This window comes from Lactobacillus colini, from assembly GCF_017874575.1.
In the GTDB taxonomy this organism is placed as follows: domain Bacteria; phylum Bacillota; class Bacilli; order Lactobacillales; family Lactobacillaceae; genus Lactobacillus; species Lactobacillus colini.
Map to the genome: position 1 here is coordinate 1 of NZ_JAGGLU010000004.1, position 57,671 is coordinate 57,671.

The following is a 57,671-nucleotide window of genomic DNA, read 5'->3' on the forward strand; positions in this document are numbered from 1 at the left end:
TTTCTATAAAATTTTGATTTGGATATTAATACTGAACTAACCAAACAAGAAAATTTATTAAAAATATTGATATTACTTGACTTTAGGTGGAAAAGTGCATCCCTTCATTACTTCAACGGTTAGGGATGCACCTTTAATTTTTATAAGCGTGTAAGTCTATAATATTTTCTAAGTTCCTTGCTACTTGACAAATTAAGAACCTATCAGCGAATTCTAAAAGAGCTTCTTTTCTTTTTTTATAGTATGCGCTTTGCTCATAGCCACTGTTAACGATTTTATTTCTAAGAGAAATATTATTAATTTCACTTTTTAAAATCCGTTTATAAGGCTTACTTTGAGTATCTGTGCATAAATTTACAGCATCTATTGCACTTTCATATTGTTCATTAGCTTCTTTAATCATTAAAAAGTAATTCGTTGCTGCATCTTCTTTAGGTGTATTGGTTACCTTTACACCTGTATAGTTGATACCCTTTAGATTTTTGAAATTAGCTAGCCTTGGAAGTTTATTATTTATAAAATCCAGAGTATTCCTTATAGTTTCTTTTTTATTTATTTCTATAGTTGCTATGTTCTGCATACTCTACCTCTTTCACATGCTTTATTTTTATGATTACAGGTAAATACAATTTTATCATTAATTATTTTATGCTCTTTATATTTCGCTGACACAAAATAAAAAGGCTCATTGTAAAATTCAATGAACCCTTATATAAAATTCTTTGATTGTCCTATCTTTGATCGTTTAATATTGTTCTTAATATTGCTCCTAATATTGAAATTTTTTAAGTTAATCACCAAAATGAATAAACTAAAATAATTGTCAAAAAGCTGTAATACCAAGCTTTATTACTAATTATGAATTTTTATTTTTATGCCTAGCATTTGATGCAAGGGAAGTGCTAAAAATATTTTAAATTGAAGCAATAATATTATTTTTACAATTATAAAACAATGATTACTTACTAATTATCTTGAAAATAGTCTTTAATATCCTGTTCGTCCCTCTTCATTTGGTCTATTAATCCATCTAAGCTATCAAACTTAATTTCACCACGCATGAACTTATACCATTCAATTGTCATTTGCTTTCCATATGCTTCTTCACTAAAGTCAAATAAGTTTGCCTCAATAGTAAGTTCTTTATTATCAAAAGTGTCATTATACCCTACATTGGTCATTGCTTCATACCACTTATTATCAATTTTGACCCTTGTAGCATAGACGCCTTCTTTAGGAAGCGCTTTTATAGGATTGATCTTTAAATTAGCCGTTGGAAAACCTAGTTGATGGCCGCGACGATATCCATGAACGATTTCACCGCTAATTTTATATGGATAACCTAGTAATTTCTTTACTAACGGGAAATTACCATTTTTTATTGCTTGTCGAATACTTGTTGATCCAATTTTTTCACCATAAAAAGTTTGTTTAGGTTCAACTTTAACTTTAAATTTTCCCTTAGCAAATTTAGGGAGATTTTGAACATTATCTACAGATTTATCTGGACCATAAGTATAATCAAAGCCCGCTACAACTGTGTCAACCTTAAGCTTTAAAAGAACATTATCTACATACTCTTGAGGACTCAACTGACTAAATTCCCTAGTAAAGTTAATTATTACTAAATAATCAACACCTAATTTTTCCATTTCGAGTGCTTTTTCTTCATTAGTAGTAATATAACTAATCTTATTTTTAGAAAATAATTCTTGTGGATGATGATTAAATGTCATTACCATCAACGGTATATTTTTTTCTAGAGCAATTGCTTTAGCATCATTTATTAATTTTTGATGGCCTCGATGAACGCCATCAAAAAAGCCAACTGCTAATACCACACTTTTATCAGTTAATTCTTTATCCCATGGATAATTTAATGTAATAGTTTTCAATTTCAATCTACCTACTCATTTTTAAGTAACATTAAATCAGGTCGATATTCTTTACCTTTTTTCTTATAAATCGCCTTAACTATTCCATTATAGCTTAAAGCTACTATATCAGGCACATTATTTAATCTAACACTTGCACCATTTTTTACACGTGAGAATTGTTCAGTAGATAATTCGATATTAGTTAAATCAGAAAAAAATGTATTAATTGACTGTAGCCATTTGTTAGGAGTATCGATATTTGCTTCAATATCTTCAAGAGTTACTGCTTGACTCATATCATAACCAGAACTTTCCGTTCTTGTTAATTCAGTCATTACAGCAGGTACGTTTAAAATCTCGCCTAAATCATTAACCAAAGATCTGACATAGGTTCCTTTGGAGCATTTAACAGAAAAACTAAAGCTCTCTGTTTTTAATTCAGAATCATAAATAGGATCAGAGGTGAGTGTATAGTTATAGACTCTTACTTCTCTTTCGGGACGTTCAACCTCAATTCCCTCTCTAGCATATTCATAAAGTCGCTTGCCATTAACTCTTACAGCAGAATAGATTGGTGGTAGTTGCTTGATATTTCCTGTCAACTTCTTCATGACCAGCTCAATTTCATTACTAGAAAATGGCTCTAGAATTTTTTTAGTAGCTAAAATTTTACCATCTAAGTCATAGCTATCAGTTGCCTGCCCTAGCATTCCCTTACCAAGGTAAGACTTAGGTTTTAAATGCATTAATTCAATTAGCTTAGTTGCCTGTCCAATAGCAATTGGTAATACACCATTAACTTCTGGATCTAAAGTGCCAGCATGACCAATTTTTTTGATATGCAAGATTTTACGCAATTTATAAACACAATCACTACTTGTCATACCACGAGGTTTATTTAAAACAATAATTCCATTTAACATATATTTTTCTCCTCTTATGAAAAAAGCGCCTTACGGCGCTTTTTATTAATTTTGCTTTCTACGAGCTTCATCAGCTTTTTTAACTTCTCTAATTAGATTATCAATCTTACTACCATAAGCTACAGAGGTATCACGTTTAAAAATTAGTTCTGGAACTTTATAAACAGTAAGAACTTGACCAAGCAAGTGCCGCATAACTCCCTTAGCTTTTTCTAAGCCTGCTGCAGTATCTTGCTCTACTTTAGGGTCATCTGATAATAAGCTATAGTAAACAGTTGCATATGATAGATCATTAGTACATTCAACTGCTGTAATTGTTACATCAGCAACACGTGGATCGCGAATATCTTTACGTAATATCTTAGTTAATTCACGTAATATTTCGCCTTCTACACGCCCAATTCTATGTTTCATAGATAGTACCTTCCTTTTTTTACTAAAGCGTTGATCTATTCAACAGGCACTTCTTGCATTTCGTAAGCTTCTAATTGGTCATCTACCTTAATATCGTTAAAGTTTTCAATAGTTAAACCACAATCGAAACCTTGCTTAACCTCTTTGACATCATCTTTAAATCTCTTAAGTGAAGCAACTTTACCATCATATTTAACGATACCATCTCTAATGACACGGATACCTGAATCGCGAGTTACATAACCGCTATCGACAAATGCACCTGCAATAGTACCTACCTTAGATACTTTCCAAGTTTCACGAACAGTTAAGCTACCAGTAACTTTTTCTTCATAGGTAGGTTCAAGCATACCTTTCATAGCTGCTTCAACATCATCCATCGCTTTGTAAATAATGTTGTATAAACGAATATCGACATTATCGCTTTCTGCCTGACTTTTAGCAGTTGCGGTTGGACGAACATTAAAACCAATAATGAAGGCATTTGATGCACCAGCTAAAGTAACATCAGACTCATTAATGGCACCTACACCTGAGTGAATGATATTTACACGAACACCTTCAACATCAATTTTTTCAAGAGATTGCTGTAACGCTTCGGCAGAACCTTGAACATCAGCTTTAAGAACAATGTCAACTTCTTTCATGTTTTCTCTCTTCATTGTGTCAAATAAGTTATCAAGAGTAACATGTTGTACATTTTCGCGTTGTTTTTCAAGAGCATTTTTAGCACGTTGTTCACCAACGCTTCTAGCAGTCTTTTCATCATCAAAGACAACTAACTTATCAGCTGATGAAGGAACATCATTTAATCCAGTAATTTCAACTGGCGTAGATGGTGTAGCCTTTTTAACACGACGACCTTTATCATTAGTCATGACACGGACACGTCCGTAAGTATCTCCAATAACAATTGGATCACCAATCTTTAAAGTACCTTGTTGAACTAATAAGTCAGCTACAGGTCCGCGACCTTTGTCTAGTCTAGCTTCGACAACAGTACCAATTGCTTTTTGTTGTGGGTCTGCTTGTAGTTCCATCACATCTGCTTGTAGCAAGATCATTTGAAGCAGGTCATCAACATTTTCACCAGTCTTTGCAGAAATCTTTACAAAGATTGTGTCACCACCCCAATCTTCTGGAACAAGACCATATTTCATTAGTTGTTCCATAACATGATCAGGATTTGCACCAGGTTTATCAATCTTGTTAACAGCAACAATAATTGGAACTTGGGCACTTTTAGCATGATCAATGGCTTCAATAGTCTGTGGCATTACACCATCGTCAGCTGCTACAACTAAAACGACAATATCAGTAATTTCTGCACCACGAGCACGCATGTTAGAAAATGCAGCATGTCCTGGAGTATCTAAGAAAGTAATCAATCTATCGTCCAGTCTTACTTGGTAAGCACCAATACTTTGAGTAATACCACCAGCTTCGTGCTCAGAAACATTGGTATGACGCAAGCGGTCTAATAAAGTGGTCTTACCGTGGTCTACGTGTCCCATAATAGTTACTACAGGTGGACGTTTAACTTGATTCTTAGACTCTTTAGAAGCTTCCATTTCCTTAGTGTATAAGTTATCAATATCAGAAATATCTTCATGAACTTTCTCTTCAGACTCAATGCCATATTCAGCTGCTAAAAGTTCAATAGTATCTTTATCCAGAGATTGATTTTGATTAGTCATTACACCCAGCATAAATAGCTTCTTAACGATTTCAGCTGGTTCTCTATGTAATATTTTACCTAAATCTTGAGCATTCATACCTTCTTCATAAACTAATACTTCTGGCAATGGACGCTCTTTTCTTTGAGTAGGTTGCTTCTTTACTTCAGTATGTTGTGTGCGTTGCTTTTTCTTATTTCGACGGCGACGTGCCTTGTCAGAACGTTCATTTCTTTGACGCTCATAATCAGCTGAATCATGACGCTTCTTATTTGATTTACTAAAGTCTTTTGCTCTATTTGGTTTAGAGTCTGGCTTTTCAACTGGAGGAGTTGGAATGGAAGCGACACGCTCAACTTTCTTTACCTTTGGTTTATTTCTAGCAGGAGATGGCTTAATAATTTTAGGGCCAACTGGCTTTTTACTTGCCTCTACATGGGCTTTAACAGCTTCGGCTCCTTCTTTTATAATTGGTCTTCTCTGATTACGCGTAGGATTTTCCTCTTTCTTTACGCTCTTATTAGGAGCTGATTTAGGTTTATTTTGTTCTTCATGCCATTTTTGACGTGAAATTCTTGCTTGTGCATCAAGCTCCCCAGCTTCTGCACGTTGCTTCTTTTTAAATTGCTTTAATAAATCTCTAGCAGCTGGACGCGGACTATTACTATCTGCTTGCTCATGTTTATTATTCCGCCGGCGATCATTAGAATTCTTAAAATGACGCTTATTTTTATTATGATTGTCATTTTTCTTTTTTTCTTTATGATCTCGTTTTCTAATCGCACCAACTGAAATTTTTATTTTACTTTTTCCTTTGGATTGATTATTTTCAGCTTTTGATGATTTAGCAGTCTTGAAGCTACTCATTAATTTAGAAACTTGCGCATCATCCAATGAGGACATGTGACTTTTGACATCAAACCCTAGTCCCTTTGCCTTATCAACAACGGCCTTATTATCGATGCCTAATTCTTTTGCTACTTCATAAATTCTCTTTTTAGCCATCAAATCACACTCCTTTATTTAATTTTTTAATTATAGCTTGACTAAAGCCAGGATCAGCAATTGCAACTATCTTTCTCTTCTTTCCTAAAGCACTAGTAAGTTGGTCAGCAGTAAATAAGTCACAAACAAAAATTTTTTGCTTACGATTTAAAAATTCTAGCTTATCTCTAGTATTTTTGCTTAAATCTGAAGCAATAAAAATAATTTTTAACTTGCGGTGTATTAATCCTAACTTAACTGCATCAAAGCCACTAATTAGCTTTCCTGCACGCTGTGTCAAACCTAAAAAATTTAAAACTAATTTATCACTTTGCAAAGTTATTCATCACCAAACAATTCTTTTCTTGCCTTTTGGTGGTCCACATATGCATAAAGCTCTTTATAGAAATCGTCAGAAATTTTTGTTCCTAAACTTTTTTCTAAAACTCTATTTTTTTGCGCTTCTGCAATTTTTTCTGGCTCTAAAGAAACATATGCTCCGCGCCCGGACTTTTTACCAGTTGGATCTACGTAAACATTTTTTTCTTTATCAACTACAATTCTTACTAATTCTTTTTTAGGAGCCATCGTGTTGGTCAAAAGATCTTTACGCATTGGAATCTTTCTTTTTTTCAAAGAAAATCACCTATCCTTATTCTTCTGTTTTATCTTCACTAACTTCTGAATTATCTTCTTGGTCTAATTCTGCATTGTTAGCTTCAGCAGTAGATTTATCTTCTTCGCTTGTGCTGGCTTCATCTACAAATTCAACTTGCGATTCTGGTTTAATATCAATCTTATAATTGGTTAATCTTGCAGCTAAGCGAACGTTTTGACCTTTTTTGCCAATTGCTAATGAGAGTTGGTAGTCAGGCACAATTACTAGAGCATTCTTTTCAGATTCATCATCACTAAATTGCACTGCAATTACTTCCGCAGGATTAAGGGCATTGGCAATATAATCAGAGGGATCTTCCTCATATTTTACAACGTCAATATTTTCGCCACCTAATTCATTAACAATATTCTGGATACGTGAACCTTTAGGACCAACGCAAGTACCTACTGGATCTACATTTGGATCATCGCTCTTAACGGCAATCTTTGTACGATCTCCAGCTTCGCGAGAAATAGAAACAATTTGTACAGTTCCATCATAAACTTCAGGAATTTCTTGTTCAAACAGTCTCTTCACTAAATCTGGGGCAGTTCTAGATACAACGATTTGAGCACCCTTAGAGTCTGTGCCAACCTTCTTAACTAACACACGAATTCGGTCTTGAGGATTGTAAACTTCACCATCTAATTGATCTTGAGGAGGCATAACTGCTTCAACCTTACCAATTTTAACATAAACAAAGCGATTATCTTGTCTTTCAACAATCCCAGTCACAATTTCATCTAAATATTGTGAGTATTCAGCATAAATATGTTCTCTTTCAGCTTCACGTAAGCGCTGCATAATCACCTGCTTGGCAGTTTGTGCTGCTAACCGTCCAAAGTTTTTAGGTGTTACTTCAAACTTAATTTCATCACCTAATTCATAGGCTCTATTAATTTCTAAAGCATCTTTTAGACTTACTTCAAGGCGGCTATCTTGGACCTCTTCTACAACAGTTTTAACTGCATTGACTCTAAAAGATCCCTTCTTTTCATCAAAAACAACTTCTACATTCTGAGCTTGATTATAATTCTTTTTGTATGCTGCTACTAAGGCTGCCTTAATAGCATCGACAATAACTTCTTGTTTAATGCCTTTTTCTTTCTCTAAGATAGAAAAAGCCTCAACCATTTCATTTGCCATAAGTTTTTGATCAATCCTTTCTAAAATTCGATTGCAAAGCGGATATTGGCAATCGCACTACGGGGAATTTCTATTTCTTTTTTACGAGTTTTGATTTTAATTTCTAAATTTACAGTATTGTGATCAAAATCCTTTAAAGTTCCCTCATAAACTTTATTTCCATCAATTTTTTTATATAAGCCAACGTGAATATATGATCCTCTAGCACGTTGCCAATCTGCCTCAGTCTTAATTGGACGTTCCAGTCCAGGAGAAGAAATTTCTAAAATATATGGTACTGGAAAAGGATCGGGATTAAGTTCATCTAGCTTTTCAGACACAATATCACTCAAATTAGCAATTTCTTCAATGTCGATGCCTCCCGGAACTTTATCCACATAAATACGTAAATAATATTGTGACTTTTCTTTTACGTATTCAACATCTACTAACTCATCACCACGGGCTTCAGCTAGGGGAGTAACCATATTAGAAACAATCTCGGTAATTTTTGCCAATTTTATTCCTCCGTAATAAAAAGAGTGAGCATTACTGCTCACTCGAATTAGCTATTCGAACTTCATTGCTAGAATACCATATTTAGCTTGAATTGTAAATCTTGAAGTATTAAAAAAGTGAAAGTTGATTTTGATCAGGCATTCCATCTAACACACCATTATTTTCAAAGTATTCCATAATTGTTTGAGACACTTTGCCACGAGTAGATAGATCTTCTTTAGACAAAAATTTCTGTTCTGTACGAGCCGCTACAATTTGGCGTGCAGCATTATCCCCTAATCCAGGTACTGCATTAAATGGTGCTAAAATAGTATGATCATCAATAATTTTGAAATCAGTTGCTTCTGAATGATCAATATCAACCATTTTAATTTTAATTCCTCGCTCTAAACATTCATTAGCTATTTCCAAAACTGTTAGTAATGATTTATCTTTTGCAGAAGCGTCCATGCCTTCGTCTTGAATTTTTTGCATAGCAGCTTTAACACTATTTTTGCCATGACTCATTGCCACTAAGTCAAACAAATCTGCCCTAACAGAGAAGTAAGAAGTGTAGTAAATTACCGGATAATAAACCTTGAACCAAGCAATTCTCAATGCCATTAAAATATAAGCTGTAGCATGAGCCTTAGGAAACATATATTTGATCTTTAAACATGAATCAATATACCAATCTGGAATATTATCATTCTCTTTTAGAACTGCCATATCTTCATCGCCGATTCCGCGACCATGACGAACAGATTCCATTGTAGAAAAAGCAACCTCAGGTTTAACTCCCCAGTGAATTAAGTCCATCATAATGTTATCACGACATCCAATGACATCCTTTAGACTAACTACACCCTTATTAATTAAGTCTTCAGCATTCCCTAACCAAACATCAGTACCGTGTGATAAACCAGAAATCTGTAAAAGCTCTGAAAAAGTAGTTGGTTTAGTTTCTTCCAGCATTCCTCGTACAAATCTAGTACCAAATTCTGGGACACCTAAGGTACCTGTTTGTGAGCCTATTTGTTCTGGTGTGACTCCTAGAATGTCAGTTCCAGAAAACAGCGACATAACGCCTGGATCATCTGGTGGAATTGTTAGTGGATCAACTCCTGATAAATCCTGTAACATTCTAATCATCGTTGGATCATCATGTCCTAAAATATCAAACTTCAATATATTATCGTGAATAGAATGGAAATCAAAGTGCGTTGTCAACCAAGCAGCATTAGTATCATCAGCAGGATATTGCACCGGGGTAAAATCATAAATATCCATATTATCTGGCACAACAACAATACCAGCTGGGTGTTGACCAGTAGTTCGCTTTACTCCAGTTGCTCCTGCAGCTAGACGATCAAGCTCTGCATTTCGCAATTCAAGTCCATTTTCATCTTCATAGTGTTTTGCATAACCATATGCGGTTTTATCAGCTACAGTACCTATAGTTCCGGCACGATATGAATTGTCTGGTCCAAACATAACTCTAATATAATTATGAGCTACAGGCTGGTAATCTCCTGAGAAATTCAAATCAATATCAGGAACTTTATCACCATGGAACCCTAAGAAAGTTGCAAATGGAATATCTTGACCATCTTTAACCAATGGAGTACCACATTCAGGACAATCTTTATCTGGTAAGTCATAGCCAGAGCCATACTCACCATTTTCAAAAAATTTATGATATTTACATTTTGGACAACGATAGTGAGGCGGCAGCGGATTAACCTCGGTAATACCTGACATAGTAGCTACTAGGCTAGATCCAACAGAACCACGTGATCCTACCAAATAACCATCTTTATTAGATTTAGCCACTAGTTTTTGAGAAATTAAGTAGATAACTGCATAACCATTAGAAATAATTGAATTAAGTTCCATATCAATGCGGTCTTTAACTATTTTTGGTAAAGGGTTGCCGTATAATTCATATGCCTTATTATAAGTCAAGTCCTTCATCTCTTGATCCGCATTTTCAATATGCGGTGGATATAGACCGCTCTTAATCGGAGCAATTTCTTGAATCTTATCAGCAATCAAATTAGTATTATCAATAACTATTTCTTTTGCCGCATCTTCGCCTAAAAACTCAAATGCATCAAGCATTTCTTGAGTTGTATAAAAATATAAATTTGGCAGATCTTTGTTTCTATTAGGATTACGTTTTTGCGATGCAATTAAAATCTTACGATATATTTCTTCATGAGGTTCTACATAGTGACTATCACTGGTTGCAACGACAGGCTTGTTAAGCTCTTTTCCTAATTTATAAATATTAGTTAAGATCTCTTGTAACTCAGACTCATCTTTAATTAATTGATCTTCAATTAGCATTTTATAAGTTTCAGGTGGTTGAATTTCAAGAAAGTCATAAAACCTAGCTTTTTCACGCGCTTCATCGTAGCCTTTTTGCATCATAGCTACAAAAACATCGCCTTCTAAACATCCACTTCCAAATAATAGTCCTTCATGATATTTTCTCAATTCAGACTTAGGGGTTCTAGGCTCACGATAGAAGTATTTAGTACTTGCAACAGATACTAACTTGTACATGTTCTTTAAGCCCGCTTGATTTAACGCTAAAACAGTCATATGACTTGGTCGAGCACGCTTATAAACTTGCCCATATTTGGCATAATCATTCATCTTACCTAAATCTGGTTCATTAAATCTATCATAAAATGCGTCAAGTAGCTTGAACATTAAATATCCTGTAGCTTCTGCATCTTGATTAGCTCTATGGTGATGCTCAAGAGTTACATTATACTTTTTGGCTAAAGAATCTAACGTATGACGTGTCTGTTCTGGATGTAGAAGACGAGACACTTCAAGAGTATCAACTACTGGTTGAGATATTTCATCTAGCTGAGCACGTCTTAAAGCAGCATTTACAAAGCCAACATCAAATTGAACATTATGTCCACATAGGGGTCTATCACCATAAAAATCTTTGAATTGCTTAATTACAACTGCTTCATCATCAGCTTTGCTTACCATTTCATCTGTAATTGAAGTTAAATTAATAGTTGCATCACTTAAGGGATGATGGGGATTAATAAATTTATCAAATCGCTCAAGCACCTCTCCATTCTTCATCTTTACAGCACCAATTTCAATAATTGTGTCATAAACTGAAGAAAGCCCAGTTGTTTCAACGTCAAATATTACATATTCGCGGTTTCGATAATCCATTTCTGCTGGATTTAAAACTAATAAGGCATGATCATCAATCATATTAGCTTCATAACCATACAAGATTTTCATATTTTCTTTCTTACCGCTACTATAAGCTTCAGGGAAGGATTGTACATCTCCATGGTCAGTAATTGCAATTGCTGTTTGACCAAATTTTTTGGCTGTTTTAATAAAGTCACTCGGACTATCCGTTGCATCTAACTGACTCATATTAGTATGCAGATGTAATTCAACACGCTGCTTATCGCCCTTATATTCTTCTTGACGACCGACATGTTCAATTAATTCCATATTTCTAATATTAAAAACAACTTCATGCTGCCATTGATCGTCTGCGGCAGACCCTTGCATACGTGCCCATACGCCTGGTTTAATTCCCTTATAGAAATCAATGTCATCAGGATTAGAAATAAATCTCTTAAAACTAATAGAATCCGTGTAGTCAGTAATTTCGCCAGTAAATATCGCCTTTCCAGACTTCAACTCTCTGATATCAATACTAAAGATATGTCCTTCAATGACAACATTAGAAGTACCATCTTCTAATTCTTTCATTTGAGTGAACTTTGCTTTGCTGTCAACCTTATCTTTACCTGCATGACTAGTCTTAACACGGGTATGACTCTTAGGAACAGGTGGAGCATCATTATAAAGCTTGCTCATAGCTTGATCATGCTGAAGTTGTTGCTCTTCTAAGCTCTTAAAATCTTCATCAATGCTTTGAGAATCTACTCGTGTGGCAAACTTAATATTAAAAAAGCCATATTTTCTAAATTCTTCATTCAATTCAGCCAGAATTTTTTCATTAATTAAATTATCTACAACCTGATTTTGGCTAGGAATATACCATTTTCCATCTTCCAATACTGGTTTTTGATTTTGTAGAAATTTTTTAACTACTACAGATAAAGCTGGCGAATTTTGCACTACATGTTGCCAATACTGTGGTAAATATAGTGCCTTTCCATCAGAAGTTTTGACAAATAAATCTACATCAACAATAGAATCAAATTCGGATTTTATAGCATCTAATAATAACTTATATGTATCAAATTGCAGTGGTGTAGCAAAAAAAACGTGGATTTGCCACTTTCTCTCATTGGTTAATACATCCACGTTTTCAATCTCACCAGCTTTGACAATATCATTATCATCAAAGTTTTCTGGAAACTTAATTTGCTTTAATAAGTGTAAGAAAAGATCGTTTTGTTTAGTCACGAAAATTACCCTAACTCTTTATTAATATATGCGTCTAAGTCATCTACATCAATCTCAACAGCTCGATCATCGCTTGGACGCTTAACTTCAACAATACCATCACTAGCTTTGCGACCAATAGTAATTCTAATTGGTGCTCCCACTAAATCTGCATCATTGAACTTAACACCTGGGCGTTCATTGCGATCATCATATAAAACATCATACTTAGATGATAACTTCTTCTCAAGCTTTTCAGCAATCTCAGTTTGAGTATCATCTTTCATTTTCATTTGAATCAAATGAATCTCAAAAGGTGCAATCTCTTTTGGCCAAGCTATACCATTTTCAGTTAGATGTTGTTCAACTGCTGCTGATAACATTCTTGTTACGCCAATACCATATGATCCCATAATAACTGGCTTAGCTTTACCATTATTATCTAAGAAATCTGCTCCCATAGTATCAGTATAGTAAGTTCCCAACTTAAAGATATGACCTACTTCAATAGAAGTTGTAAATTTAAGTGGTAAATGATCCACAGGATCAGGTTCTCCCTCATTAGCAGTTCTCAAATCTGCAAATTCATCAACTTTGAAATCACGATCAATATTAGCATTCTGATATTGATAGTCTGTTTCATTGGCTCCTACAACAACATTATAAAGATTCTTAACGGTTTCATCAGCAATGATTTTATCTGCCCAATTAGCATTTACAGGACCTACACCGCCCTTAGCAGATCCGGTAATGTCAATTAATTCTTCAGCACTTGCTTCACGAACTTCGTCAGCATCTAAAACATGTCCCAATTTAACTTCATTAATTTGCTTATCGCCACGAATCAAAACTAATACTTTTTTATCATCGGCGATAAATAAAATACTCTTTATAATTCTAGTTGCAGGCACATTTAAGAACTTAGATAACTTCTCAATACTCTCGCAATCAGGAGTAGCAACTTTCTCAATATCTTTAAGCTCTTCTGGTTCTTGTTTGAAAGTATCAATACTTTTAGCCATTTCAAGGTTAGCAGCATAGGTTCCCTTTTCATTAGTAGCAATAGTATCTTCACCTATAGCAGCTGGAGCTTGAAATTCAGTTGAATTTTTACCACCCATAGTACCAGAATCAGCGATTACTGGGTGAACTGTAACACCTGCGCGATTAAATATACGCTTATATGCATTTTTTTGATCTTCAAATTGTTCATCAAGTTGATCTTTAGTTGCAGCAAAGCTATAACCATCTAACATTACAAACTCACGTCCACGAAGTAATCCAAATCTAGGACGGTTTTCATCACGAAACTTAGTTTGAATTTGATATAAGGCTAATGGCATTTGCTTATAGCTCTTTAAGTTCTTGGCAACTATTTCTGTAAAAGTCTCTTCATGGGTTGGTCCTAATAAGCTTTCACGTCCATGACGATCCTGCAATTTAAACATTTCTGCACCATATTTTTTATAGCGACCAGATTCTTGCCAAAGAGTTGCTGGAAGAAGATGCGGCATAATCATTTCAGGTACATTAATTCTGTCCATTTCTTGTTCAATTATACTCTCTGCTTTTCTCAAAACGCGATAACCTAATGGTAAATATGCGTAAACACCAGCAGTAACTTGACGAATATAACCTCCTCTGAGCATTAATTGGTGGCTTTTAGCCACAGCATCAGAAGGTGCTTCCTTTAATGTAGGCATGAAAAATTTAGATTGACGCATGTTGTCCTCCAAAAATTAAATTCAAAATTAAATTATTTTATAAAGTAGCGATAAATATCATTACCAGTAACTGCAATTATTAATATCAAAAGAAATACAAAACCGATCATATCAACAATTGCTTCTTTATCTTGTGGAATTGGCTTACCGATAATTAGTTCAATAATATTCAGTAATAGCTTACCACCATCTAAACCAGGAATTGGCAATAAATTAACAATTCCTAAATTAATTGAGATCATTCCTAAGAACACTAATATATAAGTAAAGCCCATTTGAGAAACCTGAGCAGTCTGTGAATAAATGCCAACTGGTCCAGATAGCTTATTCAAACTAAAGTGTCTGAACAATCCACCAACTGCATTAAAAATTAAACCAGTAGTATTTACAGCACTATTCCAGCCTCGTCCCAACTTAGAGGTAAGAGAATCATCAGTCTTAGCATATATACCTAATTGATATGCCTTTTGACCATTAATCGTTACTTCCTTTGGGACTACTCTAAAACTCTTATGTTTATTTTTTCTCTTTACTTCTAGATGAACGGTCTTATTTTTATTCTTAGATATAATTTGACTTATTTGCTCAAATTGCGTAATTTTTTGACCATTTAAAGTAGTTATTTGATCATTTGCCTTAATTCCTATACTTTGAGCAGGTGAATTATTAGCCACATGACTAACTACTGTTGTCGAAGGACCAGGTATAGTCATTGACCAAATCAAAAACACCACGAATCCCAAAATTACATTCATTAATGGACCAGCAATATTAGTTGCTAATTTTTTCCAAACATTTGCTTCTTGAAATTGTACATCTCTAGGTGCAATTAAGAGTTCAGTGCCATTTTTTTCAATGATTGTTGCATCATGATCAACATGATAAGTTTTTAACTTATCTTCTTCTCCATTTTCAAATCCAGAAATAGTTAAATCATCAACAAGATCACTAGAATTTACTTGGAGTGGAACACCCTCAATTGGTATCTGTGAACCAGATGCATCTATTCGCTTCACGACTCCTGCTTCGTTTAGCTGCAAAATAACTGTAGTACCGGGATCAATCTTTGCTGTATCATCTGGGCCAGCTAAACGAACATAACCACCCAATGGTAACCATCGAATTGTATATGTAGTCTGCTTATGCATTACTTGGAACAATTTTGGACCCATACCGATAGAAAATTCTCGGACTAAGATACCAGATTTTTTAGCTACAATAAAATGACCAAATTCATGTACGAAGACGAGGATACCGAAGACAACAATAAAGATTAAAATACCTTTCATTCAGTAGTTCTCCTACATAATACCCATAAATGCAACTACAGGTAATACAAATAACATACTATCGAATCTATCCAAGATGCCACCGTGTCCTGGTAAAATTCTGCCAGAATCTTTTACGCCATAAAATCTCTTGTAGGCTGATTCTACTAAATCGCCCATTTGTCCAATAATAGATAAGAAAAAGGCTAAAACGATTAAGCTGAGAGAATCCCTGCCAGTTGGTACAAAGTATACATAAATTCCTGCACAAATAATTGCCATAATAACGGCTCCAATAGAACCTTCCCATGTCTTATTTGGACTAATAACTGGCCAAAGTTTGTGTCTACCAATCTTTCTACCAATTAAGTAAGCAAAGATATCAGTTGCCCAAACAACTACAAAGACATAGAACAATACTTGTAGTCCCATATGAGCATTTCTAATTGCTGCCATGTAGTGAAAACCTGTACCAATATACAGAGATGCTAATGTATACACACCCACATCATCGAAGGTAACACGATTCTTGGATAGTACAGTTCTCACCAACATTAACATCACAAAGATATAGAAAATACCAATACGAGTTAAAAAAGGTGGCAAAAAACTAAAGAAACTGTCTGGCACAGCCAGCGATAGTGTTGCTAACAGCGCAAACACAAAATCCCAAGAAACTAGAATTTGTTTCTTCATAATGAAGATTTCACCTATACCGACTGCCGCAAATGCACAGGCGGCAATATCTATCCAAATCCCACCAAAATACACAATAGGGATAAATATAATTAAGGCAATAATTGCCGTGATTACTCTTGTTTTCATATCCTAATAAATTTCTATTAATCTATAACTTTCCGAAACGACGATCACGTTTTTGATATTCATCAACTAACTGTTTTAAATCACTCTCATTAAAATCAGGCCAATTTTTCTCAATAAAAGCAAACTCACTATAAGCAACTTGCCACAATAAAAAATTAGACAATCTTTGTTCACCCGATGTTCTAATTAACAAATCTGGATCATCATATGGTGTTAGAGCACTAGTTAGTAAATTATCAGAGAACATTTTCTCATCAATTTTATCGGGATCAACTTTACCAGAAATTGCTTGCTTAGCAATATTTTTTACTGCAGATATTATTTCCTTTCGTGAACCATAATTAAACGCAAAATTTAATACCATACCAGTATTATTAGCTGTTTCTTTCATGGCTCTTTGAACAATTTCATAAGTTCTTTGAGGGATACTATCTTTAAAGCCCATGATATTTACTTTAACATTATTTTCCATTAATTCTGGCATAAATTTATTAAAGAAATCAATCGGCAACTTCATTAAATAGTTTACTTCATCTGTTGGTCGAGCCCAATTTTCAGTAGAAAAGGCATAAAGTGTCAACACTTTAATGCCTAAGTCGTTAGCAGCTAGAGCAATTTTACGAATGTTTTCCATACCATTTTTATGCCCGACGAAACGTGGCAGATGTCTTTTTTTTGCCCATCGTCCATTTCCATCCATAATAATTGCTAAGTGATTCAAAGCTTTTTTATTACTCATATTAGAGTCCTAGCCTTGAGTAATTTCTTTACTCTTCTTATCAGCGAGTTCATCAACCTTCTTAGTTGAATCATCTGTTACCTTTTGAACTTGCTTTTCTAAGTTACGCTGTTCATCTTCAGTAATATCGCCATCTTTAGTCTGACGCTTTAAGGTATCCATTGCTTCACGACGAACATTTCTAATAGCGATTTTAGCTTTTTCAGCTAATTTCCCTACTTGCTTGGCAATTTCTTTACGGCGTTCACCAGTTAATTGAGGAATCACGATTCTAATTACAGAGCCATCATTTGCAGGCGTAATTCCTAAATCTGATGCCAAGATAGCATGTTCAATATCATCTAAGCTAGTTTTATCATATGGTGTAACCATTAAAACACGTGCTTCTGGAATAGTGATACTTGCCATTTGATTTAAAGGAGTTGGTGCACCATAGTATGTCACTTTAATATTATCTAATAAGCTTGCATTTGCGACACCTGCACGGATTGAACCTAAGTCCTTTTCATAAACTGCAATGGATTTATCCATATTACTTCTTGCTTTTTCAATAACTTCATTTGACATTATTTATCACCCCTAATAACTGTACCAATATTTTCACCTTCAACAACTTTTTGAATGTTGCCAGGTTTATTAACATTAAAGACAATCAGCGGAATATCATTATCCATTGATAATGAACTTGCTGTGCTATCCATAACTTTTAAGTTCTTTGAAATTAAATCTAATTGAGTTAATTCATCATACTTTTTAGCACTAGGATCAAGCTTTGGATCAGCAGAGTACACTCCATCAACACCATTTTTAGCCATTAAAATGACATCTGCATCAATTTCAGCTGCGCGCAAAGCTGCAGTAGTATCAGTTGAGAAGTATGGATTACCAGTACCACCACCAAAGATTACTACCCGACCCTTTTCTAAGTGACGAATAGCCTTTCGACGAATGTAGGGTTCAGCAATTTGGCGCATTTCAATTGAAGTTTGTACTCTAGTTGGCACTCCTAAGTTCTCCAATCCATCTTGCAATGCTAGTCCATTCATTATTGTGGCAAGCATTCCCATATAATCTGCTTGAGCTCTTTCCATTCCTAAATTTGCACCGGTTTCGCCGCGCCACATGTTACCACCACCACAAACGATACCGATCTCTACGCCCATATCATGAACTTTTTTTATTTCGCTTGCTAAGTGTCTAATAACTTCTGGATTAATTCCTGTTCCATTCGTGCCGGCAAGCGCTTCTCCGGAAACTTTTAAAATTATGCGTTTGTACTTTACTTGATTCATGATTGTCCTCCTTAATAGCTCTTCTCATTTTACCATAAACAAAGTCAGATAACTGAATATAAAAGCAAACGAATGCAAAAAAAGAGTGATGCAGACGCACCACTCCTTTCTTTAGAAATTACTTCATTTGTTCGCGAACTTCAGCAGCAAAATCTTCTTGCTTCTTTTCGATACCTTCACCAACTTCATAACGTTGGAAAGCAACTAACTTAGCGCCTTTTTCTTTTAAGAACTCACCAACAGTTTTGCTGTCGTCCATAATGTAGTTTTGTGATAAAACTGCAAATTGCTTATCAACTTGAGTATTATCATCAATAAAGCGTTGCATCTTACCAGGAATAATCTTGTCCCAAATCTTTTCTGGTTTGCCTGCTTCTTTAAGTTCTGCCTTAATGTCTTCCTTAGCCTTAGCTAAAACATCATCAGTTAATTGCTTTTCTGAGCCATAAACGTAGTGAGGTAATGGCTTCTTATTTACCAATGCACGGCTTTCATTGTCTTGGTCAATCTTGTGATTCATTAAAGCTAATTGTTCAGTAATAAACTCATCGCTTAATTCATCAGGTGAAATAACCTTAGGACTCATTGCCGCAATGTGCATTGCCAAATGCTTAGCAGTAGCAGCATCTGCACCTTCTAAGACAGTAATAACACCAATTTGACCACCATTATGTTGGTAAGCACCAAATTCTTGGTCATCAGTCTTTTGCTCTAAAGCAAAACGGCGTAAAACAATCTTTTCACCAATTGTTGCTGTTGCATCAACAAATGATTGAGCTAAAGTAGTTCCATTCTCCATCTTTAACTCTTCAGCAGCTTCCATGTTAGCAGGCTTACCTTCAGCGATTGTCTTAGTAACATCATTTACTAATTTAACGAATTTGTCGTTTTGAGAAACAAAGTCAGTTTCTGAGTTAACTTCAGTAATAGCTGCTGAATTACCATCAACATAAACACCAGTTAAACCTTCAGCGGCAATACGATCTGCTTTCTTAGCAGCTTTAGCCATACCTTTATCACGAAGATATTGGATTGCCTTTTCCATATCACCGTCAACTTCTACCAATGCTTTCTTGGCATCCATAACACCAGCACCAGAGCGTTCACGTAATTCTTTAACTTGAGCAGCGGTAATTTTTGCCATTTCAATTTCTCCTTATGAAATCTTAGTAAAAATTAATCTTGATCTTCTGCTTCTTCAGCTACTTCTTCAATTGACTTTTCGCCATTGTCAGCTTCAGCAGCCTTGTCAGCCATCTCTTTTTCAACGTCTTCGTTGTCGTCTTGACCTTGCTTACCTTCGATGATAGCGTCAGCCATAGCACCAGCAATTAAGCGAATAGCACGGATAGCATCGTCGTTTGATGGGATAACAACGTCAATTGGATCTGGATCAGTGTTAGTATCAACCATAGCAACAACTGGAATACCTAAAATATTAGCTTCGTGAACAGCGATCTTTTCTTTCTTAGGATCAACAACGAACATAACATCAGGAATTCTAGGCATATCTTCGATACCACCTAAGAATCTTTCAAGCTTGTCCATTTCCTTAGTTAAAAGTGCTACTTCCTTCTTTGGAAGAACATCAAAAGTACCGTCTTCTGACATTTCCTTTAATTGCTTTAATCTCTTAACACGGCTTTGGATAGTAGTCCAGTTAGTCAAAGTACCACCTAACCAACGTTGGTTAACGTAGTATTGACCTGCGCGCTTAGCTTCTTCAGCGATTGAATCTTGTGCTTGCTTCTTAGTACCAACAAACAAGAATACACCGCCATCTTGAGCAACTGCCTTAGTGTAGTTGTAAGCATCATCTAACATCTTAATAGTCTTTTGTAAGTCGATGATGTAGATACCATTTCTTTGAGTAAAGATATAAGGAGCCATCTTAGGGTCCCATCTTCTAGTTTGGTGACCAAAGTGTACACCTGCTTCAAGCAATTGCTTCATTGTAACAACTGTCATAAAAAAATCCTCCTATGGTTATTAATTCCTCTCAGAAGGTCCCATTAGAATCAGACCCAATACTAGGGCACCGTAGATTCTAATCGCTTCTGATGTGATATATAAATATGCGTGTAAAAGCACACTCAAACATTGTACATAATATTAGTGATGATTTCAATCAAAACTTTATATTATGTTCTCTTAAAAATTTTTCTTTCCATTTTCGATCATGGTGTTTGAACCAGTACTCACGTTTCAAAGCTAATTTTTTATCTTCAAATTCTTCATAATAAATCAACTTGACAGGTCGACGAGCTTTAGTATATTTAGCTCCTTTACCAGAATTATGCATCTCTAATCGATGTTTCAAATCATTAGTAAATCCCCCATAAAAGCTACCATCACTGCACAGAAGGCAATAAAAATAATACTTTTGTTTTTGATGATGTTTAATTCTTTCATCGGAGCTCTGTTTAATGATTTTTTGAATTTCTGGTTTAAACGTACCGTCTAAATTATGAACTTCAATCGCATCCCTCAAAACTACACCATCACTAGCTGCGTTTCTGATAGCTTCAACAATAATTAAGTTACTATTATCTCCTCTTCTAGAGACAAATGGTTGTACAGTCTTGACACTCATATTATGATTCAAACAAAAATGCATGATCTCGCCTAATCGCTCTGGTCGATGAACCATTATCATCTTCCCTTTCATCTTAAGCATTTGACTAGCAACATCAATAATCCCATTTAAATCAATTAATAATTCATGGCGAGCTATTGCCTTTTTTTTATCTGGATTAAGTACATGTCCCTTAGGCGCTTTAAAATATGGTGGATTAACAACTACCATATCAAACTTATCTTTACCTAACTTTTGCGGAGCATCAAGAGCATCGATATTGTGAACATCAATTCGATTCTCTAGTTCATTTAACTCTATACTTCGCTTAGCTTGATCGGCAAGGTCATTTTGAATTTCTACTGTATCATAGTGAGCACGATTAAAATAGGCCATATAAATGCTAGCAGCGCCATTACCACTACATAAATCAATTACATGATAATTATCATGTATCTTTTCTTTAGCAAAATATGATAACAGCATCGTATCTAGAGTCACTGCGAAGGCATCCTTGGCTTGTATAATTCTTAAATCATCACTATATAAATAATCAATTCTTTCACCGCTTTTAAGTAAGTCAATCACTGATTTCTGCCTTTCTATTTGTAATTTCATCTTACTGGTATAGAATATTACTATAATATCGGAGGAAAAAATATGTTTTACAAAATAATTCGCCCAATCGTACGTTTTATCGTTTGGGTCTTAAACGGTCATCTTCATGTTCATCATAAAGACCGTATTCCTGAAGGCAAATATATTTTAGCCGCCCCTCACCGCACATGGTGGGAACCCATTCTCTTTGCTTTAGCAGCAAGTCCAACAGAATTTATGTTTATGGCAAAAAAAGAATTATTTAAAAATCCCATTTTAAGTTTTATCTTAATCCATGCCCATGCTTTTTCTGTTGATAGAAAAAATCCAGGTCCTTCTGCAATTAAAATTCCAGTCAAAGGATTGCGTAAAGATAATCTTTCATTAATTATCTTTCCATCGGGAACTCGTCATTCTGCAGAATTAAAAAGCGGTGCTTTTGTTATAGCTAAAATGTCGGGCAAACCAATTTTACCTGTAGTTTATCAAGGTCCACTAACTTTTAGTGGTCTTTTAAAAAGAAAACCGTTGGAAATTTGCTTTGGCAATCCGATCTATATACCTAAAAATCAAAAAGTCAATAAGGATACGGTTCCCGACTTATACGCTGAACTTGAGAAAGCATGGGATAAGCTTGATAAAGAGCAAAATCCTAACTTTCATTATATTGCCAAATAAAGTGAGAATTATATTTCTCACTTTTTTCTTTACTCCTAAATTTTAAATTAGTGTTAAAATTACTCTTAGTTTTTTAAATGGAGGAAATTTAATTGGTATTAGAAAAGACATTTTATAAAATGATGCTCAGTAAATCTTTTCCATTTCCCGTTAAGGTTACTTATTGGGACGGCAAAAGTAAAGTTTATGGCAATGGTAACCCTGGACTAGAGATTGTTTTTAATGAGAAAATCCCAATTACTGATATTACCCGTAATGCTTCCCTAGCTCTTGGTGAAGGATATATGGATAAAAAGATTGAGATTAAGAGTACTAATGGTAGCGATAAGCAAGCAATTCAAAAACTAATCCTAGGCGCCTACCAATCTGCAGACTCTTTTATGAGAAATTCTAAATTTAGAAAATTTATGCCTAAAGCTAAAAAGCATACTGAAAAGCAGAATCAAGCAGATATTCATAGTCATTACGACATTGGTAATGAATTTTACAAGCTGTGGCTTGATCCAACTATGACTTATTCTTGTGCTTACTTCACTAATGGTAATACTGATGACTTAGAAGCCGCACAGATCGCTAAAGTACACCATATCCTTAAAAAATTAAATCCCCAAAAAGGCAAAACTTTCCTAGACATTGGCTGTGGTTGGGGAACTTTAATGTTAACTGCTGCTAAAGAATATGATCTTAAAGTAACTGGTGTTACCTTGAGTGAACAGCAATATAAATTAGTAAATCAAAAAATTAAAGCCATGGGGCTGCAAGATCAAGCGGAAGTATTACTTGAAGATTATCGTGAATTAAAAGATCGCAAATTTGACTACATTACTTCCGTTGGTATGTTTGAACATGTTGGCAGCGAAAACCTAAGTGGCTACTTCGCCGATATTGCTAAATACTTAAATGATAATGGTATAGCACTTATTCATGGTATTACTCGCCAACAAGGTGGAGCTTCTAATGCTTGGATTGATAAATACATATTCCCAGGCGGTTATATTCCAGGGCTTCAAGAAATTGTTGGTGATATCGTCGAAAACAATTTACAAATTACAGATATGGAAACTCTTCGTCGTCACTATCAAAGAACCTTAGAAATTTGGGATAAAAACTTTAACGCTATTCGTGATAAAGCACAGGAAATGATGGGTGAGCGATTCTGCAGAATGTGGGATCTTTACCTACAAGCATGTGCAGCTTCTTTTGAATCTGGTAATATTGATGTTATTCAATATTTACTAACTAAGGGCCCATCTGGCGAAAAACTACCAATGACTAGATCTTATATGTTAACCGAAAAATAATGTTTATAAAAAAACTGTTAGGAAAAATCCTAGCAGTTTTTTAATTACCAAATTATTACACGTTGATTTTCATCAAGCCACATACCATCTTCCGGCTTAACATCGTACGTTTCATAGAACTCTTTTTGACATTGAACAGGAATATTAACACGTGTTGGCTGTGGAGCGTGTACATCAACAGCGATTTCAGTTTTTATTGCTTCTGGCCGCTGAATTTGCATCCACGAACGCGCATAATTTTCAAATAATTCTTTCAAATTACCATCATCCATCTTACATGCTTGAATAGCACAGGTAAGCCCACTAATATCAGAAATATTCTCTGAAACTACTTGCTTACCATTTAACTTAGATGGTCCATACTCTAACCCATCATAAATATCAATAGCCGCTTTAGTACGTTTATTAAATTCAGCAAAATCTTCCTCAGTCCACCAATTCTTCATGTTACCCTTTTCATCAAATTGGGCACCATTATCATCAAAAGCATGAGAAATTTCATGACCAATAGTTGCACCAATACCACCATAATTAGCAGCTCTACTTTGTTTAGAATCATAAAACGGTTTTTGCAATATTCCAGCTGGGAAAGTTAGATCGTTTCTTTGTGGATCATAACAAGCATTATTCATATTACCTGGCATTAACCATACCGAACGATCCACTGGCTTTACCAATTTAGCAAGATTTACTTTATACTTTTCAATATTAATATTTCTAATATTTTCATATAGAGACTTATTCTTATCAACAATTAGTTGATTAAATACTTCTTCTTGCTTTTCTGGATAGCCAATTTTAAGTACTAGGGCTTGTAATTTTACAATTGCTTGTTTCTTAGTTTCTTCAGATAACCAGTCATTATCAGCAATCCTCTGCTCATAAACCTTAAGCATTTTTTCTATCATTTCAATAACATCTTGCTTAGCAGATTCACCAAAGTAAGTGCGACCATAATATATTCCATCAACTTCAGCAAAAATTCGATCAGCTAAGCGATAAGCATGCTTTTCCTGGGACGGCAACTCACTGGAACCAGTAATTGCTTGATTATATGGAAATGCAGCTTCTCTTACTTCTTGTGATAACAGATTAGTAACGCTATTGATAAACTTAATTAGCATCCAGCCTTTAATTTCAGCAAAATTATTAGAATTTATTAATTCCTCTGCATGTTCTAAGAACCTAGGTTCCGTAACAACAACCTTCTCAGGGATTTGAGGCAAAATCTTTTCTAAATATTGCTTCATATCAAATGACCTAAATTTAGCTAGAAAATCTTCCATTGACATTGGATTATACATATTGACATAGCTTGACCATTCTTCAGTTGATTTAACTATCTTAGACAATTTTTGATCAAAAGCTAGGCCGGCTTTAACTTGAGATTGAGCATCCTCTATTGACATGCCTGCCATAGTCAATAAATTGATAGTTTGTCTTTCTAAAATAGAAAGTAATTTTTCTGCATCTGCATCCTGATAGCTAGTAGTATCCGGCAATAATGTTCCCGGACCATAAATATACAAAACATTCTTGCTAGTATCTTTCATATCAGCGTCAACGTCAAAGGCAAAAGGTAAGGTGAAGTTACTTAAAGTTAATTGACTTGCTAAATGATTAAATTGATCAAAATCTTTTAAATTATTGATCTGATTCAAATCAGACTTAATTGGTAACGTACCTTGCTTATCTCTAGTGTCAAAATTGCGGGCTAGCTTATACAAAGCGATAGCTTTAGAAAAATTATCAACTTGAGGTAATTCTTTTTCGCCACTAGCAAAATCAGCAAAGTCCTTCATCATAATCTTCTCAAGACGCATGTCGATTTGAGCATTAGTTCCCATTTCAGTACGATCAGCTGGAATTTTAGCTGTCTTTTGCCATTCAGCATTTACTGCTAAATATAAATTATCTTGAGGGCGCATCTTATCAGACCCAGTAATATCACCTGCACCACCACGAATAGAAAAATACTTCTTCATATTAGTTACCTTCCTTGTCTGTATTCTGCTGTAAAGTATATAAGTTATAGTAATAGCCCTTTTGAGCTAGTAATTCATCATGCGTACCTTTTTCAACAATTCTTCCCTTGTCTAAAACGATAATTTGATTAGCATCTGCAATTGTTGAAAGGCGGTGAGCGATTGCTAGCGTAGTTCTGCCCTGGCGTAACTTCTTCAATCCTGCTTGAATTAAGCTTTCAGTTTCAGTATCAACATTAGCTGTCGCTTCATCCAAGACTAAAATTTTAGGGTCAGTCACTAAAGTTCTAGCAAAGGAAATCAGTTGTCGCTCGCCTTGGCTAAATTCACTGCCACCTTCACGAACTTTAGCATGGTATTGGCCTGGCAGCTTTTCAATAAATTGATCTGCTTGAACAACTTTTGATGCTTGTTTAACTTGTTTATCAGTAATTTTAGAGTTATACAGGCGAATATTTGAACTAATATCACCATAAAACATAAATGGCTCTTGTAATACTAAGCCCAATTTTCTTCGTAATTCAGCCTTAGGATATTCTTTAATATTCACCCCATCAATTAGAATCTCACCCTGATAAAATTCATAAAAACGCATCATTACATTAATAATTGAACTTTTTCCTGAACCGGTATGACCTACGATACCAAGAGTTTCACCTGGATTAACTGTAAAGCTAATATCATGTAAAATTTCATGCTCGCCATCGTAAGAAAAACTAACATGCTTAAATTCAATCTTGCCCTTAGTAACAGCTAAGTTAGAGCTCTCGTTTTGTTTAGGTTCATACTCATCATTATCTAAAATTCTAAAAATCCTCTTTCCAGCTACAATACCATCTTGAAACATAGTCATTGTATCCATCATAGTTGATATTGGATTAAAGAAAGAAGCAACATATTGGGAAAAAGAATACATGATGCCAGCTGGCACAAAAGTATCGTGTAAAGGATAGCCGAAATACATTAATGTCACTGCTAGTGCTAATGAATAAAGCAAACTAGTTAGCGGTGAAAGTAATAATGAATTCACTCTAATCATTCGAAAGCGCATATCCATCAATGAGCCATTTTGCTTTTCAAAATTGGCAGTCATCCGCTCTTCTTGCTTAAACTGCTGGATAAGAGATACACCTTCAATAGATTCATTTAAATTAGTATTAATGCCACTGAGCCTTTCTCTAAAGCCACGATATAACTTAGAACTTTTTCGAGAATAAAGCCAAATTACTAGTAACAAAATTGGTAAAAATATTAACACTAAACCAGCTGCGACTTTATTAGTCAAATACATTGCCACAAAGGCGGTAATAATTGAAAATACTCCAATTACTACACCAGATAAAACTGATAAGAAATTACTCAAAGTCATTGTATCATTAGTAACACGGGATACAATTGAACCAGCTGGTGTTTGATCAAAATATCTCATCCCTAAAGTATGGAGCTTTTTATACAAAACTTTACGTACACTTTCAAGTGTTTTTTCTGAGCCAAGTGCATAGAAATATTCATAAGTAAACTGAATAATCGCTTTTAAAATACTTCCAAAGCCATAAAGCAATCCCGCCCACAATATAACTTGTAGTGTTGCATTTTGCTTAACTAAATAATTGTCCAAAAAATATTGCAGTCCTCTTGGTAAAAGCATATTAATTACACTAACAATAAATGCTCCTACTAAGGCTAAGCCTATCTCAAACTTAAAGGGCTTTACAAAAGTCATCAGCCTTTTAAAAATTTTCAATTGTTCTTTAACTGGAATTTCTTGAGACCAGATTGATTGGTTTTTATTATCCATCTAATCTTTCACCTACCTTATTTTGTAACTCTTGCCGACGCCACATTTCTGCATACCAACCATTTAATGCAATCAATTGCTCATGAGTTCCGCGTTCAACAATTTGACCATCTTTTAAAACTAGGATTAAATCAGCATCCATAACTGAAGTTAGGCGATGAGCTGCAATCAATGTCGTCTTATTAGCACGCTCTTTTCTTAAAGATGATAAAATTTCGGTCTCAGTCTTGGCATCAACAGCGGATAAAGCGTCATCTAATATCAAAATCTGACTATTCTTTAAAAGTGCACGTGCAATTGACATTCTTTGTCTTTGACCACCTGATAGTGATACTCCATTTTCACCAACTAAAGTATTGTAGTCAGCTGGCATCTGCAAAATATCATCATGCAAATCACTCTTTTTAGATGCAGTGATAATTTTCTCATCACTAGCATTAATATCTGAAAATGCAATATTTTCTTTAATTGTCGTTGAAAACAAAAAATTATTTTGAGGTACGTAAGATATCTCATTTAATAAGACTTTAAGAGGGATATTTCGAATATCTTTTCCAGCTAATGTAATACGCCCATCATACTTATCAAACTCGCGCAATAAAAGTTGAATAATTGTGGTTTTACCAGAGCCAACTTTACCAACTAAGCCCAAAGTCTGACCAGGTTTAAGGGTAAATTTAATATTTTTTAGAACTGTCAACTCAGGTTCATCTGGATAAGCAAATCTATCAATCTGATAATCTAAATCTCCCTTAATATCTTCTTTATCTATATCAAAGTCTGCATTCTCATCTGTAATCTGTGGCTTTTCGTATAAAAGTCGTTCAACACGATCATAACTAGCTGAACCACGTTCCAAGATATTAAACAAATAACCAATTGCAAACATTGGCCAGACCATATTACCTATGTAAGCAATAAATGATACCAGCTGTCCAACTGATAAGGTATGATTAGTTACTAACAATCCACCATAAATAATAGTAATTACATAGGTTAAGCCAATAATTAAGGTGCCTAGTGGATCAAATAAAGCATCCCACTTGAATACTTTTTTATTAATTTCAATAGTTTGATCCACCATTTTATCAAATGCTGCCGTATCTTGCTTACCCTGCCCGAAAGTTTTCAAGACCTTAATCCCGGATACAGATTCTTGCGTCTTATTATTCAAACGAGAAAAAGCAGCTTGTGATTTATCAAAAGCATTATGCAAATGATCACCTAGTTTCCAAGCACCAACAGCTAAAAATGGCAGTGGTAATAGCGCAATAATAGTTAAACGCCAGTCAACAAAAATCATCATAGCGACCATAGTTGATCCACCAGTAACTAAAGAATCTACTAGTGTTAAGACACCATCACCGGCAACATTTTGAATAGCGGTAACATCATTAGTAGCATGTGCCATTAAATCCCCAGTTCGATGGCGCTGATAAAAGGTGGCATCCATTCTCATAAAGTGCTCAAATAACTTTGACCGCATCTGACGCTCAAGTTCAGCTGCACCACCCCAGATCTGCTTGCGCCAAAAGTAGCGCAACATGTATAAAATTATTGCCGCTGCAATTACTATTAATATTAAAATGCCGTATTCACTCCAGGAAATATATCCCTTATCTAATTGGTCAGACATTAATCCTAATACTCGAGGTGGTACTAAATTGGCAAATGCCGTAAGAATAAGAAAAGTAATTCCACTTATATATCGTCTTTTTTCTTTTTTGAAAAACCAACCTAATTTTTTAAAAATATTCATCTATTCACCTCAATTGTATAAAAAAAGACGGAGAATGCAGTCCTCCGCCTAATTAATGATTAGATAAAACTTACTTGTTATTGCGTTGCTGTTGATGTTTCATCATATTCATTACTTGGTTAAGCTTTTTGGCAGATGGTTTTTGACCCATCTGTGCCATCATTGCAGCAATCATATCTTCGCTGATTGGAGGATTATCTTGGAAATATTTCTTCATATATGCTCTTGCACCATAGAAACCACCAACTAAGCCAATGAGTAAGGCAATGATGATGAGAAAAATTGCTAAACCTAAATTCATAATTTAAAAACCTCCAATTTTATAAACAAGTAAATTTTACTAAAAAAATCGCCTTTTTTAAAGGGGTTATCTAATCTTTTCTTAAACCTTTTCTTCTTTGAGCTTCTTTAGCCTTTTCTGAAGTTATTTCCTTACCATTTTTATCAATAACAACTGTATCTTCTAATTGCTGTCTAAATCCGGCTCTAAAATTTTCTAAGAAAGCCGCACGTAATCTCTTTCTCTCTTCTAATTCATCTGGAGTTAATTCCCTTTCTTGACTAAGGTGATACAGCTCATTGATTCTCTTGATCACTTTTTCTTCTTCTTTTTTATCCATATTAAACACCTCACTACGTACTTTAAGTCTACCTTAATCTTTCTAAGAAAAAAAGTTTTTAATGAATATTTTTTCAGAACACTCGTTTGTTTAATATAATCTTTTTTGATAAAATAAAATCAAATTATTATTGGAGAATTTTTATGCCTAAAACAAATAACCCCACATCTAAACAAGTTCAGATTTTACAATATATTTACGATACTGTAGAAAAGAGAAAATTCCCACCTACAGTAAGAGAAATATGTGAAGCAGTCAATCTTTCCTCAACTTCAACTGTTCATGGTCATTTAGCTCGCTTAGAGCATAAGGGGTGGCTATATAGAGATGCGACTAAGCCACGTGCTATTGAAGTCACTAAGGCTGGGCTTAAAGAATTAGGCGTTAAACCCCAAGTTATCCCAATTATTAATAGTTCTATTACTGATCTCAATGAAGCCATTGAAAAAGCAAGTGACTTTTTTCCAATACCACCACAACTTAAAAAATTTGCTGGTAATTTATTTATGTTAAAAGTTGAAACAGATTTTCATAATCAATTATTGGCTGGTGATCAAATTATTATCAAAAAACAAACCTCAGCTACAGAAAATGATATTGTTATAGTTTTGAATGAAGATAATAAACTATCTCTTGCCCACTATTCCAAAGAAAATAGTACCTTAATCTTAGGAAAAGTAATTAGCCTTTATCGTAATATTTAACAAAAAACTGCTACTTTATAACGAGTAGCAGTTTTATTTTATCTAATAGTTGATGCCATCTTGAGCATTGTCTTCAAGCTATGAGCTTGCAAATGATATAACTTTCCATCTTTTTGGAAGTACATTTGGTTATTTAATGAACCATAACCCTCTCCTACTGTAATAGTAATTGCAGCCTTTTTATCCATTTGTGGTAATTTATAACTATTTAATAGTGCAATAAGCTTATTAGCTATAGGCTTTGGATCTTGATTATTAACTGCACTTGCATGAACAGTAAATGACCAGTTATCCTTGTTCCAGGTTAAATAGCGTTGACCAGCACCTGATTGTTCAGTGGCAGTAATGCCGTCATTTAGCTTTACAGTTGGTAAACCTGAAGCTTGATTTTGATAGTTTATCCGACTATCTAATTCAGCAGAGTCTAAATTGCTTATTTGACTATAAACTAGATATGGCAATTCCTTATTTAAACTTGGGTCATTGACTGCTTTAGCTTTATTACCAACACTATAGTAAATTGTAACTTGATTATTATTTTTGCTATAACGAGCATTGATAGTATTGCTGTCCATGTCTAAACCGCTAGTTCGAGGTAGCGGTAAGCTAGGAAATTTTTTAGCAATTTCTGCGTTTATTTTAGCAAAACGACTCTTTTTACTTGTTGGTGCTTGGCTACCTTTAAGAGAAGACTTTTGTGAGCTGGATTGAGAAGACGATGTACTAGATGAGCTAGCATTAGACTTATCACTTGAAGTAGAACTAGATTTTTTAATTATACTAGATCGTGATGAATTTTCTGAGCTACTATTATTGGATGAAGCTGATTTTTGACACCCTACTGTAAGGATTAAAGCCGCAATAACAGTAGCAATTCCAAATTGTTTTTTCATAAAAAACCTCCGTAACAAATCTATCCTACTTATATTTTACCATGCTTGAGCTATTCAGATATGGCTTAATTACTTGCCAATCTTTTTCAATGCTATCCGTCAATTTACGATTATAAAAAATCGCCGCAGGGTGATATTGCGGAAAGATAGTATAGTGCTCTTTTGACCAAGTATAACTATCTTGGCTTTTATTTAACTGCAGAATGGGTGTATCTTCGATCACCTCACCGTGCACTTCAGAAATTTTTCCTTTGCCTAATAATCTCTCCAATCCTGTATTACCAACAGCTACAATTAGCTTAGGATGCACCATTCTTATTTCATAGTCAAGAAATGGTGCATGAGCCAAGATTTCTTTTTTAGTAGGTTTTCGATTAGGATATTTGATTACTTGCTTATTCTCACGCTTACTGAAAACTTTTTTAATTGAATAAGGGCGACTGCGCACAGCGCTGGTAATATAAACATCTTTACGTGTCAAGCCAATGCTGGCAAGTGATTTTATCAGTTCACGACCTGCATCCCCATTAAAGGGAATATTATCAATTATTTCATTTTTCCCTGGCGCTTCACCAACAATCATTAGCTTAGGATTAATCGGACCCGCTCCTTCATTCAATCCTTCTAGTTTCATTCCTTGAGATCTTAGCTTAACTAGCTCTACTAATTCTTTGGGATAATGCATTTATTTTTTCATCCTCTTGTAAACATACTCTATAACATCCTCAAAAATCTTAATTAGCTCTGGATAACGAAGGAACTGCTCAGCATCTTTATAAGATAGCCATTTAGCGCTTTTTATTTCATTATCTTGTAGACGCACACTTTGTCCAGGGGTTGATTTAGCTATAAAAAGCTTCACTGTTTTTTCACGATTTCTAGTAATTGTATAAGTTATGCTTTTTTCAAAAGAAAAATCAAAATCCGGCACTAGCCCTACTTCTTCTAAAACTTCTCTTCGGGCAGCTTGTCGATTAGTTTCCCCCTGTTCTAAGTGTCCCTTTGGAAATCCCCAGGACCCATTAATGTTACTTTGAACAATTAAAAGTTGAACTTCATTATCTTTGAGACGATAAATTAAACCGCCTGCAGAATACTCATGTATCAATTTACCATCCCTCCAAAAATATGATTCTATTAAAATTATACAAAAAGCTGACTATATTAGTCAGCTTTTGTATTAATTAATACTTTTTCAAATAATTTGAAACTATTGCTTGCTTTAAAGACTTTTCTAATAACTTAGCATTATCTAACTTTATATACAAGTCTAACAATATTGACTTTAGATTTGCAAATTGATAAAAAGCAATAAGATCACTTCTATCATCTAATTTTAATTCATCTAGCCATACACACAAATCACTACTTGAAAATATTTTATATTTTAGTCCAGCAAATAAGGCATTGCTAATTCTCCATTCTTCACCGCTAATAAATCTGTTACTATTTTTCAATAATAGTAACATTAAATTATTTAAAAATGTTTGTCCATATTCTTTTGGAAAACTATGATGCTTAAAACAAACTTCAAAAGTATCTGAAAGATGAGAAACTGCATCTACCCAGCCCCAATCTGTCGAATAACTCGTAAAATCATGTTCTTGCTTTAAATAATCAAGTAAATTTAAAAAGATATTTTTTCGCTCTTTTTCATATAAAATATTATAAAATTTTGAGTTTTTGTCCCCATCAGTTTCAATAATTAACTCTAATAATAAACAAGTAAATGATCTTGTTAATATAGCGCTGTCTGTTTTTTCTAAATTATAAAAAAGTAAATTTCTATTTAGTACATACTTAATCAAATATCTAGCTTGATTATGGCTAAAGTTCTCACATAAAAAACCCTTACCAAATGTTTCACAAACCAGATTGTCCCGAATGTTACTATTAGGATCACCAATATGGTGAATTAACCATTCCACTTCTTTATCGCTATAATTAGTATATTCAACATTTAATTTATCAAATAATTGTTTTTCCATTTTTAGAAAGGACTCCTATATGCAACGTTGTGATTGGAACTATTCGGGCTCTATTGAGCAAATATATCAAGATTATCATGATTACGAATGGGGCAAGCTTAATTTAAATGAAAATTACCTATTTGAAATGCTTATCTTAGAAAGCTTTCAATCTGGCTTGTCCTGGTCTACTATTTTGCATAAGCGAGACAATTTTAAAAAAGCTTTCGCCGACTTCGACATAGATAAAGTATCTCAATTTGATGAGCAAGATATAAAAAGATTACTTACCGATTCGACAATTATCCGCAATAAGTTAAAAATCAATGCTGCTATTAACAATGCTAGGGTTATTAGCTCTTGGCATAAAAAAGGTAAGACTTTAGGTGAATTTTTGCAGCAATATATTCCAGAACCTATTATTAATCATCCTCAAAGCATGTCTGATATACCCGCTAAAACAGATTTATCTACACAAATTTCTAAAGACATGAAAAAAGCAGGTTTTAAATTTGTTGGCCCAACGACTATTTATTCCTTTTTGCAAGGAACTGGGTTTATTAATGACCATCTTGAAAAATGCGATTTTAAATACTAGCTCAGTAATTTAATTGCTAATTCTAAAGCATTTTGACTTCCTAATTCACCCCAAGTGCGGCTCTCATGTTCGTTCACATCTGCCAGGCTATCTGCTGTAAATAATATTTGAGCAAATTTGACCCCTCTAAACTTACTACATGCTGCCAAAGCACTGCACTCCATTTCCACTAACTTAGCATCATAAGACATAGCTAGCTTAATTTTATTTTCTGTTTCTCTAAAAAAGCCATCTGTTGTCCAAGTTACTACTTCTTCTAAATTTATGCTATTTTCTTTAGCCTTATTTAATAACTCTTTCCTAAAGTCATAATCTAGTTCTATTTCATTTTTTGCTGGTAGATAATGAAATGAAGTTCCTTCATCCCTTATTGCCCTTTTAACTAAGAAATATGCATTTTCAGGTAAATCAACTAAGCTACCTGCACTACCAATTGCTAAAATTTTTTTAGTGCCGTAAGCTATTAGCCAATCTAAAAGTTGAGTAGCCGCTGGAGCCCCCAGAGGAGCTTGACATAAATTAAATTTCTTACTGTTTATCTCAATTTCATAAATACTTGGTGTAAACGAAATTGTTTCAAATTTTCCTACTTCACGATGCCAAATTTTAGATAAAAAACTATTAATAATTTTTTTCTCTAAGAACGCATAAATCATCGGATAATCGAAATGATATCCTAAACTCTCGTGGTCAGGCTGTAAAACAGACTGTTTTTCATTACTATGCTTCAATAAAAATAAGTCATTAGTCAATTTATTCTCCCTCCTTCATCAGTAAATATTATAATAATTTTATCATATTTTTAATTGAATAAAAATATAGTCAGCTTTTTACGTAAATTTTGAAAATTGCGTAAAAAAATAGTATCGGAACCCGATACTATTGATGTTTATAGGTTTTTATTTACCTTTGATGTCTTCATCATTCATCTTAAGAACCGCCATAAAAGCATCTTGTGGTACTTCTACCTTACCAACAGCCTTCATTCGCTTCTTACCACGTTTTTGCTTTTCAAGCAATTTTGCACGACGATCTGGATCACCTGTATGAATTTTCCAAGTAACATCCTTACGATATGGCTTAATCGTAGCACGAGAGATTATCTTAGCCCCAATGGCTCCTTGAATATCAACTTCGAAGTTTTGTCGTGGAATTAGTTTCTTAAGCATTGATGTCATCTGACGTGCTCTCTCTTGCGCTTCGGATCTATGAGCAATGAAGCTCAAAGCATCAATCGGTTCTTTATTTAAGAGCATATCAATCTTAACTAAATCAGTCGCACGATACCCAGTAATTTCATAATCAAGAGAGGCATATCCCTTAGTCGAAGACTTTAATTCATCGAAGAAGTCAAAGATAATTTCAGCTAATGGCATATTGTATTTGACGTTAACTCGGTACTTATCAAGATAGTCCATCGTAATGAATTCACCACGCTTACGTTGACAAAGCTCCATCACAGGTCCAACATAATCATTCGGCACCATAATCTCAGCCTTAACATAAGGCTCTTGAACTTCTCGATATTCACCAGCATCTGGCAAATCGGCCGGGTTATCGATTAATTTAGTTGAGCCGTCATTCATAATTGCATGGTAATCTACACTTGGTGCAGTCATTATCAAATCCATATCAAACTCTTGCTCGAGTCTTTCTTGGACAACATCCATGTGAAGTAATCCTAAAAATCCACAACGAAAACCAAAACCTAAAGCCTGTGAAGTTTCAGGTTCAAATTCAAGGGCTGCATCATTCAATTGTAATTTTTGCAAAGCTTCTTTTAAATCGTCATACTTCTGATTATCAACAGGATACATACCAGAATAAACCATTGGTGGAATCTGACGGTAACCAGGAAGTGGCTCAGCAGTTGGTTTTTGAGCGCTTGTAATTGTGTCACCAACACGAGTTTCACGAACAGACTTAATATTAGCAGTCAGATAACCTACATCCCCTGCTACTAACATGTCCTTCTTTACTGGATGAGGACTAGAAACACCAACTTCAGTAACTTCAAATTCTTTACCCGTATTCATAATCTTAATTCTATCGCCTGGCTTAACAATCCCTTCTTCAATGCGAACTGCTAATACTACACCTCGATAATCATCATATTTAGAATCAAAAATTAAGGCTTTCAACGGTGCAGTTAAATCACCTGATGGAGCAGGTACATCCTTTACAATTCTTTCTAATAATTCCGGAATTCCTTGCCCTGTCTTACCAGACACTTCTACTGCATCAGTTGCGTCTAAGCCAATCATTTCTTCAATTTCATCCTTACACATATCTGGATCTGCAGATGGCAAGTCAATCTTATTAATAACTGGCAAGATTTCTAAGTCATCATCCAAAGCCAGGTAAGTATTAGCCAAGGTCTGAGCCTGTACTCCTTGAGTAGCATCAACTACTAATAAAGCACCCTCACAAGCTGCAAGTGAACGTGATACTTCATATGAAAAGTCTACATGTCCTGGAGTATCAATTAAGTGAAAGATATAATCTTCACCATCTTGAGCATGGTACTTAACCTGTACTGAGTTTAACTTGATAGTAATCCCACGTTGACGCTCTAATGGCATATCATCCAACAATTGATTTTTCATTTGTCTTTCTGAAACTGTGTCGGTTAACTCTAATATACGATCGGCTATAGTAGATTTACCATGATCGATATGAGCTACAATTGAAAAGTTTCTAACGTGCTTTTGGTAGTCTTGTAACTTTTTAATATCCATAAAATTAGTCCACCTTTATCTTTTTAAGTTAAACTGATAAAAATAAAGTTTATAAATAAAATAGTACTATTAATTATATCACATATATCCGCCTTTCTTTGCGATATAAAAAACAGCAATTCTACAAGTCCAATCAAATATTCAAACTATATAAAGAACATAATTTGATGTAAAATACTTATATTAAATTACAATTCATGCTCAATTTGTATGTTTATACAGAAGGGATATTATGGATACTCGTGTACTTAAATATTTTATTGCTGTTGCTAAACTCGGGAACGTCACTAAAGCAGCTGAACAACTTCATATCACCCAGCCTACGCTTTCTCGTCAAATTAATGAATTAGAAAAAGAAATTGGTGTAGATTTATTTGACCGTGTCAATCATCGACTTGTATTAACTAAGTCTGGTGCCTTATTTCAACAGCGAGCTCAAACGATTCTTGACTTTATTTTACAAACTAAATCCAAATTGCAAAATCAAGATAATGACCTCTCTGGCACTATTCGACTTGGCTGCGTAGAAAGTTCAGTATCTATATTTGCGATGAATATGATTGAAAAAATGCAGCGAAAATACCCCCACATAAAATTTGATATTTATACTGCTAATGGAAATGATTTAAAAGAAAAACTCGATCAAGACTTATTAGACTTAATTATCCTAATTGAACCCATTGAAGCGGCTAAATATCATTATCTTCAACTCCCTAATAAAGACCAATGGGGATTAATCGTAAAAAAAGATAGCAAACTTGCAAAAAAAGATAGTATAACTGCTAAAGATCTTTACCATATTCCAATAGCATTCACTAAGCGCAATCTTGTACGTGATGAATTAATTGATATCTTAAAGCTTGATGCCAATAAGCTTAATTTACGCTCCACCCATAACTTAGCTGGTAATTCTCTATTATTAGTAAAATCTGGTTTATTCTCTATGGTTAGCATTAAAGGTATTCTTGATGTTTACAACTCTGAAGGTCTATCTTTCATTCCTTTTAAGCCATTCACCTTAGCAAATCATATTACAGCCTGGAAGAAAAATTCATATCTTTCTCCAGCAACTGAAAAATTTATTCAATTAATTGCTGAAGAAATTAATTTTGTACCTAAAAAGTAGGGTAGCAATTTTTTATGTAAAATTGCCATCCTACTTTTTCTTTACTTTAACTGAGTTAATTTATAACCAGAGTCTTTAAATAATTTAAACTTATTTTTTAATCCACTAGTAACGTACACCTTTTTATTTTTTGTAATAAAAATAGCATCGGTATTTTTCTTTTTTTCAATATAATTGAATCCCTTGACTAATCCCTTGTCATAAGTTGCAGTTGATAAGGCGTCTCCATCAACCGAATTAGTCGTTACAATTGTTACACCCATAATATTATTTTGGTAAGGGTAACCAGTTTTAGGATTCATTAAATGACTATAAATAGTATTGCCAACTTTTAAATAGCGCTCATAGATTCCTGATGTCACTACTGTTTTATTCATTTCAGGAATTGATCCGATTGCAGTACCTCTACTTTTCTTAGGATCTTGAATACCTACTGTCCAATTACTATGATTTGTCGGCGAAGGTCCTAGCACATAAACATTACCACCTAAATCAATAATAGCACTAGTGACACCATCTTTGACTAAGGTCTTTTTTACCTGATCAGTTATATAACCTTTAGCAATTCCACCTAAATCTAACTTCATACCCTTCTTTGATAAGTATACTGTTCGATTTTTATCATTAAAATGCACATCATGATAATTTACTAGCTTAAGTTGCTTATCTATCTGACTTGCTGTTGGCTTATGTGCATCTGGAAACCCAATTCGCCATAAGCTGGTAATTGGACCAATAGCCATATCAAAAGAGCCATCAGAGTTTTCACTATAATCATAAGCTATCTTACATAAATTATAGACATCTTTTGAAACTTTTACCGGCTTTTTACCAGCATATTCATTAATCTTATCTACTTCACTACCTTTTTGATTAACAGTAATTTTATCTGCCAGTTGTTTAATACGGTCAAATCCGTCTTCCAAGGCTAGAGTCTTTTTTTTATTATAAATTTTAATTGTACAAACTGTTCCCATTAAAAATTGCGTATCTTGAGTTGGTTGAGTTGTTAATTTAGTTTCTTGCTTTGCAGGTCTGGAGCTTTGCGTACTGCATCCCCCAAGAATAAACATACATATTGCTAATAATGATGTTACTATTTTTTTCATGTTTCTCCATAAAAAGAGGAGATAGCTTAACACTATCCCCTCTATCAGTTAACTTAAACTATTCCTTATAAATAATATTATCAACTTTTATAGTCTTAGTGTTGCCTTTCTGTGCTGCATTAAGTAATTGAGAAACGTATGCTATAAAGTCATTCGATGACTCAGTAGCACCAGACACTACCTGAACTTTTTCCATATTTCCATTGTTATCTAAAAATTCCTTTTTCAGTTTTGCAATGTACTCTTTAGGACCGACTTTTGAATACTTCTTCATTTGCTTCTCATATGAAGTATTCTTAGTCTTAGATACGCCCTTCTTGTTCAATTGATCATAGGTAAGATCCGCGACTTTACCATTTTTAATTACTAAAGTATAAACTTGATGATATCCATGATCATAGTTTAGTGTTTCAAGTTTATAGGTTCCATCCTTATATTTAGCACCGTTATTAATGTGGATAGTTGCAGTATCACCCTTTTGTGCTGCTTGAACCAACTGATTAGCATAATTTCTCATGCTATCACTTGAATGGGTAGCTCCGGATACGGTTTGAATGCCACTAACGTTAGCACCGTTTTCTTTAAATTCTTTACTTAAAATGTCAATATATTCTTTAGGACCGACTTTTGAATACTTCTTCATTTGCTTTTCATATGAAGCATCTTTAGTCTTGGATTTTCCATCCTTGTTAACTTGGTCATAACTAGCATCAACAACTTTTCCATCTTTGACAGTCATCGACATCGTTACTTTATAACCATGACTATAATTATCTTCAACAAGCTTATAGGTGCCATCCTTTAATTTTGCACCAGCAACTTGTTTACCCACTTTTTGCTTCTTAACTTGAGTAGTCTTACTAGTTGATGAACTCGACTTGCTTGAACTCGAATTACTTGCTGTTGTTGAGCATGCAGTAAGCATTAAAGCTGACAAAGCTGCCATAGAAACTCCATAGATAATCTTTTTAACCTTCATGATTGAACCCCTATCTATCAATATACTCATATAAATGCTATCTATGTGTATTTTATCACAAATCATCTATAAGTTTTAGCTTTTAGATGATTAAAATATTGACCCTTTTTAGATATTTTACAGCGCTTACTTATATATTATCACAACTTTAGTCTTATATAAAACTTTATTTATGTGAATAAAAGCACTTTATTAGTAGAGTATTTATTTGTATAATAATTTTATAAACATATAATCTGATTTAATTTAGGAAGGTAGACAATTATGACCTCAACCAATATCGTGGTTATAGGTGGCGGATTTGGCGGTTTATATACCACTAAGCACTTAGCAAAAAAGCTTAAAAAAAATAAAAATGTAAAAATTACCCTAATTGATAAAAATCCATATATGACGATGATGACTTCTCTGCATGAAGTTGCGGCAAATCGTGTCGATTCTAATTCACTTAAATACGACTTACAGAGATTATTCTCTCGAAGAAAAAACGTTGACGTCGTTACAGATAATATTATTAAAATTGATCAAAATTCTAAAAAAATAATTGGTAAATATGGTGAATATTCATATGATTACGCTGTTTTGGCAATTGGATCACAACCTAATGATTTTGGTACACCAGGTGTTAAAGAACATGGTTTCACATTAGGCAGTTTAGATGATGCTGAAAGACTTAGAGATCATATTGATTTAATGGTTCATTTAGGTTCAAAAGAACGTAACCCAGAAAAAAGAAAGCAATTCTTAAATTTCGTCATTGTAGGTACAGGCTTTACTGGAACTGAAATGGCTGGGGAATTAAACTCATGGAAGCCGGAACTGGCAAAGAGATATAATCTAAACCCAGACGAAATCAAAATTACCATGATGGAAATGGCACCTACTGTCATGAACATGCTCGATCGTTCAGATGCAAACAAAGCAGAGAAATACTTAACTAAGCATGGTGTTCAAATTAAAGTTAATACTGGTGTAGTAGGTGTACATGAAGATCATATTGATCTAAAGAGTGGCGACACCTTCCCTACTAGAACTTTGATTTGGACAGCTGGAGTTAAGGCTGTTGAATCTGCTAAGGATTTCGGCTTTGAAACTGCTAGAGCAGGTAGAATAGTTGTTAACCAATACTCACAAATTCCTAACGACCCATCTATTTACGTTATTGGTGATGTGGCAATGTACGATGCTAACGGTAGTGGTCGTGGTGAGCCACAAGTTGTCCAAGGCGCAGAATCTGCTGGTAAGTGTGCCTATAAAAATATTCTTGCACAAATTAATAATAGCAAACCAACGAAGTTTAAGGGTACTTATTCTGGCTTTATGGTTTCACTTGGTCCAAGCTGGGGTGTAGCATCATTAATTAATACTTTCCATTTAAGTGGATTTTTTGCAATCTTAATGAAAGACTTAGTCGATATGATTTACTTTATTGAAATTTATTCAGGCTACTACCTCTTTCATTATATTATGGACGAATGGTTTAGAATTAAGCGTCCTACACTTTGGCGTGGTAATCTCAATCGCTACGGCAATGTCTTGTGGACAGTTCCTCTAAGAATTTTCTTAGGAATGATGTGGTTAATTGACTGTTGGTATAAAGTTCAAGGTCCTGGATCATGGTTCACAAATAAATTGCAATTAAACTTCCCTTGGCTTGTTCAAGCTGCCACCAGTGGAGCTAGTTCTAAGGCAGCAGTCACTACTGCGGCAAGTGATAAGGCAGCTGCTGCTACTGCAAATGCCGTTCAATTTTCACTTAACTATGACTATGGCCATTCACCCATGCCGGTATTCGATCAAATGCCCCATTGGGTTCAAGCTATGACTAAAATAGTTATCCCTAATAGAGCCGCTGCCCTTAATGCCCAAAAGATAATGACCGTTACTGAAATTTTACTAGGAATTCTATTAGTAATTGGCCTATGTACATTTTTAGCTGGTGGTATGAGTGCAGTATTTATTGCAATATTCTGTTTATCGGGGATGAATTACTGGGTTAATGTTTGGATGTTCTTTGCTGCCATTGCTGTAATGAATGGATCTGGTAGGTCATTTGGTCTTGACATGTGGTTTGTTCCTTGGCTTGAAAAGAAGCTGGGTAAAGCACGATATGGCATCTTGCGTCCAATATATCATGTCGACAAAAATGGCATAAAGAACTAAAATATAGATTGATAATTAAGGTCCTATAGTAATATGGCTATAAGACCTTTTTAATTGATTAGAGTAAATACAGCATGAAACAAAAAATAAAAATTGGTGATATCTTAGTTGCTGCACTTTTGCTAATTCTTAGTTTCATACCATTCTACTTTTTAAAAAATCATAATAAGACAAATAATTCCCAAATTATTGCAGTAATTAAGGTTAATAATCATCAAATTAAAGAAATTCCACTAAATCAGGACACAACTTGGACCTATAGCAAAAACGGTCATTCTAATACTTTACAAGTTAAAAATAATAAAATTAGAATGCTTGAGGCTAATTGTAAAGACCAAGTTTGTGTTAGAGAAGGATGGAAAAAAGCTGCTGGACAGACTATTGTCTGCTTACCTCATAAATTTCTTGTTGAAATTAAGCAAACTAATCCAACTCATAAAAATAAAAAGATGAATTTCGATCATACTTTGGTAAATCCATAATGACAAATAAACAAGATTTAAGACAAACTGTTTTTCTAGGAATTTTATGTGCTCAAGGAATCATTTTAGGAATTGTCGAGCAAAGTTTCCCACCAATTTTTGCTTTTGCTCCAGGAGCAAAAATCGGGTTAACTAATATTGTTACAATGATCGCACTATTAACTTTACCGTTTAATGACTGCATCATTCTAACTTTCTTGCGTGTAACTTTATCTGCACTTATTTCTGGAACATTATCAACTTTTATTTATGCTTTTTTAGGGGCTTTTCTTAGTTTATTTGCAATGAAACTATTCATGATATTCTATCCACGATTCATGAGTATTATTGGCATTTCAATTGTAGGCGGGATTATTCATAACCTGGGGCAATTGATAATTGCAAGTATAGTTGCACAAAGCTGGTATATCATGCTTTATCTTCCGGTTTTGGCTGTAATGGGTATCATCTCTGGATTTATGGTTGGAGCCGCTAGCTATTATTTTCTGCCCTATCTCAATACTTTTTCCTTCGTCAAGAACAAACTATTTACTTCTGAAAGGTAATTCTCATGTCCAACGAACTAAGATTTTGGCAAGACATGCCTGAAATAGAACAAGAACTAAAACAGATTAATCCAATTATTATGAATAATATTAAACCTACAAAGGGTAAACTAGGAGAAGCTTTACAATACACTTTTTCAACTACCGGAAAACAATTACGCCCTGCTTTAGCTCTTGAATTTGGTCAACTAGAAAAGTCACAACTAAATAAAAAGTTATTAAATATCGCAGCATCAATTGAGGTACTTCATAATGCTACACTGATCCATGACGATATTATTGATGAATCACCTCGTCGACATGGAAAAACTTCAATTCAAAAAAAATACGGAAAGCAAATTGCTGTCTATGCAGGAGACTATTTATTTGCTTTATCACTACAATTATTAAGCGGAAATACTTCTAAAATTACCAATTTAAGAATGAACAGCAATGCAATGCGAAATATTCTTGCTGGTGAAACTGCACAGTTTGGAAATGAATTCAACATTAAAATTACTGAGAGAGATTACCTTAATCAAATAAAAGGCAAAACTGCTATTTTGTTTGGCTACTCATGCTTTATCGGTGCTTTAGAAGGTGGATTGAGTAGAAAACAAGCTAAAATAGCTGAAAAAATCGGAGAAAACATCGGCATGGCTTTTCAATTAAAGGATGATGTCTTAGATTACACATCTAAAAGTGATATTTTAAACAAGCCAGTACTTGCTGATATTGTTAATGGAATCTATACAGGTCCTCTAATTTTTGCTCTAAAAAATGATGAGAATGACAATTTATTAAACCTGGTCCAAAAAGGCAAAAAAATTAACAAAACAGATCTGTCGCAAATTAACCATCTTGTACAAAAATATGGTGGTATAAAGTCTACAGAAGCATTAGCAAATCAATATACTAATAAAGCATTGCATTTACTTAAAAATGATTTTGATCAGTATCAACGTAGTAAAAATATCGAATGGATCATTAATAAATTATTCATTCGTAACTATTAAAAAGAAAGCCTTCAATTCAGTGTTATTTTATCTTAAAGACATTGAATTGAAGGTCTTTTTATTTGTTTTAGAAATGAAGTAATGCCCCAATAAACATTGTTAAAGCCTGAATACCAACTACTAACCTGTAATTAGCTAAAGAAGTTGGAAAAGTTGTTCCTTTTCCTGGATTAGCAAGGAAAGTTTCAACATTCTTGCGAACCTTTGGAAATGTAAGTAATGTTAATAAAGAAAATATCGGTGACATTTTTAAAATTACAGCTAAAATAATAGCTAAATATGGAGAATAACCATAAAAGCGATATAAATTAGCAGCCTTTTTAGTTCCAAAAACAATTGGCAAAGTATAGCGATGATCTAACTTATCATTTTCTATATCTGACATATTATTAGCTAGCATTACTCCAGAATTGAGCATCATCGACGGATAACACACTAATATTATTGCAATCAATGCTAATAAGGAACCATGTACATTAAAAGTAAAATCATTTCCAATATTAGTAAAATTCAGTGTAATTAATCGCTCATAATTATCGTTAACATATGCAAATAAAAATGGTACACCCATTCCTTGAGCAATCCCACAAAAGAACTCCCCAATTGGCATCTTATCAATCGGAAATGGACCTGCAGTGTAGCAGCACACAATTCCAAATAAGACCATCCCCGCAACTAACAGAAACCAATTAGTTCTAAAACAGAGCCAAATACCAGCAATTACAGATATAGTTAGCAAAATTATAATTACTGCAACTGCACTTGTCATTGAGATCTTCTCTCTTGCCATTACATTCTGACTACGTGTTTTTTCTGTTTTGGCATTGCGATAATCCATGACGTTGTTAATTCCAGTAACCATATTATCCTGAATTAATTCTGCAATAAAAAATACTATAGCATTAAGCCAATTCCAATTTCCTAAATAATAGAATATGAATGCCGCACTTAAAGCATAAGCATATAGCGATAAAATAGATGTCTTTATATCTACAAATTTAAAATATTTTTTTATTGTCATTTTCCACCTAAAGTAAAAGACCCGATTAACTTTAATCAGGCCCTATAATAAACAAATTATGCTTTGGCTCTTTTGGTAATTCCTCCCAAACCCTGGAAGATAACCAAAACAAGATAGAAATAAAGCATATATACTAAGTAAGCAATGTTAGTTTGTTTAGATGCAAACCAATACCATTGATTATCCTGTGAGCCATAAATCCAATAAAGTAAAGCTAATGCAATAACACCTAAGACATTTATAATTGCAAAAATCCATAAGTTTCCATTTTCACGTTTAGCCAAATAAATTAATGACCAAACTAATGACCATACACCCCAAAGGCATGCAACTACTACAACACACCAGTAAAACACCGTTGCAAACATCTCTATACCTTCTTTCAAATTCTATAGTTCTATTTTAGCATATTATGTAAGCGGTATTTAGCTTTATTATCAATAATTTCTTTAGGTTTTATAAGCATATCACAAAATAAATATATTAGTTAGTCTAATGTAACCTCACCAACAATATTAGTATCAAAAAATTTCGTAATCTGGCGAATATCCATTCCTTGACCTATTCCCCACATCAGCTTAGTAATTGCACTTTCTGAAGTCATATCGCGTGCACTAATTGCTCCCTCAAGTAATGCTCGACGACCTACTTCATATTTAGTCAAGTCACTGCGTTCATATAGGCATTGGCTGCTAGCAATTACAGGTATCCCTTGCTTAATTAAATCTCCTACTGCTGCAACCATGTTTCTTCTAATATTAGTCATACCTCCCAAGCCATATGCTTCAATTACAATTCCTTTACAGCCACTGTCAGCTAAGGCAAATAGTAATTTAGTATCAAATCCTGGAAATAATTTAACTAAGGAAACATTTGTATTAATTTTTGTATTTAATTTACAGGCTAAATTGCTTCGAGGAATATATGACAAGTTTTTATTAAAAACTAGGCCATCTGAAGTAACAGTAGCAATCGGTGGAACATTAACACTCTCAAACGCATTAAAATTAATAGTTCGTACCTTTACACTGCGACATCCTAACATTACCTTTCTATTAAATGCTAGATAAACCCCTGGCTTGCAACGAGAAGCTGCCGCAAAAGCCAAGCGCAAATTATCAGGTGCATCACTCCACATTACATTAATTGGAACTTGACTCCCAGTCAAAACAACCGGTAAATTTAAATCTTGTATCATAAAAGACAACATTGAAGCTGTATAAGCCATAGTATCAGTACCATGAGAAAGAACAATGCCATCATAGTCATTACGATATTTGTAAATGTTTTCTGCAATAATTTGCCACTCTTCAGGCTGAATATTAGACGAATCTAATTGTAAAATATCCTTTACATCAATCTCATATGGCATATCACCCAATAATTGAATTAAATCTTCACCCGATTGCTTAGGCACTAAACCATCTTCAGATACAACAGAGGCAATCGTGCCACCTGTTGATAATAAAAGTATCTTTTTTCTATCCATAATGTTCTCCAATTTGTACTATTTTCTTTAATTATACACAAAAAAAGACATCGCCGAAGCGGTGCCTTTCAATTCTATTGCTTTAAAAAATGCCATAAATTTGTACTTTTATTAATCTATCTTCCAAGGATCAGTTACTAGCCTAGGACCTGCATTAGTCTTAACTAGAATTTCTTTATTTTTACCCCAAGCATATTCTTCAAGCGAGAATCCTATATCATCATATACAACTTGAATATCTGCATGAACAATAGAAATTTGATGTAACTTATCAATCAAATTTTTGGCATCTTGACGTGATATCTCGTTTGGCTGATACATAATTACATCAACATCACTGGTCTGATGTACCATATGAATACCTGTTGCAAGTTCATATTCTAAACTACCGCCTACTCCCCACTTATAATTTTTCATAATTGGGATTAGCTTTTTTAATAGCTTAAAAGCCGGTAATTCAAAACGATGATTGTTATTTTGTTGAAATTTTTTTACTGCATTTATTGGTGTAAAAATTTTGTCAAAATTATCATAATCAATCCAAGCAGCTAGTCTTTGGGATTTTTTTAAACCACGAATTCCTACTGGAATTTTTTGATTTTGATCACCACGTCTAACAATCACATATGATGATCTTTGTAACATATCTCTAGCCCATTCGGGTATGACACCATTGATTTGAATTTTATTAATATCCTTCACATGCAGCAAGTCATGAACTGCTACTTGTCCCATTGTTCATCCATCATCTTACGGATTTGATTAGTTGCTTTTCTTCCGCTTTCTTTAGCAATTTTATTAGTATAACGGAACTTTAAGGTTTCATCATCGTCATCAGCTAACGCGGCATCAATAGCTGCCCTTACTTTAGAAATACTTGCTTCATCGCTATCATAACCTTTTACACCCTTGATTAAAGTATAGAGGGCTCCTAGTTTTTGATAGTTTTCAATATCATAAGCCATCGCAGGCACATGCTTAGTAGCTTCTTCTAATTCAGCAATTGTTCTTTGCGTAATTCTGGCAGCCGAAGCCTTACTCATCGCTTGCACAGTAATATCCAGATCATCTAATGCAATTAAACGGTTTGACTGTAAGCCGTGTGCCAAGAACCCACCAGAAACTGCATCCCCAGGAACAAATGCAATTAGCTTATGTCCTGCTTGACGTGCCTTAGCATAAGCATTTGCGCTAGCAGCCAATGCCATATGAATACCAATTAATTCTTCATTATAACCATAAGCTTGAGATGGAACGTCCACTACCATAATGATTGGTGTCTTTTCTTCTTTTGGAGTATTTTTCTCGCTATTAATTAAGTCATTAACAACACTAGCAACAGTGTATCCTTCTAATAGACCAACTTCACCATGACGTACCCGTGGGAAAGGGTTATTTTCATCAGGAACAATCGCAATATATTCAAAACCATCTTTTTTAGCATGCAGGACAGTAGACACATCACTGTCTGCATTTTTTATGCCAGTTAATTGTTCAAACCACTGTCTACCGCGACTCTTAGTATGCTTCTTATCACTAGCTACAGCTTGAGGTAAATGATGCTCTTGTTCTTTAACATTATCAAATATCTTTTGATAACTAGAAATATTTAACTTTTCGCTAGGATCTAGACTATCTAATAATGATAGATAAAAGTCGGTTCTCTCAGTCTTATGACTGTCCTTTTTTTCGTTAATAGCACTCAAAATTGCCTTCTTAAAACTATCAATATCATCGTCAATCACTTCATCTATTAACCCTGTAGCTTGGCGCTGAGTAGTACCTAAAGTATTCCAAATTAAATCTTTATCGCTGGAATCAAATTCTCTTACCCCAGCTTCTTGCTCAATAACTTCTGGTCCATTTAGCCCTATACGAGCACGATTTGTACCGATTATGTAAGACATAATTGCATTAGTGATTGACATACCACCGAAGCTACCTACTCTTCCGGGAACTAAACCAATAACTGGAACATACTTCTTCAAAGCAACAATTTGGTTTTGAATTTCAGAAATTGAAAGTAAACCATAATTTGCTTCTTGCAAACGTACGCCACCGGTATCAAGAATAATAATCGGATATTCTTCGATTCCGTTCTTATTATCTTCTAAGACATGTTCTAGAGCAGCAACAATCTTAGCACCAGATACTTCACCAATACCTCCACCTTGAAAGTTACCTTCAATAGAGATAATAACCAGTTTCTTACCTTCTAAAGTTCCTTTTTCAATGATGATACCATCATCTGATTCAGGTACAATTCCTTGAGGCATTAAATGAGGCGAAATCATATTGTCATATGGATCAATTAATTCTCTATTACTACCTTTATCTAATAAGACAATTGCACGTTCTCTGGCATGTAATTCTACAAAACTATTTTTCATCTTCTAAAGCCTCCATTGCTTGTGTTAAGCGCAAATTAACCACGCCAGGAGTTGCACCAAAGTCATTAATTTCAAAATCAGCAATTAATGGATAACGATCAAAGAAGCGCTTTAAAACACTTTGCCAAACTTCTTTAAAGCCATCACTACCGGTAACAATATTTAAAGTTGATTCAGAATTAGTTGTTGGCTTAATAATAACTTCTAAATCTCCTGAAGCTACCACACCAACATGTGCTTTATTTTTTACTTGCTCCGTTCCTTTAAATTTAAAATTCAATTTTTCCATTTTTACACTCTCTTTTCTTATGACCAACTGCGGAATTTTGCGGGTGGATTATACAATCCTTTAGACCATTCAATTAAATCAGACATATTTTGAGCAGCCAGAAGTGAACGCTTAGCATCTGTTCTACGAACACCCAAATCTTCTGGAAGAGCAACAATTCCACGATTACGTAAATCATTGAGTGTTGCAGTATCACTAGTCATTCCTAGAGGAGTTACTCCCGCAATAGCGGCAATAGCTGCTTGTCGTTCTGCCATAGAAGAAGTTTTATAAAGATAAGCAATCCCTTCTTCGGTTACAATATGTGTCGTATCTTCCGAATAAATCATAATTGGTACATTTGCAAGTTTAGCTTCTTTTCTTACTTCAACCGCATCTAATTTATCAACAAATACCGGACGTTTATTAGCACCATAAGTTTCTACCATTTGTACAACTAGTTTTTGTCCCTTGCCCAATGGATTATCATCAGGCTTTAAACTTTGCCACGCTGGAGTTGAATGACGCCGACCCGTTGGATTAGAGCCCATGTTAGGCGCACCACCAAAGCCAGACAGCCGTCCTTCAGTAACAGTTGAAGAGTTACCATACTTGTCAATTTGAAGAGTAGATCCAACAAACATATCTAAGGCATATTGACCAGCCATCTGACCAAAAGCACGATTAGAGCGCATAGTACCATCTTTACCAACGAAGAATACATCAGGTCGAGCGGCGATGTACTTTTCCATCCCAACTTCTCCACCGAAACTATGTACTGATTGAACCCAACCAGATTCAATTGCTGGAATTAAAGTTGGTGTAGGATTGATTTCCCAATTAGGTACAATTTTGCCCTTAAGTCCTAATTGTTCACCGTAAGTTGGTAATAATAATTCAATTGCAGCTGTGTTATAACCAACACCATGGTTAACTGATTGAACTTTATGCTTTTCATAAATGCCACGAATCGCTAGCATACCCATTAATATTTGAGTTTCAGTTATATGTTGAGGATCACGTGTAAATAATGGCTCTAATTGGTATGGCTCATCAGCTGGAATTACAACATCGACCCAATCCCCTGGAATATCGACTCTAGGCAGCTTATCAACAACTTCATTAGTTTGAACAATGACAATCCCATCTTTAAAGGCAGCAGATTCTACAATTACAGGTGTTTCTTCTGTGTTATAGCCAGTATATAAATTACCGTCTTTATCAGCCTTATCAGCTGCTACTAGGACTACATTTGGAATTAAATCTATAAATAAACGGGCATATAATTCTAGGTAGGTATGAATATCGCCAATTTTTAAGCTACCATCTGCAATCATTTGTGACACACGAGTACTCTGCGGACCAGCAAATGAAAAATCCATCTTGCTGGCAATTCCATCCTCAAAAATATCTAAGTGTTCTGGTCTGGAAATACTACTCATAATCATATGCAGGTCATGAACTTTTTCAGGATCTACACTAGCCAAAGCTTTAGATAAAAATGAAGCTTGCTTTTGGTTATCTCCTTCTAAAACTACCTTATCGCCAGAATTAAGCAGGCGTTCTAGAATTTTTACTACATCACTTGTTTTGGCAAATTTACCCTCAAGCAAAGGAGCTACTCTCTGCATTTTTTCATCTTTTGCTTGGCGATGACTTGCCCAATTTTTTTTGCTCATCAATTAGACTTCCTTTCCCACTTACCTAAGAGGTAAGCCGCATCTTCAATACTCATTTGATCCAAATAAATTTGTGAAATCTGGTCAAACTTTTCCCCAATAACTTTTTTAAAAGGTTTGCCTGGAGAAAAATTTAAAATTACCTGGGGTTGATAATTAGTTGCCACTGACATCATAGTGTCAAAATAAACAGGATTAGAAACATTATCAGATAAGTCCTGTTTAATTCTGATAATCTGCCTGAGTGGCTTTCCAGTAGTATTAGCTAAATAAATTACACGCTGGGGACGATTTAATTCAATTGTTTCCAGCATTTCTTGCAATTTTTGGCTAACATTTTTCATTAAAGGGGAATGTGATGGAACTGGAACTTTTAAAATAATTGCTTTACTTGCTCCTTTATTTTTTGCAAGAGAAAGCACTTCTCTTATTGCAGATAAGTTACCTGAAATCGCTGTTTGCAAAGTCGCATTTTGGTTAGATACATAAACTGGCATATCAGTGCTAGAAACTTTAGCTACTAAAGATTCAATATATTTACGCTCTAGCCCAACTATAACTCCCATTCCATAGCCATGAGGATATGAATTCTGCATCAAAGTTGCGCGATATTTAACTAGCCTAAATAAATCGTCTAATTTAATAACTCCTGCAGCATAAGCAGCCGCAAACACTCCTAAAGAATGTCCTGCAACTAAGTTAGGCTTTAAATTATATTTAGCTAGCTTTCTTACTTGGTCAACTTGTAAGAGTGCTATTCCAACTTGTAATTGGACAGAATCTTGATAAGCTTGTGCACTGTCTTTTAGTTTAAGATTTAGTAATTCTTCAACATGATTTTTTAAATCCGAGTCAATTCTATTCAACATCCCTTCATGTTGTCCACCTTGTCCCGGAAAAATCCACAGACTCTCCATCATATTCCTTCTTTCAATCACTATCTCAACCTCACAACTTTTACTTTAATCCCAATATTTCAAAAAGTATAATGAATTATAGTAATAGTCATAATTAATAGTTATAGGTGAAATAATGAACTTGATTCAATTAAGAAACTTTCTTTACGTAGCTCAAACACAAAGTATTTCTCAAGGAGCTAAAAAGGCTTATATTAGTCAACCAGCAATGACTAAGCAAATAAAAGAACTAGAAAAAGAACTCGGCACTAAGCTATTCCGCAGACTAGATCGCGGTGTCGAATTAACCCAAGCAGGGCATGTTTTTTTAAGCTATATTGAGCCAGCCTTAACTGAAATTCAAAAGGGAATTGATGCTGTTAGTTCTCATACATCTATTCGACAAAAGCCAATTAAGTTATTAGTTGAGGTAGCTTCATCTCTTATCCCTGAGATAATTAAGCGAATCCATCATATCTACCCTGATGCACCTGTTCAGTTAACACAACGAATATCAGCTAGTAACGATCTTAAAAAATTCGATTTCATTATTACCTCTCATAAGCCTGATGATAACTTTAACTATGTAAGCCTATTAAAAGAAAAAATTTATATTGGTACTGCTGGTAATGAGTTTTCTAATAACGAAATCAACGCTAGTCTGCTTAAAAAGCTACCCATAGTTAGTCTGGGAGCTAATAATCCACTTAGAAATACACTTGATAAAGCCTTTGCCAAAAAGAAGATATTTTTAAATTATCAATATGAATCTGATGATCCAGCAACAATTCGAGAATTATTAATGGCACATGTGGGAGTAGGCTTTATACCAGCTATCAGTTGGCATAATATCGGCAAAGAATTACACCTAGTTAAAGTTAAAGATATTGATCTAAAAAGAAATATTTATCTTGTTGAAGGGAAGGCTAACGAAGATCGAATGACAAGATTATTAGCTAACGAATTAGTAGATCTATTCGTTAATAATACTCAAAGCAATTGACTAATTGGCAATTTTAAGAAAAAGTTTTAAAATAAAAGTGTTTCAATCCGCTCATCCTCACTAGAAAGAAGCGGTAACATGACAAAAAAATCAGAAATAACAGATATTGGCGACTACCTTAAGCTTTTTGCTTGTACTGCGGTAATGTTGCAGCCGATCTTATCAATGGCACTTAAAACTAATCCAAGTCATCTTTCTTCGATTTGGATTGGCATAATTTTTAACTTGGTTAAGTATACAGCCCCCGCCTTTATCTTTGGTATTCTCTATACAACTATTCGCACAACCTCCAATATGCAGCATTATCCAACCTATATGAACAATACTTGGCATGCATTATTTATACCAACAATTTGGTGGACCTTGATTTACTTATTGTTCCTACCATGGGTGCAACAAGCTAATCACTATACTGATATTAGTTCATTTATGTGGCAATTTGTTAACGGTAATGCGGCACCTCATATGTGGTATAACACAATGATGTTACAATTTATTTTATTGATGCCAGTTTTTTGGGGCATTGTCAATTTAGTCAAGCATGATAGTCATCGCGGTCTAATCACTCTAATGATAGCAATTTTAATCACTGGAGTGTGGTTAGCAATGTATGATACACAAATTTTTCATGGACCTCATCAGGTCGATTGGTATCTTTGTGATCGAATCTTTATTAGCTTTTTAATCTATGGAATTAGTGGTGCTCTTGCTTGGCAATTCAACGATCAACTTAAGAGAAATCTAAAGAAAATTTGGCTATGGCTATTAATCGCAACTATTTTTGTATTTATTTGGATTAATCAAGAGTTATTTAATTTTGGCTTTCCAATTGACTTAAATAATTCACCTTACTACAAGCCTTCAATGATGATTTATGCGATGCTAATTATTTTACTAATCGCATCACTAGGATATTTTCAAATTGATAAAAACATTGCTTTTACAAAAACGGTCCATAAGTTTGCCAATTTTGCCTATAAAGCTTTTCTTTCAAATATTTTATGGTCACAAGTTCTCTGGCTAAGTTTCACTAAAAGCTTAACTATTTCAAATACGTGGTTAGGAATTATAGTAACCTATGTTCTAACATGGTGCTTAAGCTTTTCCTCAGCGTTCTTTATTCATTCTTGCTGGAGTAAAGGTAAATCACTAGTTTTTAAATCGGCTTAGTAGCCAAAAAGGGATAGATTTGGAATTTTTGTTACCAAGATCTATCCCTTTTATAATTCGTTATTTTCTAATGCCATAAAGATAGTCAAAATTAATAAGTCCGCACATCCTCCTAAACTATAGTTATTTTCTTTAAAGATCTTATTTAATTTTCTTAGATAAGCAAAACCTGCTGGCATTTTACTACCACCTAAATCTAAGTAATGTTCACATACTTCTTTTAACCAAGGTAGCTTATCAATTCCCCCTGCTCGCTTAATAAAGGTTGAGTCTTGAGTATTTAAAGCTAGCACTATTAGGGTATCTAAAAAACGTTCATTTAAATTTCCAGTTGCTTGGATTAAAAATGGATAGGCGACTTTTTCTACTACTGGGTAACCATCTTGAGCTAACTGTCGTACTCCCCCTAACCCATAACGCTTATATTGCCTTTCACCAGCTGTTTCATTAACTTTCTTTTGTGACAAATCTTTTTTTACTAAATTGTTACACATTTTTTTAATAACTTGATAAATATTTTGATGATTCTTTTTAGCATAACTTTGTGCACAAACAAAAATCCCTAAAGAAAATACTGCTCCCTTATGTGTATTTACGTTATTAGTTGCTTTAAGCATTGCTTTTTCTGCATTAAGGCCAGCTTGTCGCAGTAAATTAAACATGATTGTTAAATCCGACTCAGTAAAACTTTCTCCTAGTTCGCAAGCGTAATTTAAGTAATCTTCTAAAGCTAAACTACTATTAATAAAAGTAAACACATCCATATCCAAATGTGATCCTGCATCAACAGGATCTACCAAGCCTGGCTTAGGATTAGTTACTACTTCATAAAGCAAAGCTCTTAAGGCATGGTCTACTATTGCTTTAGTCATAATTCACCTTTTTTCTTTATAACACATAAAAATACACTTCAAATTTTAGAAGTGCATTTACAAAATTAATTCTATTGTTTAATAGCTAAATCTTTAAACAATAGAATTTTAATATCAGAACTTATTTATCTTCAAGCTTTTTAAATAAAGCTTTACATCCTCGATAAATATCCTGATATGACTTTTCAAAATCTCCTGTATACCAAGGGTCATCAACATCATCATAAGAACCAACAAAGTTTAATAATTTATATTCCTTATGATCTGGATCTCCACCACAAATACGATTTATATCAAAAAAGTTCTCTTCATCTAGCGCAATTAGATAATCATATTTCTGATAATCTTCACGCGTAAGTTGACGTGCAAAATGATTGGAAAACGGTATATTATGCTCATTTAAAGTTCTTTGAGCACGCGAGTCAATATTATGACCAATTGCATCTTGTGTTGCAGCTGCAGAGTCAATCTGGTATTGATTGCTTTTTTTAGCCTTATTGACAATGTCTTTCATAATAAACTCTGCCATTGGTGAACGACAAATGTTCCCATGACAGACAAAAATAATATTTTTAGTCATATTGTTATTAAGCTTCTTCCTCTACTTGGTTTATTACTTATTCTTCTTTACTTTTAATAGCTGCCGTCATACGAGCAAGTTTATTCTTATATAAGCCGAAAGTCTTTTTCAATTCTATCTTAGAGTTGATCGTAATACCATCATTCGTAACTTTAACTTGATTAATCCCTACTTCAACATTTACACTGCCATACTTATTGCTCAAAGTATAAGTATTATCAGAATTTTTTACAATATTTAAAACGTCATCACTCAATTCTTGAGCAATATCCTCAATTAACTTAGCTGTCGCCTCATTATTATGGTTTTTTCTTGCATAGGCCATGTAACCCATTAGCATCCACTCATCATTAGAAAATACTTCCTTGGATTTATTATCCTTGGAAATAGCACGATTATGAGTAGATTTATTTGATGAGTTATTATTTTTGTTATTCTCAATAGATGATGAAGATTTTTGGCTAGTTATAGGCTCTACAACCTTGTTAGCCTTATCTTGTGCTTGTTTAGTAAAGTAAAATACAGCTCCTATTAAAATCACAACAACTGCCATTAAGGCTACAATAGCTCTCTTCATAATTTGCCACCTCATGTTGTATATTTTACACTAATTAGCTGCATGCTTATATTTTTTCCTAGTTAATTTTACTGAGGATTTTTTCTTTTTGCCAATTTTGGCACCAAATAGCCAAAAAATTGAAACAATAATTGAAATAGTGATACTTATCAAAAATCCACTATCTAGATCGATTTTTATTCCAGAATAAATAAGTTTATGCAAGACGCTTGTTAATTGCATAGATCCTAATTGCATTAACTCGTATGAGCCAACTGAAGCAATTAATATCGGTATAATTGCACTACGAATACCAAACAAGATCATTAAAGTCGCTATAATATACAACAGTAAAATCACATAATATAGTAGCCGATAATATTGAGCATACTTATTTATTTGGTTTTCATACTTATCTAGCTGATCATTAGCTATCTTTATCAAGAAATCGTTAATTATCTTTTCTTGGTCAGTATCATTTTTTAGTCCCAAATCATTTATCCCGATCTGACCATTTTGTTGAAAAGAACTAGTAGTAGCATTAAATTTACTTAGAGAAGTCTTTATCTCTATTTTTTTAGGTAATTGATTTAAAATAGCATTATCTAATCCTAAAGCTTGAAATAATTGAACTCCAGTCCGGACATTACTATTACCTGATTGAGCAGCCGCTTTATTTAAAGCTGAATTAACTAGTCCTGAAGTCGAAGATGACATAGTAATACTACTATGAACAGTAAAAAATGTTGCAATAATTACTCCTATTATAATAATTATCTTAATAATCCAAGTATTTAATTTTTTAAACATTTTTTATCTCCTAAATCGAATGACAATGCTTTTTAAATAATATGATACTGATCCAAACAGAAATAAACGATGGCAGTATCACTACTACAAACAAATTTGGATCTAAAAAATTACCTACAGTTATGTAGTGTACTACTTTAGTTATCTTTGTGACATTAGAAAAAATAGCCTGATAAACTGTAACATAAATCAAAGTCCATTGAATATAATATTCAATTAAGGTCAATGTAGTTGTTGACAATGGAAAAATATGATGAAAAATCCTTAACCACCAGTAAAGTAAAATACCCGAAATAATTACTAAAATACCAAGTAAAGTAAATAAATTACCTAGTTTTAAATTAACATCTGTTTGAATAAATAAAAATGCTAATACAAAGAAAACTAAAAAATTGATTGTACTCAATATTATCATCACAGCAAACAAGATTAGTGCTTTGATAAAATAAAAATGATTCTTTTCTTTAAATATTGTAATTAAACCAATAATTATCAAAATACCTAAAAATATTGGCCATACTTGTGTCATAGATACCCTCTTTTCCATTTAATAATTATACTTGGTTTTATTGCTGTTTTTAACAATAAATAAAAAACTGTATAACTTTGAAAATCAATTCAAAACTATACAGCTTTAGTTATTCATGAGCTTCTATCCAATCCCAGAATTTATCTACATTAAGCTTAGCAACACTGGAAAATGGTAAAAAAGATACATTTTTTCTCTTTAAATTTAATGATTTACCTATTTTTTGTTTGATTTGACTAGCTTCCATTTTCTTAAGCTTATCCATTTTAGTTGCTACAACTAGAATGGGAATATCAAGATACTGTGCATATTCAAACATACTAATATCATCCTTAGTTGGATCATGCCGTGCATCTACTAGTAAAACAAGTCCCTTAAGATCAGCA

General features: G+C 34.0%; 57 protein-coding genes (1 of these 57 running past the window's edge). 11 read left to right on the forward strand and 46 right to left on the reverse strand.

Annotated features, from left to right (window positions below):
- Nucleotides 1-133: 133 nt before the first annotated feature.
- From J2Z60_RS04335 to J2Z60_RS04425, 19 genes are all read right to left on the reverse strand, one after another.
- Complete coding sequence (locus tag J2Z60_RS04335; RefSeq protein WP_209686455.1) at nt 134-580, reverse strand: hypothetical protein; 447 nt, start codon at nt 578-580, stop codon at nt 134-136.
- A gap of 385 nt (nt 581-965) precedes the next feature.
- A complete protein-coding gene (gene ribF, locus J2Z60_RS04340) occupies nt 966-1,895 on the reverse strand; it encodes a riboflavin biosynthesis protein RibF (protein WP_209686456.1) in 930 nt (309 codons plus the stop codon).
- Nucleotides 1,896-1,906: 11 nt separating this feature from the next.
- Nucleotides 1,907-2,800, reverse strand: coding sequence for a tRNA pseudouridine(55) synthase TruB (gene truB, locus J2Z60_RS04345; protein WP_209686457.1), 894 nt, complete (start codon nt 2,798-2,800; stop codon nt 1,907-1,909).
- A gap of 45 nt (nt 2,801-2,845) precedes the next feature.
- Nucleotides 2,846-3,214: a ribosome-binding factor A gene (locus tag J2Z60_RS04350; RefSeq protein ID WP_209686458.1), complete on the reverse strand. Its 369-nt coding sequence runs from the start codon at nt 3,212-3,214 to the stop codon at nt 2,846-2,848.
- 35 nt (nt 3,215-3,249) lie between these two features.
- The gene (infB, locus tag J2Z60_RS04355; protein ID WP_209686459.1) at nt 3,250-5,895 is read right to left on the reverse strand and encodes a translation initiation factor IF-2; all 2,646 of its coding nucleotides are present in this window, start codon (nt 5,893-5,895) and stop codon (nt 3,250-3,252) included.
- 4 nt (nt 5,896-5,899) lie between these two features.
- Nucleotides 5,900-6,211: a L7Ae/L30e/S12e/Gadd45 family ribosomal protein gene (locus J2Z60_RS04360; RefSeq protein WP_209686460.1), complete on the reverse strand. Its 312-nt coding sequence runs from the start codon at nt 6,209-6,211 to the stop codon at nt 5,900-5,902.
- 2 nt (nt 6,212-6,213) lie between these two features.
- Entirely contained in the window at nt 6,214-6,510 is a 297-nt protein-coding gene (gene rnpM, locus J2Z60_RS04365; RefSeq protein ID WP_209686461.1) for an RNase P modulator RnpM, read from the reverse strand.
- A 16-nt stretch (nt 6,511-6,526) separates the two neighbouring features.
- Nucleotides 6,527-7,678: a transcription termination factor NusA gene (gene nusA / locus J2Z60_RS04370; protein ID WP_209686462.1), complete on the reverse strand. Its 1,152-nt coding sequence runs from the start codon at nt 7,676-7,678 to the stop codon at nt 6,527-6,529.
- 20 nt (nt 7,679-7,698) lie between these two features.
- Complete coding sequence (gene rimP / locus J2Z60_RS04375) at nt 7,699-8,175, reverse strand: ribosome maturation factor RimP (RefSeq protein WP_209686463.1); 477 nt, start codon at nt 8,173-8,175, stop codon at nt 7,699-7,701.
- 109 nt (nt 8,176-8,284) lie between these two features.
- Entirely contained in the window at nt 8,285-12,583 is a 4,299-nt protein-coding gene (locus J2Z60_RS04380) for a PolC-type DNA polymerase III (protein ID WP_209686464.1), read from the reverse strand.
- 5 nt (nt 12,584-12,588) lie between these two features.
- A complete protein-coding gene (locus J2Z60_RS04385; protein WP_209686465.1) occupies nt 12,589-14,286 on the reverse strand; it encodes a proline--tRNA ligase in 1,698 nt (565 codons plus the stop codon).
- A 32-nt stretch (nt 14,287-14,318) separates the two neighbouring features.
- The gene (gene rseP, locus J2Z60_RS04390; protein WP_209686466.1) at nt 14,319-15,575 is read right to left on the reverse strand and encodes an RIP metalloprotease RseP; all 1,257 of its coding nucleotides are present in this window, start codon (nt 15,573-15,575) and stop codon (nt 14,319-14,321) included.
- A 12-nt stretch (nt 15,576-15,587) separates the two neighbouring features.
- On the reverse strand, nt 15,588-16,379 hold the full coding sequence (locus J2Z60_RS04395) for a phosphatidate cytidylyltransferase (protein WP_209686467.1): 792 nt from the start codon (nt 16,377-16,379) through the stop codon (nt 15,588-15,590).
- 22 nt (nt 16,380-16,401) lie between these two features.
- The gene (locus J2Z60_RS04400) at nt 16,402-17,118 is read right to left on the reverse strand and encodes an undecaprenyl pyrophosphate synthase (RefSeq protein ID WP_209686468.1); all 717 of its coding nucleotides are present in this window, start codon (nt 17,116-17,118) and stop codon (nt 16,402-16,404) included.
- A gap of 9 nt (nt 17,119-17,127) precedes the next feature.
- On the reverse strand, nt 17,128-17,685 hold the full coding sequence (gene frr / locus J2Z60_RS04405) for a ribosome recycling factor (protein ID WP_209686469.1): 558 nt from the start codon (nt 17,683-17,685) through the stop codon (nt 17,128-17,130).
- Nucleotides 17,685-18,410, reverse strand: coding sequence for a UMP kinase (gene pyrH, locus J2Z60_RS04410; protein ID WP_209686470.1), 726 nt, complete (start codon nt 18,408-18,410; stop codon nt 17,685-17,687). The genes frr and pyrH overlap by 1 nt, the downstream gene beginning before the upstream one ends.
- Nucleotides 18,411-18,528: 118 nt before the next feature.
- Nucleotides 18,529-19,554 carry a translation elongation factor Ts gene (tsf, locus tag J2Z60_RS04415; RefSeq protein ID WP_209686471.1) on the reverse strand — a complete coding sequence of 342 codons (1,026 nt, stop codon included), beginning with the start codon at nt 19,552-19,554 and terminating at the stop codon, nt 18,529-18,531.
- A 32-nt stretch (nt 19,555-19,586) separates the two neighbouring features.
- Nucleotides 19,587-20,378, reverse strand: a complete 792-nt coding sequence (gene rpsB, locus J2Z60_RS04420) for a 30S ribosomal protein S2 (protein WP_209686472.1) — start codon at nt 20,376-20,378, stop codon at nt 19,587-19,589.
- Between the two features lie 160 nt (nt 20,379-20,538).
- A complete protein-coding gene (locus J2Z60_RS04425; protein WP_209686621.1) occupies nt 20,539-21,570 on the reverse strand; it encodes a GIY-YIG nuclease family protein in 1,032 nt (343 codons plus the stop codon).
- 75 nt (nt 21,571-21,645) lie between these two features.
- Between J2Z60_RS04425 and J2Z60_RS04430 the strand changes: the two genes are divergently transcribed.
- The gene (locus J2Z60_RS04430) at nt 21,646-22,260 is read left to right on the forward strand and encodes a lysophospholipid acyltransferase family protein (RefSeq protein WP_209686473.1); all 615 of its coding nucleotides are present in this window, start codon (nt 21,646-21,648) and stop codon (nt 22,258-22,260) included.
- 119 nt (nt 22,261-22,379) lie between these two features.
- Nucleotides 22,380-23,561: an SAM-dependent methyltransferase gene (locus J2Z60_RS04435; protein WP_209686622.1), complete on the forward strand. Its 1,182-nt coding sequence runs from the start codon at nt 22,380-22,382 to the stop codon at nt 23,559-23,561.
- Nucleotides 23,562-23,605: 44 nt separating this feature from the next.
- Here the strand turns inward: J2Z60_RS04435 and J2Z60_RS04440 are convergent, their stop codons facing one another.
- From J2Z60_RS04440 to J2Z60_RS04460, 5 genes are all read right to left on the reverse strand, one after another.
- Nucleotides 23,606-25,546 carry a M13 family metallopeptidase gene (locus J2Z60_RS04440; RefSeq protein ID WP_209686474.1) on the reverse strand — a complete coding sequence of 647 codons (1,941 nt, stop codon included), beginning with the start codon at nt 25,544-25,546 and terminating at the stop codon, nt 23,606-23,608.
- Nucleotide 25,547: 1 nt separating this feature from the next.
- A complete protein-coding gene (locus J2Z60_RS04445; RefSeq protein ID WP_209686475.1) occupies nt 25,548-27,344 on the reverse strand; it encodes an ABC transporter ATP-binding protein in 1,797 nt (598 codons plus the stop codon).
- Nucleotides 27,337-29,103 carry an ABC transporter ATP-binding protein gene (locus tag J2Z60_RS04450; RefSeq protein ID WP_209686476.1) on the reverse strand — a complete coding sequence of 589 codons (1,767 nt, stop codon included), beginning with the start codon at nt 29,101-29,103 and terminating at the stop codon, nt 27,337-27,339. The genes J2Z60_RS04445 and J2Z60_RS04450 overlap by 8 nt, the downstream gene beginning before the upstream one ends.
- A gap of 70 nt (nt 29,104-29,173) precedes the next feature.
- Nucleotides 29,174-29,404: a YneF family protein gene (locus tag J2Z60_RS04455; protein WP_209686477.1), complete on the reverse strand. Its 231-nt coding sequence runs from the start codon at nt 29,402-29,404 to the stop codon at nt 29,174-29,176.
- Between the two features lie 70 nt (nt 29,405-29,474).
- Nucleotides 29,475-29,723: a DUF896 domain-containing protein gene (locus J2Z60_RS04460; protein ID WP_209686478.1), complete on the reverse strand. Its 249-nt coding sequence runs from the start codon at nt 29,721-29,723 to the stop codon at nt 29,475-29,477.
- 143 nt (nt 29,724-29,866) lie between these two features.
- Here J2Z60_RS04460 and J2Z60_RS04465 point away from each other — a divergent pair, with 143 nt between their 5' ends.
- A complete protein-coding gene (locus J2Z60_RS04465) occupies nt 29,867-30,427 on the forward strand; it encodes a LexA family protein (protein WP_209686479.1) in 561 nt (186 codons plus the stop codon).
- A gap of 38 nt (nt 30,428-30,465) precedes the next feature.
- Here the strand turns inward: J2Z60_RS04465 and J2Z60_RS04470 are convergent, their stop codons facing one another.
- The 4 genes from J2Z60_RS04470 to J2Z60_RS04485 form a co-directional block, all read right to left on the reverse strand.
- Nucleotides 30,466-31,320, reverse strand: coding sequence for a hypothetical protein (locus J2Z60_RS04470; protein ID WP_209686480.1), 855 nt, complete (start codon nt 31,318-31,320; stop codon nt 30,466-30,468).
- 25 nt (nt 31,321-31,345) lie between these two features.
- Complete coding sequence (locus J2Z60_RS04475; RefSeq protein ID WP_209686481.1) at nt 31,346-32,005, reverse strand: uracil-DNA glycosylase; 660 nt, start codon at nt 32,003-32,005, stop codon at nt 31,346-31,348.
- The gene (locus J2Z60_RS04480; protein WP_245328715.1) at nt 32,006-32,428 is read right to left on the reverse strand and encodes a bis(5'-nucleosyl)-tetraphosphatase; all 423 of its coding nucleotides are present in this window, start codon (nt 32,426-32,428) and stop codon (nt 32,006-32,008) included.
- Nucleotides 32,429-32,504: 76 nt separating this feature from the next.
- On the reverse strand, nt 32,505-33,308 hold the full coding sequence (locus tag J2Z60_RS04485) for a DUF2785 domain-containing protein (protein ID WP_209686482.1): 804 nt from the start codon (nt 33,306-33,308) through the stop codon (nt 32,505-32,507).
- A gap of 19 nt (nt 33,309-33,327) precedes the next feature.
- On the opposite strand from J2Z60_RS04485, the gene J2Z60_RS04490 reads away from it, so the two are divergent.
- Nucleotides 33,328-33,885 (forward strand): DNA-3-methyladenine glycosylase I, encoded by a 558-nt coding sequence (locus J2Z60_RS04490; protein ID WP_209686483.1) that lies wholly within the window; start codon nt 33,328-33,330, stop codon nt 33,883-33,885.
- On the opposite strand, the gene J2Z60_RS04495 is transcribed toward J2Z60_RS04490, so the two are convergent.
- Nucleotides 33,882-34,637 (reverse strand): nucleoside phosphorylase, encoded by a 756-nt coding sequence (locus tag J2Z60_RS04495; RefSeq protein WP_245328716.1) that lies wholly within the window; start codon nt 34,635-34,637, stop codon nt 33,882-33,884. The two genes, J2Z60_RS04490 and J2Z60_RS04495, sit on opposite strands and share 4 nt — an antisense overlap.
- Before the next feature lie 147 nt (nt 34,638-34,784).
- Nucleotides 34,785-36,623 (reverse strand): translation elongation factor 4, encoded by a 1,839-nt coding sequence (gene lepA / locus J2Z60_RS04500; RefSeq protein ID WP_209686484.1) that lies wholly within the window; start codon nt 36,621-36,623, stop codon nt 34,785-34,787.
- A gap of 232 nt (nt 36,624-36,855) precedes the next feature.
- Here lepA and J2Z60_RS04505 point away from each other — a divergent pair, with 232 nt between their 5' ends.
- On the forward strand, nt 36,856-37,749 hold the full coding sequence (locus tag J2Z60_RS04505; RefSeq protein WP_209686485.1) for a LysR family transcriptional regulator: 894 nt from the start codon (nt 36,856-36,858) through the stop codon (nt 37,747-37,749).
- A 41-nt stretch (nt 37,750-37,790) separates the two neighbouring features.
- Here J2Z60_RS04505 and J2Z60_RS04510 read toward each other — a convergent pair whose 3' ends face one another.
- Nucleotides 37,791-38,858, reverse strand: a complete 1,068-nt coding sequence (locus tag J2Z60_RS04510; RefSeq protein ID WP_209686486.1) for an FAD:protein FMN transferase — start codon at nt 38,856-38,858, stop codon at nt 37,791-37,793.
- A gap of 58 nt (nt 38,859-38,916) precedes the next feature.
- The gene (gene pplA / locus J2Z60_RS04515) at nt 38,917-39,837 is read right to left on the reverse strand and encodes an extracellular electron transfer flavoprotein PplA (RefSeq protein WP_209686487.1); all 921 of its coding nucleotides are present in this window, start codon (nt 39,835-39,837) and stop codon (nt 38,917-38,919) included.
- Between the two features lie 264 nt (nt 39,838-40,101).
- Here pplA and J2Z60_RS04520 point away from each other — a divergent pair, with 264 nt between their 5' ends.
- From J2Z60_RS04520 to J2Z60_RS04535, 4 genes are all read left to right on the forward strand, one after another.
- A complete protein-coding gene (locus J2Z60_RS04520; RefSeq protein ID WP_209686488.1) occupies nt 40,102-42,000 on the forward strand; it encodes an NAD(P)/FAD-dependent oxidoreductase in 1,899 nt (632 codons plus the stop codon).
- Between the two features lie 74 nt (nt 42,001-42,074).
- Entirely contained in the window at nt 42,075-42,482 is a 408-nt protein-coding gene (locus J2Z60_RS04525; protein ID WP_209686489.1) for a NusG domain II-containing protein, read from the forward strand.
- Nucleotides 42,482-43,027 carry a Gx transporter family protein gene (locus J2Z60_RS04530; protein ID WP_209686490.1) on the forward strand — a complete coding sequence of 182 codons (546 nt, stop codon included), beginning with the start codon at nt 42,482-42,484 and terminating at the stop codon, nt 43,025-43,027. Before J2Z60_RS04525 ends, J2Z60_RS04530 begins: the two co-directional genes overlap by 1 nt.
- A gap of 35 nt (nt 43,028-43,062) precedes the next feature.
- On the forward strand, nt 43,063-44,022 hold the full coding sequence (locus J2Z60_RS04535) for a polyprenyl synthetase family protein (RefSeq protein WP_245328717.1): 960 nt from the start codon (nt 43,063-43,065) through the stop codon (nt 44,020-44,022).
- Nucleotides 44,023-44,089: 67 nt separating this feature from the next.
- On the opposite strand, the gene J2Z60_RS04540 is transcribed toward J2Z60_RS04535, so the two are convergent.
- From J2Z60_RS04540 to J2Z60_RS04575, 8 genes are all read right to left on the reverse strand, one after another.
- Nucleotides 44,090-45,043, reverse strand: a complete 954-nt coding sequence (locus J2Z60_RS04540) for a UbiA family prenyltransferase (protein ID WP_209686492.1) — start codon at nt 45,041-45,043, stop codon at nt 44,090-44,092.
- 56 nt (nt 45,044-45,099) lie between these two features.
- Entirely contained in the window at nt 45,100-45,411 is a 312-nt protein-coding gene (locus tag J2Z60_RS04545; protein WP_209686493.1) for a hypothetical protein, read from the reverse strand.
- 119 nt (nt 45,412-45,530) lie between these two features.
- The gene (locus J2Z60_RS04550) at nt 45,531-46,532 is read right to left on the reverse strand and encodes an asparaginase (protein WP_209686494.1); all 1,002 of its coding nucleotides are present in this window, start codon (nt 46,530-46,532) and stop codon (nt 45,531-45,533) included.
- A 111-nt stretch (nt 46,533-46,643) separates the two neighbouring features.
- On the reverse strand, nt 46,644-47,267 hold the full coding sequence (locus tag J2Z60_RS04555; protein WP_209686495.1) for a malonate decarboxylase holo-ACP synthase: 624 nt from the start codon (nt 47,265-47,267) through the stop codon (nt 46,644-46,646).
- On the reverse strand, nt 47,255-48,922 hold the full coding sequence (mdcD, locus tag J2Z60_RS04560; protein WP_209686496.1) for a biotin-independent malonate decarboxylase subunit beta: 1,668 nt from the start codon (nt 48,920-48,922) through the stop codon (nt 47,255-47,257). The genes J2Z60_RS04555 and mdcD overlap by 13 nt, the downstream gene beginning before the upstream one ends.
- A complete protein-coding gene (locus J2Z60_RS04565; RefSeq protein WP_209686497.1) occupies nt 48,912-49,211 on the reverse strand; it encodes a malonate decarboxylase subunit delta in 300 nt (99 codons plus the stop codon). The genes mdcD and J2Z60_RS04565 overlap by 11 nt, the downstream gene beginning before the upstream one ends.
- 17 nt (nt 49,212-49,228) lie before the next feature.
- Nucleotides 49,229-50,869: a malonate decarboxylase subunit alpha gene (gene mdcA, locus J2Z60_RS04570; protein ID WP_209686498.1), complete on the reverse strand. Its 1,641-nt coding sequence runs from the start codon at nt 50,867-50,869 to the stop codon at nt 49,229-49,231.
- Nucleotides 50,869-51,807 (reverse strand): ACP S-malonyltransferase, encoded by a 939-nt coding sequence (locus J2Z60_RS04575; protein ID WP_342590242.1) that lies wholly within the window; start codon nt 51,805-51,807, stop codon nt 50,869-50,871. Before J2Z60_RS04575 ends, mdcA begins: the two co-directional genes overlap by 1 nt.
- 94 nt (nt 51,808-51,901) lie before the next feature.
- Here J2Z60_RS04575 and J2Z60_RS04580 point away from each other — a divergent pair, with 94 nt between their 5' ends.
- A complete protein-coding gene (locus tag J2Z60_RS04580) occupies nt 51,902-52,768 on the forward strand; it encodes a LysR family transcriptional regulator (RefSeq protein ID WP_209686499.1) in 867 nt (288 codons plus the stop codon).
- 78 nt (nt 52,769-52,846) lie between these two features.
- Complete coding sequence (locus J2Z60_RS04585; RefSeq protein ID WP_209686500.1) at nt 52,847-53,938, forward strand: acyltransferase family protein; 1,092 nt, start codon at nt 52,847-52,849, stop codon at nt 53,936-53,938.
- 50 nt (nt 53,939-53,988) lie between these two features.
- Here J2Z60_RS04585 and citG read toward each other — a convergent pair whose 3' ends face one another.
- The 6 genes from citG to yihA form a co-directional block, all read right to left on the reverse strand.
- Complete coding sequence (gene citG, locus J2Z60_RS04590) at nt 53,989-54,813, reverse strand: triphosphoribosyl-dephospho-CoA synthase CitG (protein WP_425352219.1); 825 nt, start codon at nt 54,811-54,813, stop codon at nt 53,989-53,991.
- A 118-nt stretch (nt 54,814-54,931) separates the two neighbouring features.
- Entirely contained in the window at nt 54,932-55,390 is a 459-nt protein-coding gene (locus J2Z60_RS04595; protein WP_209686502.1) for a low molecular weight protein-tyrosine-phosphatase, read from the reverse strand.
- Between the two features lie 37 nt (nt 55,391-55,427).
- Nucleotides 55,428-55,967, reverse strand: a complete 540-nt coding sequence (locus J2Z60_RS04600) for a hypothetical protein (protein WP_209686503.1) — start codon at nt 55,965-55,967, stop codon at nt 55,428-55,430.
- A gap of 30 nt (nt 55,968-55,997) precedes the next feature.
- A complete protein-coding gene (locus tag J2Z60_RS04605) occupies nt 55,998-56,756 on the reverse strand; it encodes a hypothetical protein (protein WP_209686504.1) in 759 nt (252 codons plus the stop codon).
- Between the two features lie 10 nt (nt 56,757-56,766).
- Complete coding sequence (locus tag J2Z60_RS04610; RefSeq protein WP_209686505.1) at nt 56,767-57,285, reverse strand: SA1002 family membrane protein; 519 nt, start codon at nt 57,283-57,285, stop codon at nt 56,767-56,769.
- Nucleotides 57,286-57,394: 109 nt separating this feature from the next.
- On the reverse strand, nt 57,395-57,671 hold the final stretch of the coding sequence (yihA, locus tag J2Z60_RS04615; RefSeq protein ID WP_209686506.1) for a ribosome biogenesis GTP-binding protein YihA/YsxC. The gene runs 308 nt beyond the window's last position; the window shows 277 of its 585 coding nt (coding positions 309-585); its start codon lies beyond the right edge, outside the window; the stop codon is at nt 57,395-57,397.

Bases quoted from the DNA above. Each gene is read 5' to 3' on its own strand.
- infB (WP_209686459.1), bottom strand. From the start codon at position 5,895: ATGGCTAAAAAGAGAATTTATGAAGTAGCAAAAGAATTAGGCATCGAT.
- J2Z60_RS04440 (WP_209686474.1), bottom strand. From the start codon at position 25,546: ATGAAGAAGTATTTTTCTATTCGTGGTGGTGCAGGTGATATTACTGGG.
- J2Z60_RS04430 (WP_209686473.1), top strand. From the start codon at position 21,646: ATGTTTTACAAAATAATTCGCCCAATCGTACGTTTTATCGTTTGGGTC.
- J2Z60_RS04535 (WP_245328717.1), top strand. From the start codon at position 43,063: ATGCCTGAAATAGAACAAGAACTAAAACAGATTAATCCAATTATTATG.
- truB (WP_209686457.1), bottom strand. From the start codon at position 2,800: ATGTTAAATGGAATTATTGTTTTAAATAAACCTCGTGGTATGACAAGT.
- rpsB (WP_209686472.1), bottom strand. From the start codon at position 20,378: ATGACAGTTGTTACAATGAAGCAATTGCTTGAAGCAGGTGTACACTTT.
- mdcD (WP_209686496.1), bottom strand. From the start codon at position 48,922: ATGAAAAATAGTTTTGTAGAATTACATGCCAGAGAACGTGCAATTGTC.
- J2Z60_RS04520 (WP_209686488.1), top strand. From the start codon at position 40,102: ATGACCTCAACCAATATCGTGGTTATAGGTGGCGGATTTGGCGGTTTA.
- pplA (WP_209686487.1), bottom strand. From the start codon at position 39,837: ATGAAGGTTAAAAAGATTATCTATGGAGTTTCTATGGCAGCTTTGTCA.
- frr (WP_209686469.1), bottom strand. From the start codon at position 17,685: ATGTCAAATGAAGTTATTGAAAAAGCAAGAAGTAATATGGATAAATCC.
- J2Z60_RS04460 (WP_209686478.1), bottom strand. From the start codon at position 29,723: ATGGATAAAAAAGAAGAAGAAAAAGTGATCAAGAGAATCAATGAGCTG.
- J2Z60_RS04510 (WP_209686486.1), bottom strand. From the start codon at position 38,858: ATGAAAAAAATAGTAACATCATTATTAGCAATATGTATGTTTATTCTT.
- tsf (WP_209686471.1), bottom strand. From the start codon at position 19,554: ATGGCAAAAATTACCGCTGCTCAAGTTAAAGAATTACGTGAACGCTCT.
- J2Z60_RS04400 (WP_209686468.1), bottom strand. From the start codon at position 17,118: ATGAGTAATAAAAAAGCTTTGAATCACTTAGCAATTATTATGGATGGA.
- J2Z60_RS04350 (WP_209686458.1), bottom strand. From the start codon at position 3,214: ATGAAACATAGAATTGGGCGTGTAGAAGGCGAAATATTACGTGAATTA.
- J2Z60_RS04555 (WP_209686495.1), bottom strand. From the start codon at position 47,267: ATGGGACAAGTAGCAGTTCATGACTTGCTGCATGTGAAGGATATTAAT.
- J2Z60_RS04530 (WP_209686490.1), top strand. From the start codon at position 42,482: ATGACAAATAAACAAGATTTAAGACAAACTGTTTTTCTAGGAATTTTA.
- rseP (WP_209686466.1), bottom strand. From the start codon at position 15,575: ATGAAAGGTATTTTAATCTTTATTGTTGTCTTCGGTATCCTCGTCTTC.
- J2Z60_RS04585 (WP_209686500.1), top strand. From the start codon at position 52,847: ATGACAAAAAAATCAGAAATAACAGATATTGGCGACTACCTTAAGCTT.
- J2Z60_RS04475 (WP_209686481.1), bottom strand. From the start codon at position 32,005: ATGCATTATCCCAAAGAATTAGTAGAGCTAGTTAAGCTAAGATCTCAA.
- J2Z60_RS04595 (WP_209686502.1), bottom strand. From the start codon at position 55,390: ATGACTAAAAATATTATTTTTGTCTGTCATGGGAACATTTGTCGTTCA.
- J2Z60_RS04455 (WP_209686477.1), bottom strand. From the start codon at position 29,404: ATGAATTTAGGTTTAGCAATTTTTCTCATCATCATTGCCTTACTCATT.
- J2Z60_RS04395 (WP_209686467.1), bottom strand. From the start codon at position 16,379: ATGAAAACAAGAGTAATCACGGCAATTATTGCCTTAATTATATTTATC.
- J2Z60_RS04450 (WP_209686476.1), bottom strand. From the start codon at position 29,103: ATGAATATTTTTAAAAAATTAGGTTGGTTTTTCAAAAAAGAAAAAAGA.
- pyrH (WP_209686470.1), bottom strand. From the start codon at position 18,410: ATGAATCAAGTAAAGTACAAACGCATAATTTTAAAAGTTTCCGGAGAA.
- J2Z60_RS04525 (WP_209686489.1), top strand. From the start codon at position 42,075: ATGAAACAAAAAATAAAAATTGGTGATATCTTAGTTGCTGCACTTTTG.
- J2Z60_RS04605 (WP_209686504.1), bottom strand. From the start codon at position 56,756: ATGTTTAAAAAATTAAATACTTGGATTATTAAGATAATTATTATAATA.
- J2Z60_RS04565 (WP_209686497.1), bottom strand. From the start codon at position 49,211: ATGGAAAAATTGAATTTTAAATTTAAAGGAACGGAGCAAGTAAAAAAT.
- J2Z60_RS04445 (WP_209686475.1), bottom strand. From the start codon at position 27,344: ATGGATAATAAAAACCAATCAATCTGGTCTCAAGAAATTCCAGTTAAA.
- J2Z60_RS04600 (WP_209686503.1), bottom strand. From the start codon at position 55,967: ATGAAGAGAGCTATTGTAGCCTTAATGGCAGTTGTTGTGATTTTAATA.
- J2Z60_RS04505 (WP_209686485.1), top strand. From the start codon at position 36,856: ATGGATACTCGTGTACTTAAATATTTTATTGCTGTTGCTAAACTCGGG.
- J2Z60_RS04470 (WP_209686480.1), bottom strand. From the start codon at position 31,320: ATGAAAAAACAATTTGGAATTGCTACTGTTATTGCGGCTTTAATCCTT.
- J2Z60_RS04485 (WP_209686482.1), bottom strand. From the start codon at position 33,308: ATGGAAAAACAATTATTTGATAAATTAAATGTTGAATATACTAATTAT.
- J2Z60_RS04465 (WP_209686479.1), top strand. From the start codon at position 29,867: ATGCCTAAAACAAATAACCCCACATCTAAACAAGTTCAGATTTTACAA.
- J2Z60_RS04490 (WP_209686483.1), top strand. From the start codon at position 33,328: ATGCAACGTTGTGATTGGAACTATTCGGGCTCTATTGAGCAAATATAT.
- J2Z60_RS04545 (WP_209686493.1), bottom strand. From the start codon at position 45,411: ATGTTTGCAACGGTGTTTTACTGGTGTGTTGTAGTAGTTGCATGCCTT.
- J2Z60_RS04540 (WP_209686492.1), bottom strand. From the start codon at position 45,043: ATGACAATAAAAAAATATTTTAAATTTGTAGATATAAAGACATCTATT.
- J2Z60_RS04335 (WP_209686455.1), bottom strand. From the start codon at position 580: ATGCAGAACATAGCAACTATAGAAATAAATAAAAAAGAAACTATAAGG.
- J2Z60_RS04385 (WP_209686465.1), bottom strand. From the start codon at position 14,286: ATGCGTCAATCTAAATTTTTCATGCCTACATTAAAGGAAGCACCTTCT.
- lepA (WP_209686484.1), bottom strand. From the start codon at position 36,623: ATGGATATTAAAAAGTTACAAGACTACCAAAAGCACGTTAGAAACTTT.
- J2Z60_RS04580 (WP_209686499.1), top strand. From the start codon at position 51,902: ATGAACTTGATTCAATTAAGAAACTTTCTTTACGTAGCTCAAACACAA.
- J2Z60_RS04550 (WP_209686494.1), bottom strand. From the start codon at position 46,532: ATGGATAGAAAAAAGATACTTTTATTATCAACAGGTGGCACGATTGCC.
- nusA (WP_209686462.1), bottom strand. From the start codon at position 7,678: ATGGCAAATGAAATGGTTGAGGCTTTTTCTATCTTAGAGAAAGAAAAA.
- mdcA (WP_209686498.1), bottom strand. From the start codon at position 50,869: ATGAGCAAAAAAAATTGGGCAAGTCATCGCCAAGCAAAAGATGAAAAA.
- J2Z60_RS04435 (WP_209686622.1), top strand. From the start codon at position 22,380: ATGATGCTCAGTAAATCTTTTCCATTTCCCGTTAAGGTTACTTATTGG.
- J2Z60_RS04610 (WP_209686505.1), bottom strand. From the start codon at position 57,285: ATGACACAAGTATGGCCAATATTTTTAGGTATTTTGATAATTATTGGT.